Origin of the sequence: Oceanobacillus jordanicus (assembly GCF_022095695.1) — a bacterium.
Lineage (GTDB): Bacteria > Bacillota > Bacilli > Bacillales > Amphibacillaceae > Oceanobacillus_B > Oceanobacillus_B jordanicus.
Window position 1 is genome coordinate 57,321 of sequence record NZ_JAIFZM010000008.1, and the last position, 57,671, is coordinate 114,991.

Consider the following 57,671-nt stretch of genomic DNA (forward strand, 5'->3'; position numbering starts at 1 on the left):
TTTACTAATGCAAGGGATAGACAAAAAAAGCTTATCCCTGAAGAGTTTCCAGAGGGAGCGTTTGGATCTCCAATAAATGAATCCGAACCTGTTTCAGGTAAATCCACCCCATGGGAAGAAGGACAGTACAGGGAAAGTGCGTTTGTGTACCCAGATAAGTCAATGCATAAAGACGTGCCACGTCAAGCACCCACTTCCCATCCTACTCAAAAAAAGAAGTAGCAAAATTGCTACTTCTTTTTTTACACATTAAGAAAGTAAATGTCAACGTAGTTAAAATTTCGGATTCCCAACTATAAGAAAAACGTACATTCGCTGGAATACGAGCGAATGTATTTTTTTCTTATATGTTATTCCTCCGTCTTTTTCGGCTTCGCACCTTTTATCTTTTGAAGCACAAAATAAGCGCAACCAAAATTACAGTACTCGTAAAGATAGTCGTCAAGCGCACCAATTTTAGCGTCCAATGAGGCTTTGTGATTCTGATCGCTATAAAATCCTTTTAGCCGCAATTGATCATAGCCCCAATCACCGACAATGTAGTCATATTTCGAAAGGATATCAGAATGACGTTCATTTAGTGCTTTTTCATCAAAACCCTCTTTAACATTTTCAATCAACTCATACTGTTTCCCATTTATTTCAATCATCGCTTTCCCTCCACATATTGTAATAAGTTTATCACATTCACCCATATGGAAACCAGAAATAATTTCATGCATGAATTTCGTAGAGAATTGCAAACTAAAAGAGAAACAAAACTGAAAAGGAGCAATCACATGAAAATAAACCATTTTGTAATTGGCGCTCTCACTTTGTTTAGCCTAAGCGCATGTGGAAATAATGAAAACGCCATGGATGAACGCGATGATATTGTTGACGAGCTTGATCCTTCTGCTGAACAGCAATCAGCTGAAGATGAAGAACTAAATGACAGACTTGGCTACGTACATTATACAAAAGACCAGGTAAACAATGATGATGAAATGGAGCATGGCGTTTCCATCGATCGTACACAAGTCGCAAATGTTATTACGCGTATTGCCTTACGCGGTGAAGGTCTAGAGCAAGTTGCAACGCTTGTCACAGATGAAGAAGTACTCATTGCTTATGAAAAGTCTGATGACGTAGACGAGAAAGAAGCCGCAAATATTGCAAGAAAGACAGCACAATCCGTTATACCTCAATATTATGAAATATATGTCTCTGATAATGAAAGCTTAATCAACGACATACAAAGCTTGCATAATTCCAGCACCACTGACGGCAGTTATGAGAACACCATTGATCAGATTATAAAAGAGATGGAAAAATCACCACAGGGTAAAGAAGATAACCTAAAAGAAGAAATGAAAAATCAAGAATAAATGCAATATATGGAAGGGTCCTCTGTAAATGCCAAGAGGATCCTTTTGTTATATGAATAGAATTCCTCTTCCTAACTAAAAATAACTCTATTCTAAGTAAAAGGGTGAACAACATTGTACTATCGATACCTCTATACAGGTTTCCTTCTTATATTCCTTATATTGTTTACTGGCAGTACAGTTCATGCCGAAGCAGATAAAGATATATACAAAGAGCGGATGGCCTTATTTAAGAAAACCGAAGCACTCACACAAATACCATGGCACTTTTTTGCGGCAATGGATAATTTCGAACGCAACATTAAAAAAGAAGATGAAGGAAAAGTTATTTCAATTGAGGTACCAGCTGAATTATGGTACGGATTAGGAAACAGTTCTATGATTCAAGATGAAAACCTTATTACCTTCTTTAACGGTAAAGGTAAAGATGGGGACGGGGACAAACTCGCGGACCCTGACAACCCGGAAGATATTCTTCATACCATTGCTAACTACATGTTAGAATACGGTCAGACAGATGAGGATATTAAAATTGCGTTATGGAATTATTATAAACGTGATTTGTCAGTCCAGACGATAATGAACACAGCCAAGGTTTTTAAGACTTACCAAGAGATTAATCTAACAGATAGAGACTTCCCAGTATCTACTGATTACAATTACAGCTACCGTAGCACGTGGGGAGATAGGCGTGGATTTGGTGGGTTACGTATCCATGAAGGAACTGATATCTTTGCCGGGTATGGGACACCTGTCAAATCAACCACATATGGTGTTATTGAGCTGATGGGTTGGAACTTATACGGTGGGTGGCGTATAGGTATACGAGACATTTACAATATATACCATTATTATGGCCATATGAGTGGATATCAAGATGACATTCAAGTTGGACAAGTAGTAAAGCCTGGAGATGTGCTTGGTAGTGTTGGTTCTACAGGGTATGGGCCCCCAGGTACTTCTGGTAAGTTTCCTCCACATTTGCACTATGGCATGTATAAGGACAACGGATACAGTGAATGGTCTTTTGATCCCTATCCTTTTTTGAAGAAATGGGAAAGAATGGTTAAATAATACTGAAAAGAAGAAATGACGATAAGGCTATTAAAAAGAGAGCCATTTACATAAATGGCTCTCTTCGTTATTTATTTTGATTTTTTTACAGCATATGTGATACTTGCTGCCAATCCACCCCATATGACAATCATACCAAAGATCATAACAAAGATAGCACCTGCAGTCATATTATTTTGCCTCCTTAGCTTTAGCTTCCGCTTCAGCACGGTTATTGCCTTTCCACTTTGTAAGAGAAAGGATAATCCCTATTACTAACGCACCTGCTGCAACTGACCAGCCTGCATATATAATAAATGCATCAGTGTAATTCCCATAGTTTCCTGACTCTGTTTCAAATTGTTTAAGTAAGTTTTGTGTAAACAACTGATACATCTGATAACCTAAAACAATCGGTGTAATGACTGCAAGACAAATCGTCCACCAAGAGCCTAGTCGAATATCGGAAATTTCGTTAGCATGGTCTTTCAGTTCTTTAACCTGTCTTAAAATCCATGCAACGACTACTACTTCAACGAGACCAAGTAAAGCAACACCAAATTGGTTAATAAAATAATCTGCCGCATCTAGGAAGTTAAGTCCACCTTGAGTAGAGAATAAAATAGAAATTAAAGCTGCTAATCCTCCCCCAAATAACACTGCCTTCGCTCTGGAAATTTTGAATTTATCAACAAGACCCGCAACATAAGTTTCCGTTATGGACATTAAGGAAGTTAATCCAGCAAGTACGAGTGATGCAAAGAATAGAAACCCGAAAAGTCCGTTTAAACCAGGAAATTCATTTATAATTGCCGGGAATACAACGAATGCTAAACCTACGCCGCCAGCAACAACCTCATCCACACCTACTCCAGATTGAGCAGCCATAAATCCTAATACAGAGAAAACCCCAATCCCTGCTAGTAACTCAAAGCTTGAATTCCCGAAACCAACGATGAACGCATTATTCGTTAAATCGGATTTTTTCGGCAAATAACTTGAATACGTGATCATGATTGCAAACGCAATGGATAGACTGAAGAAAATCTGTCCGTATGCTGCAACCCAAACGTCGGGTGACAAAATCGTACTAAAATCTGGGGCAAAGAACGCCTGTAATCCATCAATGGCTCCAGGAAGGGTTACTGCACGGATAACAATAATAAGGAAAATAATGACCAATGCAGGAATAAAGATCCTGTTCGCAATTTCAATACCCTTCTTAACGCCTTTAAATAAGATTCCTAATACTAACACCCATACAATAACAAGTGGGATAAATACGCCTGGAACAATTCCGCCTATTTCACCAGGTGCAGCTAATTTTAAATAATCATTGAACAAAAAGCTTTCCGTATCTGATCCCCAATTCTGGTTAAAAGCAAACACAGAATACGACATAGCCCATGCCACAATGACAGCATAGTAGGTGGAAATAACAAATGCTACAAGTACTGCCCACCAACCGATGAATTCCGACTTTTTATTCATTCGCTTAAATGTTAACGGTGCTGAGCCACGATGCTTGTGACCCATTGTAAATTCCATAATCAAAATCGGTATTCCTGCTGTTAGTAGTGCAAATAAGTATGGGATAAAAAATGCCCCACCACCGTTTTCATAGGCAACAGTTGGAAAACGCCAGATGTTCCCAAGCCCGATAGCAGAACCGACAGCTGCTAGAATAAAGCCAGCCCGTGTCCCCCAGTTAGAACGTGATTCCATAATAAGACCTCCCCTTTTTTATTCCTTTCTTCGTAATTGTATGTCCTACATAAGAAAGGAATGTTTAAAATCTTTGTTTTTTTCTGATATTTATGTTTGTATTATAAAGGTACAAACTACCTATGTCAAAGGAATTTTTATCCTATTCCATTTTTATCCCTAAGAATGTTCCTATGTTCCCAAAAAATAAAAAATGAACGACCTTCCGATACATTCTAGAATCGAAAAGTCGTTCAGCTTCAATATATTATTAAGGAAACATTTTATAAAGAATTTCTTCGTTTTAGAAAACTGCTCGAATTCCCATTACTCTTTCTGAGTAGCTGTTTTGGATAGGAAACTCAAGAAGATACTAATTAAGATTATAATCAAGAGTGTGATCAACAGTGGAAGCCATACTTGATTCATTAACCCAATTAGTAAATATCCAATACTAGCAGCAACGGCTACAATGATAGCATATGGAAGCTGTGTTAGAACATGATCAATATGGTTGCTTCCCGCCCCTGTAGACGAAAGAATAGTTGTATCAGAAATTGGTGTACAATGGTCACCGAAGACTGAACCGGCAAGCACTGCTGCCAGAGATGGTAACAACATTGTTGTATCTGTTACTGCCGCTACCTCCGCTGCAATTGGTAGCATGATGCCAAATGTTCCCCATGAAGTCCCAGTTGCCAGTGCCATAAATCCGGAGATCAGGAAGAATAATAGCGGCAGCATCGACGAACTTATAGAAGCGTCATTTACTAATTGAGCCAAGTACTGACCTGTCTCCAACGTTCCAATTATGGAACCGATCATCCAAGCTAAAACAAGAATATAGATAGCAGGAAGCATGGTTTTCAAGCCTTCCACGATTACTTTAACTAAATTTTCTCTTGGTTTACTTTGCTGAAGATGGAACAAAAGAGCAGTAAGCACAGCAGCAACCCCACCAACAAATAACGATAAGTTAACATTAGTATTAGAGAAAATGGTTAAGATGGTCACATTAGAACCTGATGCAGCTGCCCCTGTAAAGATCATTGCTAAAACGGTTGCGAGAATTAATACAATGATAGGAACCAACAGATGATAAATTCTCCCGTTAGTATGTGCGGAAATTTTGTTTCCAAGATCGCCTGGTACGTTTTTCTGTTCAGGGTCAACTAACTCCCCTGTTTCCATTGCACGCTTTTCATGGGTACGCATTGGTCCAATATCCAGCTTGAAATATGCCACAATGAATACGAGCAATACAGCTCCCAAAGCGTATAGGTTTAATGGGATCATTTGTATAAAAGCCTCTAATGGACGAATATCGGTAATCTCATTTGCTGCTAACAATCCACCAATTATTCCAATTATATAAGCACCCCAGCTTGATATTGGGGAAATTACGGTAACCGGAGCTGAAGTAGAGTCAATTAGATATGCAAGCTTCGCCCTAGATACTTTATGTCGATCAGTTAATGGTCTTGCTATTTGTCCCACTGCAAGACTGTTAAAATAATCATCAATAAAAATAATCAATCCGAGTACACCTGTCATGGCTTGTGATCCAGTACGTGTTTTAATTCGATGGATCATCCATTGCCCAAATGCTCTACTGCCTCCCGATGCTTGCAGAAAAGCAGTCATAATACCAAGCAATAATAGGAAACCTAGTAATAGAAGATTCCCAGTATTTGGCGCCCCATCTGCAAAAAATATGTTGCTAAAACTTGTGCCAATCTCTTTTAAGGAATCGAGAATAGAAAAATGATGAATAAACAATGCCCCTACTATAATTCCTACTCCAAGTGATACATAAATATTTCGTGTTAGCAATACAAGAAGAAGCATAAGTATTGCCGGTATGAGTGAAAATATCGTCCCTTCCATGCTGTTACCTCCGTTATTTTTTTGGTCGGTAGTAAAGGGAAATGTATGAATACCGCGATTGTCAAGTTCTGCCACTGGAATTAATTACCAGTTTATAAAAAGGCACAAAAAAGCAATGACAGAAAATAACCTATCATTGCTTTACAACATACGTTATCCTCCATTTCGATCAATAGTGCTCCATGCACACCAATGCATGACAGTATATCCCCTTTTCAAAGATATACCAGCTATAAATAAGTTTGACCCTTATTATGCTTCGGCAAACAACCCTTTCACCAGCTTTCATCGTTGTCATTCTCCAGCTGATTACTAATATTGTCCGCTCCTCTACCTCACCGATCTGATAAGATTTACTTATTAAATTTTCCTTATCTAATATTACCAGTCTCTTAGTCGTTATTCAAGTCATTTCGTGGAATGGAAATATTTGGACCATCCCCACTACTATCCCCACCACCGCGATTATAAAACTCTGGCACATCTCCCATAATAACTTTTGAATCAACATAAACCTTTGTGCTAATTGTGGTCGTTTCAGTTGTGAATGGAACTACTATTTGTACATTAACAGAAACAGGGATATAAATTTCGATTAACGCACCATTTAGTCCAATTTCTCTTTCTTCATATTTAACGTCTGACTGAATGCTGCCGACAATTTCAAAGTGCACGGGGATTTTCGGACCAAGATTAGAGAGAATTGTACTACCTGTTGCCTGGCCAATTGGAATTTCCACCACCGTTGGGTCCTGATTCGCTAATTCTCCTGGTGTATCCCCATATTCAATTGGGTCAAGCTCAGGATCATTTATATCCAAGGTTTCTCCTTTATTCATTCCATAAAGAAAGTACTCCGCCTTATTCGTTGCAATGCGAAGTGCTCTGTTTACAGCGACAGAATTCCAACCTAAAAGAGATACGTTTCCGTTATTATCCATTCTTACATCCATGAGATCATCAAAACTAATATTTTCCGTTGATTTTACAGCCGCATTAATCGTTCTTGTTGCAAATTCTTCGGTTTTGACAACTGCAATATCCATCAACACTGGTGTGATTTTTTTATCAACAATTACAATGCTAAGTAAAACCATCAGGCCAAATAATACAATTGTAAAGAGAAAAACTGTTTTTGCTGGAGGTGTTGCTCTACTTGTACCATAGCGTTTTCTAAATTTCACGTAAAAAAACCCCCTTAACACAAACTTATGCTTGTATTAAAAGGGCTAGAATTAAATATTAATCTACCAATACATCTTTTACTGTAACGTTTACAGTACGTTCCAAATCAATTTCATATGGGCTAGCTGTCGGATTTCCGTTTTCTTCTAGAATTCGAACAACTGGACGATCACATAAATTAGTGTTTTGCCTTATCACAACACCAATACGGCCATCACTTAATTCGATTGTTAATCCATTTGGGTAGGCAACAACACTCCGCTTAAACGCTTCAATCATTTCTTTATCAAATAAATTTACTGCTCCAGCATAAAGAATTTCCAACCCTTCATGTGGCAGCATAGCTTCACGATATACTCGTGAGCTTGTTACCGCATCAAACACATCCGCTATTCCAATTACTTTTGCATAAGTATGGATTTCTTCCCCTTGTATGCCTCTCGGGTAACCAGATCCATCAAGTCTTTCATGATGCTGATATGCACAGTGGGAGATTACTGTTGGCATGTATTGGTGTTTACGAAGGTAATCAAAGCCCACTTGCGTATGCCCTTTAATAATTTCGAATTCTTCATCTGATAACTTATCAGGCTTTTGTAGTATTGCTGGGTCAATAAACATTTTTCCAATATCATGTAGCATGGCCCCTACGCCAATTTCTGTGAGTTGCTTAGTAGAATAGTTTAACTCAACGCCAATAGCAAGCGAATAAATCGTCACATTTAAAGAATGTTGAAACACATAGTTATCAGAAACAAAAATATCCGCCAACAGCGACAAGGATTTTTCATTTTGTTGTATGTTGCTTAAAATCTGTTCTACTACGTTCGTCAGTTCCTTTGACCTTCTATCCAGAATATAAGAGCGTTGCCCTAAACCAGCATTTTTTAGCTCGATAAACGTATCTTTAATCATATTGGTTGCTTCAAGACGTAGCTCATCAGGAATAGTCTGGTTAACTTCTATATCTGGCGTTGTGCCATCTTCAATGTATATGTATGTAATGCCATTGTTCAAAAGCCTTCGCAATAGCTTATCTGTCAAACGCATACCTTTTTTAATTAAAACCACGCCATTTTCATTGTAAATGGTTTGGGCAAGTATCGTCCCTGCATGTATTTTCTTTGTGCTGGCAATTCTCATATTTTTTCCTAACCCCTATCAACAAAGTAAATGACGAAAATGTAAGCTTTAACAAAATTCGGCCTTATTCGACATAAGTCCCACTAAAATAGTACCAAAAATAAGACTAAATTGCTATTAGTTTTGGAAAATTATGTTCATGTATCACCTTCGTTTTTATTAAACAAAAAATGCCTCCCTAAGAGGAAGACATTTTGTCAGGATATCTTCAATAAGGCATCTTTACCAATCATGCCTTCTTCCCAACCATAAGCTCTAGATGCATCGGTTATTTTTTCCAAAGGTGCATTTAATAAGTCGTCTATCGTACGAACACCTACTGCTCTTCCGGCGATCACATTGCGATCTTTTAACTTTTCATTTAATACGTCCACATCCAGCGCAGCACACATAATATAACCGACCTCATTGGATATCATCAGCAAGTTAGTTTTTGGAAGTTCAACACGTATTGCAGTAAAATGCATGCCTTCCACTTCCAGAGGATTGATTGTAATCATTTATGCAAAGCCTCCTTCATCTGGTCCTTACATTTGTATGCAAAACAAAGGGGCTTTGACACAATACTCACTCGCTGCCAGGGAGATCTTAATGCTCAAGAGCGATAAATCCCTTTTCTCAGCCGATGTCTTCTCATTCACAAGCGATCCTCTACCTCTCTCAGCTGATATCTCCTCGCTCATGAGCGATAAAACTTCATTCTCAGCCGATGTTCTCTCATTCACTGGCGATAACCTACCGCTCTCAGCCGATATGTTCTCGATCATGACCGATACTCTGCTACTCACACATTCCCCGCTCCCGGCAAATGTACTCTCGACATCAAGTAGAGAGTTTCCTCAACGTTTTAACTTTTCGAGAACTTCTCTTTTAATGTTGTGGCAAGGTGATCCCTTAGAAACTCGGGAAGAAAATAGTCCTTCACTTCAGATTTAGCTACTTCTGGCAGAAGACGACCAAATGTAAAAGTATCCGCAGTGGCTACCCTGTACGTGACATCTGATTTCAGCGCCTCTCCATCAGGAAGATTTACTTCCTTTACAAATTCCTCGCCATTATCATGAAATGCTGTCTGGACATGCAAACCAGCAAATACCATCCTGCCCAGTACTTCTCCTCGAAAGCCGAACCCTTTTAGCTTAAGTTCAGTAAAATCTTTTTTTAAGCATGCTCTAACTACTTCTGTTAATTCATTACCTGTCACCTCTACCACACAGGCATTAATGGGATGAGGACAGACTCGATGAATGTCACCGTAGCTAATATCCCCCGCAGGTAACTGATCTAGAAGTAGACCTGAATTTAGCATGGCAATATCTGCGCTTGTCCAATTTTTTATCGTTTCAGTTAATTCCTGCATAATCTTAGTATGTTTAAACCACTGCACATCAATAGACCTTTCCAAATGAACCACAGTTTCACCAAGAATGGAATCAGCCTTTTCTGTTAATAGCTGCAGTTTTTGTTCTGTTTGCAAGTCTTTAGGCTGGCGTGATATGTCTGTTGCATAGGCTTCTTTAGAGATTAATTTTCCATTGTCATGATCCCACGTTAAAATGACTTCCCCAATAAAACTGCAATGTTTTCCAGCAGCTGTAATGACGGCATTATTAATATGTTCCCCTGTTCTTAACAAATGGTGTGTATGGCCTCCAATAATTACATCAATATCTTCAAACCTACGGGCAATCTCTTGGTCCTCACTAAGCCCCAAATGGGATAACAAAATAATGATGTCTGTGGAATCTTTTAGCTCCTCAATACAAGCTTTAAGCATGTCAAAATGCGGAGATACATGCCAATCTAATAGTTCATAAAAGGCATTAAATGGAGCCGTTAGTCCAATAAATCCTGCCTTTATTCCGTTAACTGACTTGATTGTAGTAGTGGGCTTCAGCCACTTTGGCTCTTGTCCTTTGAGACTGTGTAAGTTAGCACAGACCACTTCAAATTCTGCTTCATCATAAAGATGAAATAAATCTTGATGGGACAAGGTAATCCCTTCGTTGTTTCCCATTGTCACGACGTCATAGCCGGCATCATTTAAAAGCTCAACATTTGCCTTGCCCATAAAAGCTTCGGAAATGGGATGCACGCGGTCCATATGGTCCCCAATATCTACTACCCAAGTCGAGTCGTTTTCCGTCGAACTGCTCGCTTTTGCTTCTTTTAGATAAGAAACCACTCGTGGCCATTGTTCAAAATTACTATGTAAATCATTTGTATAAAATAAATGAAGTTGTTCTTGCATTACTCATTCTCCTCACATAAGCCCTTGATAGATCATTCGGATACCAATTACAATCAGCACAATACGTAAAATCCCTTCCAGTACCTTCCCTGTTAGAAGCTGATTCACTTTTGCTCCGAGCTTGCCACCAATCCAGGCACCTGGTATAAACAAAAAGGCATATTCCCAGACGATATGGCCCAATGTAATATGGGATCCTGCCCCGATAATACTCACAAAGAAAATCATAAACATGGAAGTTGCAATTGCGATATGTGCTGGCATGCCGAATAGCAAAATCATTACAGGAACCATAATCGAGCCCCCACCTATCCCGAATAAACCGGATAAGGTACCAACTACTAGTGACACAAAAAAGGCAGTCCATATAGGGACATGATAGGTATAAACCTCTCCATTAAGTTCCATCCGTCGGCTCTGTTTACCTTGCAATGTCTTCGGCTGGCTCGGATCCCTTTTTAGGAGGAACAGCATAGAGACAACAATTATTAATAAACCAAAGTAAAGTAAAAAGTTGTCTGTTTCTATATACTGATTCAACCATGAACCAATCATACCTCCGGGAACACTTCCCACTAAAAATAATAGACCCGTCTTATAATCTACCCTTCCACTCTTTAAATAAGCAATTGTGGAAGATAATGCTGTAAAGACCATTGCAATTAAGGAAATACCCACAACTGACTGGGGGGTCACCCAGGAAAATGCCTCGGAAATCTGTGCTAAAAATAGGAGACTCGGTATTAGTACTACGCCTCCCCCTAATCCCATTAACGCACCGATAAAAGCTGTAATAATCCCAATTAAGATGCAAAGTAAAAATACCATTTATAATCACTACTATCTCTTATATTATCCTTTAATACTAGCACGAAAAGAAGGGTTTTCCCAATGAGGAAGCCTGTAAATAATCTTACTTAAATAGTGTACTGACAGTTTTAAACCGTTTAAACCAGTAGTTAAAATGTTATTGACTTTGTAACAAAATAGGAGTAATTTAAGCTTAATTTCATACACACCTTTTATCGATAATGATTTCACTTGAGTATTTACTGTTTTTCAGTTGCAATGCAAATGAGAAGCTTTACTTCCAACTGCAAATTCTTTCTTAGATATTTTTATTTCTTGAGAAGACGACAAATTAGAACAGAGTTTAACTGTTACATTTTCTCTATGAGTCTCGTTATTTAGCAATACGTATTGGAATGTTATTAAGTTTGGAGAAGGTAGGAGTTTAATGTGAGATTACGTATTAAATGTACACCCCCTCAACTTTTACTTATTGTATTTGTTATTTCCATAATTTTAGGTAGTATATTGCTTAAGTTACCATTTGCCACAGTAGGATCAATTAGCTGGATCAATGCATTTTTCACTTCTACTTCAGCTATGACTGTTACTGGCTTAGCTGTAGTAGATACGGGGCAATCGTTTACCTTGTTTGGCCAACTGATTATTTTAATTTTAATCCAACTCGGCGGTCTTGGAATCATGTCGTTTGCTGTGTTAATCGCTATGATTCTAGGAAAGAAAATAGGTATAAAGAAAAGGCTAGTGGTACAGCAATCACTCAACCAGAACTCATTTGGAGGAATCATCAGACTCATAAAGTATTTATTTATTTTTTCAATTACAATTGAATTAATGGGTGCTATATTATTATCTTTTACCTGGGTTCCAGACTTTGGCTTGTTAAAGGGAATTTATTACAGCTTATTTCATTCTATATCAGCTTTTAATAATGCAGGGTTTGCACTATGGCAGGATAGCCTGATGAACTATGTTGGAAATCCAATCATAAATATTGCCATAACCTCTTTATTTATTCTTGGTGGGATAGGCTTTACTGTCTTAGTCGATATTTGGAAAACGAAGCGTTTTAAAAAACTAGCCCTACATACAAAACTAATGATCGTTGGGACACTTCTTGTAAATGTAGCTGCCATGTTTATTGTATTTTTACTTGAGTATACAAACCCAGATACATTGGGTAGTCTCACAACTTTAAGTGATAAATTATGGGCATCTTACTTTCAAGGGGTCACACCACGTACTGCTGGCTTTAATTCATTAGATACTGCTAGCTTAAGAGAGCCAACGATATTCTTTATTATTCTTTTAATGTTTATTGGAGCTGGAAGTGCTTCCACAGCGGGGGGAATAAAACTAACTTCCTTTATTGTTATCTTATTTTCTGTTATCTCTTTTCTAAAAGGAAAAGAAGAGTTAGTGATTAGTAAAAGAGCTATTAAACAATCCATTATACTGCGTGCACTTGCGATTACCTTCTTGGGCATGTTGTTTTTGGTCGTAGGTGTCTTTATTTTATCTATAACAGAAAATAGTCCCTTTATAGCCATTTTATTCGAGGTGACTTCTGCATTTGGCACAGTTGGACTTTCCATGGGGTTGACTGGATCATTAACAATTCCAGGAAAAATTGTTATTATCCTTGTTATGTTCCTTGGAAAAATTGGCCCATTGACGTTAGCCTTTTCAATTGCGAAGCCAGCTAGAACGAAAATAAAGTACCCGGGTGAAGAGATTATTACAGGGTAAACCTTTATAGGCAGATATTAAAAAAACCCTGACGCTATAATTAAAGTGTACCCTTTGTAAAGGACATTTTAAAAAAGCCTAAGCTGCTTCTAAAAGATGATCTCTGTATTGAACAGGGGTCATCTTTTTTCGATTCCATTGATATCTATGGTGGTTATAGTAAGTTATGTATTGCTTGATTTCCTTTTGTACTTCCTCTAGTGTCAGAATTTAATAGAGGTTTCGTCTTTCAGGTGTCCAAAGAAAGATTCAATGGGGGCGTTATCCCAACAGTTGCCCCTTCGGGACATTGATTGCCTGATTCCAAGTTTTTTAACCATTTTCTGAAATTGAGGATGGGTATAGTGAACCCCTTGATCCGAATGGATGAGTGAATCTTTATGTTTTTTAAACCTTTTGTTTTTCTTTAGTTTTTTGATGGTATCTGTGGCCAATTCAATAGTAATTCTGTCAGACACATGGTAAGCAAGAGCTTCACCGCTGGAGCCATCCAATATCATAGATAAATAAGCTCTGGAACTTTTTCCATAGTTCAAATAGGTGATGTCTGTTAACAGTACTTTCCCGGGTTTACCCTGATTGAATTGGCGCTCCAGGAGGTTAGGGACTACTGAATGTTCCTGGGTGGCCTTCATAAGACGCCTATATGGATTCGCCCTCCGGAAGGGGCAAACGATGTTATACTTCTTCATAATTCTTCGAATTCTTTTCAAGTTAAAGACAATCTTAAATTGACCCGCCAAAGTCATTTTGATTTGACGCGCCCCTTTCTTGCGATTCTTATGACGGAATGCTTTCAAGATGATTTCTTTCAGTTCTTCATCCCTTGCTTCTCTTTGTTTTCTACGCTCTTGAGACTCGGGAGAGTAGTATTTATAATAGGCACTTCTGGAAACTCCAGCGACCCCACAAAGGTATCTCACCATTTTTTTGAGCTTATATTTCTCTATTACGGAACGAATGAGAATGAACTTTTGACTTGGGGAGAGGACTACTTCTTTAGCCCCCTTTCCGAGAAGCGAATCTTTTTTAGCAGTTCATTTTCCGCCTTAAGCAGGTTGATTTGAGCTTCTAGTCGAGCATTCTTATCCCCAAGGGATAACTCCCGTTCTCTAGGTCTCCCGGAACTGCCCTTCCTTGTGTCACTGAGCCCTAAAACTCCGTTCGTTTTATACGCGGCATTCCATCTCTTACTAGCAGCATGAATGCGTGTCATACCAATTATATTTGTATCAAATCCAGCCTCTTCAAAGATCTGTCTAGAGAATTTGCTTTTCTCCTTCTCAGCGATAAATAGGCGTTTAAATTCATCTGTGTAGGTAATTCCCTTAGCACTTACAGCTTTCACAAAAGGATTAATCGATAATTGTTTGATTTCTTTCTCTGTGAATGTTTTTTTAGTCATGATATTTTCCCCGATTTCTACTAGTTGTCTATTTGTTATTATACAAAAAAATACCCTATAGGTAGACTTTTTTTAAGTGTCTACTCTATAGGGTACATTTTAAATTAGCACCGGGGTTTTTTTAGAATTTCATCTTATTTCGAACCTATTCCAAATCTTTATGTTAATTGCTTTTTTAATAACAGTTTTCAAACGTAATTATACCTTTTCAATCTGTTGGGGGACAAGCACCCTTCGATTATAAAAGAAATGACAACTGAATTTTAAGTAAATGTGTCAATAAATGTTTTTGCTAGTTTTTAGTCACACGTTAGTCTCATAAATGTCACAGCATTAAACACTAAAAGCAACAGGATGAACTAATACTTCGTTAGCTTTTAGCTCAGTTAAATTAAAATTTGTTTTTGAAAATCCTCTTCGGGAGTTGTTATCATAGCTTGAATTTTTATTTAAATACCTCCTTCCTTTAAGAGAAAATTCATTCTGATCAAACTTTAAATTAAACCAAGACAAAGACCTGAAAAGTCAACTAGTTGAGCCTCAAGAATATTCGGTTTAATTTATCATTAAGTGTAAAAACAACAAAATTTATTACACGTTTGACACCGGCCCAGCATCTTCATTTTATATTTCATGAAACCGAGCCTATTTTTAGACGACTAAAGACCATCTAGAAATAAATATTAAATATATTTATTTCTAATGCTAGTGCAGAATGTGATAAATTATGTATTAGCATTATTTAAGGATATTAATATACTGTTCAATAAATAGTAAGTGCTTTAAACTAATGTGCAAATTCAAATAGAGGAAGCTGCCTGTTCATTTATACTTTTTGAACTAGTTAATTTTTGAAGATACTCAGATCTAAGACTATAAGAAGTAACTTTCTTCTTCCATTGCTTGACTACATCAACTTGGTCATCATAACAATAAACATATAAATTCATTTCTCTTTTTCTAATTTTTACATTAATGATAAATGGAATTACATTTGTCTCTGGATGCAGAAACAATTCTTCATTCCCAGGGAATATATGGTTACTCTTCAAAAAATGGGCTTCATTAAAATAGTCAGTAAACCTATTTTTTTCTTCTTCTTGTAAGTGTTTCCCGTTGATTGCTACTGTAATATCATTTGATTCAAGTTTTGGATGAAGCTCAAATTTACTTAATAACCATCCCACAAGTGCACTTGGAGGGCTCGTTAAAAGTTTTAAAATTATACCACCCACTATAACAAGAACAGTTGTCCATGTCATTTCTTATCAACTCCTTTAGAAAAACCAAATCTAATTTAAGATTTAAATATAGGTACAAGTTAACTTATAACCTATATCTCATATTATTCCGGGTGCAAGCCCGTTATTGAGCAACTCGTCATAAACATATTCAAAGAATACTAGACCTTTACTTAGTTCATTATCATTTGATACTACTTTAGCACTTCTTTATAGAAAAATTCATGCTAACAATACTCCGACTCATTTCTAAATTAATTTTAAGAAGTATAATTAAATACAAATATAGCCAATGCAATTAGGGATGCCAAAATAGTTACGACATAAATTAATGTAAGTCTTTTTACGTTCTTTTTCGATTTACTATCATAGTCGGAGTCACTTTTCCCAATTTGTAATATTGTTAAAACGAGACCTATTAGCGTAGTAATAACTACTAATGTTATAGCTAGTTTCAATAAAAACACCTCTTGACTTCTTATTAACTATCAACTCACATAATCCAGTATTTTGCCTACATTATCTAAAAAAACAAGGATAAAAGTAGACCCATCCATTTAACGAATAAAACAGCGCACCCATTTTTTAGTTTAGCTTCCCCTAGAGCGAAACACTATAATGTATGTAGAAAGCTTTCTCTGATCCTTGGTCATTAGATCCTTGAGTTAAATGGAAGAAAAGTTAAAAACCCTCCCCTCAGTCCACAAACGCAACTTATGTTAATATTTGATTGTTGATCTTCCAATTTACAGCATTTCTATAAAATTCACTTTTGACTTTCTGGATTTTATAAGCTTCCCTATTTGAATTCCCCTGTATATAATTTTACCGGATATTTTTTAAAATAGTCCATCCAAATTAGTAATAATTATCCCATCCAATTATTTAACATAAACATTAATCGGGGAATACTAGGCCCAATTTAATTACATAGTTTACTGGTTTAACATTTCCGTTTTGATTTTAATAAACTACGGATTTATTACCTCATTATGTTAACCTGTATTATTTAACTCATTCTTTACAAGTTTATCCATCCATCAAATATAAAAATAACAATTGGATGGACTTCAAAAGTCATCCTTAAAATTATTCTTATTAAGATTCCATTACTGCCTATCAAAACTTTGCAGTGCACGAACAAACCTACAAACGCCTTCTTTTATTGATTGTTTATCCCCTCTGCCATATGTAAATCTTACGAACCCCATCTTTGAACCCATTATATTTCCTGGAACGAATGCTACTCCATTTTTCATTGATTCCTCAAGTAATTTATACTCATCTATTTCTTGTTTAATCTTGCACCATAAATGAATGCCCCCTTGTGGGATGAAAAAATTCGTTTCATTTTTTGCTAAAATTTCTAGCGCTGATACCAACACATTTCTACGTTCTTTCAATTGTTTTCTTAAATCCAAAATATGTTGGTCAAACTGAGATGAACCTAGAAATTGACCCGCAATCCATTGAGGAAAGATACTATGTCCAAAGTCTACTTGTTGTTTTCCATCCGATAGACGTTCAATTACTTTATGTGGACCGATAACCCAACCAATACGCAACCCTGATGCGACAACTTTAGACAGCGAACTAATATACAGGACGTTCCCACTTTTATCCATAGATTTTAACGTCGGTCCGATTTCACCTTCGAATGAGGTTAAACTATAAGGGTCATCCTCTATTATAGGAAAACCATATTCTGATGATAATTCTAATATTCTCTTTCGACGTTCTAGAGACATTTTGGTTCCCGTAGGATTCTGAAAATCAGGATTCAAAAAGAGCATTCGAATCCGATGCTTTTTTTGTAGAGAAATAATATCCTCAGGATTTACACCATATTCATCAATGGGTAATAATAAAGTTCTAAGTCCAGCTGATTGAAAGACAGGTAAAGAGAACGAATAAGATGGATTTTCGATAGCTACTGTATCTCCGGGTTTTAATAAGCATTGAACAATAAGATGTATAGCTTGTTGCGCACCTGATGTTATTAGTATGGACTCTGGCCTGACGACCATTTTTTTATATGTTTCTACATGTTTACTAATTGTTTCTCGCAAACCCTCGTTGCCAAGTGGATGGTCGTACCCTAAATGTTCATGGAAAGGATTCTCCTTTAGTATAGAAGTCAATTGATCACTTGGAAGTAATTCTGGCGAAAGTTCCCCACTAGCTAAATTAATCATCTTATTTTTCTGAGTTTCATTACGAAGTTTCTGAACTAAGGGGAGATTTGGAAAGAAAGAACCATCTTCAACGTATCTCTCCCAGTTTGGAATTCGTTTGTGTGATAATCCCCATATATTCGTACTTATATAGGTTCCACTTCCTTTTTTCCTGACTACTAATCCGATAGATTGTAATTCGTCATAAGCAGTTACGATTGTACTTCGGTTGACATTTAATTTTTTGGACAACTTACGTTCAGGGGGCAAAGGATGGTCTGAAGGTAACTCCCCAGAAATAATCCCCTTCTCAATTTGTTCTGCAATTTGTTTATAAATAGGCTTCTTAATTGAACGATCGAGTGTAATCTCCATTAACTTTCATCCTTCATAAAATAATAATAAGCTACTACAGTCTTTTTAGTTTATTTCAGTTAGTTTAGCTTTTTTAAGAAAGAACTACAAGTGGTATAAGAGCCGGAAGAGCAATCTATAATGTGCCGGGAATAAATTTAATGTCCAACTAAATGCATTAACAGTAAAACTAAAAAGTATTGTGTTTATAATACCATATACAACTCTCCCACTTAAAATTGCTACAACTAGATTCAAGATTATTTTCTCTTTGTACAGTAATAGAAAATTTCTATTAATGATCATCCATATGCTATTAATTCAAACGTCATGGAAAAGACCGTTGAAAAAGTCAGTGGCATTTACCTATTAAAATAAACCCTATTAACGGTAATATTAGACCAGAGAATGCACCATAATGCCATCCGCAACATAATAAAAGTATTTGTATTGGCAATAATACCCATCCCGAATATGGGATGGGTATTATTTTTCACTGGCTGTGCAAAAAGCAACCCCTTTGCTATAAATAACTTCTCTGTATCTCACCAGCCTTTTGCTAGTAACTTGAATGCATAATCAAGTTAAGCGGATAGTCTATCTGGAAAAATAAAAATACATAGTAGTGCAGCATGAAAGTACATAATGCTCCAACGCAAAAGCTATTAATAAAATAGGCTTGCCAGCCACTAAACTTTCCTCTACTGTAATTGGTGCAAATCAGTTGAGGTTGATAAGGAATGCTGACAATGCCTGAAACCAATTCTATCAAATGTTTGCGAATTGATAAATCATTATTCAGGCTGGCAAGTTTGTGTGTTTTTTCATTACTATCTTATATACTTTACTTGCAAAATACAGAATGTTTTGATTTGTTCGTTTTCATGCACTTAACTACAATTAAAATGAAAATTCGGTACAAACTAGTATTAAAAAAACCACCACAACGATGGTTGTGGCGGGTTTATTTATATTAGCCGATTGAACCTTCCATCTCAAATTTGATTAGACGGTTCATTTCTACTGCGTATTCCATTGGTAGTTCTTTTGTAAATGGCTCGATGAAGCCCATAACAATCATCTCAGTAGCTTCTTCCTCGCTCAAGCCTCTGCTCATTAGATAGAACAGTTGCTCTTCGGAAACTTTAGAAACTTTCGCTTCATGCTCTAGTGAGATGTTATCATTATTAATTTCATTGTATGGAATTGTATCCGAAGTGGATTCGTTATCCATAATTAAGGTATCACACTCAATGTTGGAGCGCGCACCATCTGCCTTGCGTCCAAAATGTACAATACCGCGATAAGATACTTTCCCACCATGTTTGGAAATAGATTTCGATACAATCGATGATGACGTGTTTGGTGCCAGGTGATGCATTTTTGCACCAGCATCCTGGTGCTGGCCTTTACCAGCTATAGCGATGGACAACGTCATACCTCTTGCCCCTTCACCTGTTAAAAGAACTGCTGGGTATTTCATTGTCAGCTTAGAACCAATGTTTCCATCAATCCATTCCATTGTAGCATTCGCACCACAAGTAGCACGCTTCGTTACAAGGTTATAGACATTGTTTGCCCAGTTCTGAATCGTTGTATAACGGCAGTATCCATCTTTTTTGACGAAGATTTCAACTACTGCACTGTGCAAGGAGTTCGTTGTATAAACAGGCGCTGTACAACCTTCAACATAGTGCACAGAAGCCCCTTCGTCAACGATGATCAGCGTACGCTCAAATTGCCCCATATTCTCTGAATTAATTCGGAAATATGCTTGCAATGGAGTGCTTGTCTGTACACCTTTTGGTACATAAATGAAAGATCCTCCAGACCATACAGCCGAGTTCAATGCAGAGAATTTATTATCCGTGTACGGTATTACTTTTCCAAAGTACTCTTTAAAAAGATCTTCGTTTTCTTTAAGTGCTGTATCTGTATCTTTAAACACGATACCCATTTCTTCAAGATCTTCTTTAAGGCTGTGGTATACTACCTCTGATTCATACTGTGCAGAAACTCCTGCAAGGTACTTTTGTTCTGCTTCAGGAATACCTAATTTATCAAAAGTTTGCTTGATTTCTTCTGGTACCTCATCCCATGTTCTACCTTGTCTTTCTGAAGGCTTTACATAATACACAATTTCATCAAAGTTAAGTTCTGACAAATCTCCGCCCCACTGTGGCATTGGCATTTTGTAAAAATGCTCTAACGCTTTTAAGCGGTAGTCAAGCATCCACTGAGGCTCTTCTTTCATGTTGGAGATTTCTTCCACGATTTCACGGGTCAGTCCTTTTCCAGAACGGAAAACCGAAACGTCTTTGTCATGAAAGCCATATTTATACTCTTCCATTTCCGGCATTTCTTTAGCCATTTTATAACCTCCTATTAGATGTCTTTCCCATCAAAATTTTCTATTTTCACTCGTCATTTACACCTTTTTCCATTGCTTTCCATGGTAAAGTGGCACATTTAATTCTTGCTGGGAACTTTGCAACTCCCTGTAGTGCTTCCATGTCACCGAAATCTAAGTCTTCGGCATCCAAGTCTTCTCCAAGCATCATGTTGGAGAAAAGCTTGGAAAGCTTTAGTGCATCCGATATTTCTTTTCCCTTTATTGCTTGTGTCATCATGGAGGCAGAAGCCATACTGATAGAACAACCTTCCCCATCGAATTTGGCATCCTTTACAATACCATCTTCTACCTGCATCTGTAACTGAATACGATCACCACAGGTAGGGTTATTCATATCAACCGTTAGTACATCCCCTTCAATATTTCCTTTGTTACGAGGGTTTTTATAATGATCCATGATGACCTGTCTGTATAGTGTATCAAGGTTATTAGAAGACATCACCAAAATACTCCTTCGTTTTTAAAAGTCCATCGACCAAACGATCAACGTCCTCTTTTGTGTTGTATAAATAAAAGCTGGCTCTGGCGGTTGCCGTTACCTCAAGCCATCTCATTAATGGTTGCGCACAATGATGGCCAGCTCTTACAGCAATTCCTTCCGCATCAAGAACAGTCGCAGTGTCATGTGGATGTACATCATCCAAGTTGAAGGTAATTAATCCTGCTCGCTCTTCTGGACCGAATATTGTAATCCCATCCATCGTGCTAAGCTTCTCCATTGCATAACTCACTATACTTTGTTCATGTTCGGTAATATTGTCCATGCCAACTTCATTGAGAAAATCAATTGCTGCTCCAAGCCCGATTGCACCAGCAATAATCGGTGTACCACCTTCGAACTTCCAAGGGAGTTCCTTCCAAGTGGAGTCATAAAGGTTAACGAAGTCAATCATTTCTCCACCAAACTCAAATGGCTCCATGTTTTCTAGCAGGTTTTTTCTTCCGTATAATACACCGATACCAGTTGGAGCACACATCTTGTGGCCGGAAAAAGCATAGAAATCGCAGTTTAAGTCCTGTACGTCAATCTTCATATGTGGAGCACCTTGAGCGCCATCTACAACAATTATAGCATCATGCTTATGGGCAAGTTCCGCTATTTGCTTTATGGGATTAACGGTACCTAATACATTGGACACATGGCTAATTGCTACGATCTTGGTATTAGCCGTGATCGTGTTAGCTGCATCTTCCAAACTTATCGTCCCGTCCGACTGGAGTGGTATATATTTCAACGTTGCTCCAGTAGCTTTAGCTGCTTGCTGCCATGGAATAATATTACTATGATGCTCCATAGGGGTGATCACGATCTCATCACCCTCTGTTAAGTTTGCCCGTCCATAACTATATGCTACGATATTAATTGCAGTAGTCGTTCCACGTGTGAAAATGACCTGCTTCGTAGTTTCTGCGTTAATAAACTTACGTACTTTCTCTCTAGCGCCCTCGTACTTATCAGTAGCCCGTGTACCCAGTGTATGAACACCACGATGGACATTAGAATTATCTTGCCTATAATACGTATCTAATGCTTCTATCACACTTTTGGGTTTTTGAGAGGTTGCAGAAGAATCCAAGTAAACTAATGGGTGGCCATTCACTTCCTGATCTAAAATCGGGAATTCCTGCCTAATGGCATGTAGATCCATTAGTATACCTTCCTTTCAATAACCTCAGTCAATTGATTTTTAACGGATTCAATTGGCAACTGGTTTACAACAGGGGCTAAGAATCCATGAATAACAAGACGCTCTGCTTCAGCCTGGGTAATACCACGGCTCATAAGATAATACAATTGTAATGGATCAACACGACCAACAGATGCAGCATGACCTGCTGTTACATCATCTTCATCAATTAGCAATATTGGATTGGCATCTCCACGAGCTTTTTCACTTAACATTAAAACGCGAGACTCTTGCTCAGCATTCGATTTAGAAGCACCGTGTTCAATTTTTCCAATTCCGTTAAAGATGGAAGTAGCACTATCCTTCATAACACCATGCTGTAGGATATAGCCTTCTGAGTTTTTACCGAAATGCACAATCTTCGCTGTGAAATTCTGTGTTTGTTTTCCACGTCCAACAGAAACGGTTTTCGCATTGGATAGTGAATTATCTCCAACAAGGTGCGTGATGTTTTCAGACACTGTATTTCCTTCATTCATCTGGCCAAGGGCCCAATCAATCGTTGCGTCACGGTAAGCAACACCACGACGGTTGTTATATACAGTAGTGCCTGCTGCAAAGTTGTCTACTGCTCCAAAAGAGATCTTCGCATTATTTTGAGCAATAACCTCTGTTACAACATTTGCTAGTGTTTCTTCTGTTTCATTATAAGAAATGTAGTTTTCTACATAAGTAAGTGAACTGTTCTCATCGGCAACAACCAGCACATGATTAAACAATGCTGCTTCTGGATCCTCTTGCCAGAAGATAACTTGTAGTGGTACTTTAACTTCTACGTTTTTAGGAACATAAACGAAAATCCCACCATTCATTAATGCAGCATGTAGTGCTGTTAAACGATGCTCATCAACCGAAACAGCGTCCTTCATGTAATACCTTCTTACAAGATCTTCATGTTCTTGAAGAGCTGTAAAAATATCTGTAAAGATGACGCCCTGTTCCTTTAATTCTTCACTAAGTGTTGCATAAGCAACCGAGTGATTTCGCTGTATTAAAAGATTCTCCGGAATATTCTCTTCATCTAAGAAGCCTTCTAATGCTTCAGGCAATTCTTTTAATGATGCGATTTTTTCACCTTCTGCTAAGTGCTTGAAACGACTGAAATTCCATTTACCGATTTTTGTTTTATCAGGTTTTGGCAATTCAAGCGTCTCAATTTGCTCTAAAGCTTGAAGACGTAGAGAATTCATCCATACCGGTTCATTGTTATCATTGGAAAACTGATTAATATATTCTTTGTCATATGGCAGCTTTGTTTCAACAGACATAGTATCCCTCCTAACTATTACGCGTTTTGCCCAACTGTTTCGTCTTCGATACCAAGTTCTTCTTTAATCCACTCGTAACCTTCTGCTTCTAAGCGTTGCGCTAGTTCAGGTCCACCGGATTTAACAACACGGCCTTGCATCATAACGTGTACATGGTCTGGTGTAATGTAGTTCAACAAGCGTTGGTAATGCGTAATAATCAGGCAACCAAAGTTTTCATCACGAAGCTTGTTAATTCCTTTGGATACAATCTTAAGTGCATCAATATCTAGACCTGAGTCAATTTCATCCAAAATAGCAATCTCTGGTTTTAATAGCATTAATTGAAGGATTTCGTTACGCTTTTTCTCTCCACCTGAGAATCCTTCATTTAAATAACGCTGTGCCATGTTTTTATCGATTTCCAGATAATCAAGGGCACTATCCATTTCTTTAATAAATTTCATTAAAGAAACCTCGTCTCCTTCTTCACGACGTGCGTTCATAGAAGAGCGAAGGAAATCTGAAGTTGTTACACCACTAATTTCACTTGGGTACTGCATTGCAAGGAAAAGACCTGCACGTGCACGTTCATCAACTTCCATTTCTAATACATCTTCACCATCAAGCAAGATGCTTCCTTCTGTCACTTCATACTTAGGATGTCCCATAACAGCTGATGCCAATGTCGATTTACCTGTTCCATTTGGTCCCATCACTGCGTGGAATTCTCCACCTTTTATAGTAAGGTCAACACCCTTTAATATCTCTTTGCCTTCAATTGATACATGAAGATTCTTGATTTCTAACGTAGATCCAGCCATAACGATACCTCCAACTACTATTTTTTTCTTATTTTCAAACGGATTCAATATCCATTCTCAATTTATTCTCATTACAATCTTAAAGCATTTCAAATTTATTATCAACTTTTTTAGGCTATCCAGTTCATAACATTTCCCACTCATTTTAATACACAAAAATGGCTAATTGCAAGTATACTTGGAATAACGTCAAATCATTGGAGATTATGCATCCTCACAAAAATAGACCCTCATTTTCATGAGGGTCTAATCAAATTACATTTTATCCAAATTATTTATGAGCGCTTTACTTTTTTCATATTCCTTTTGACGGCTTTTCTCCACTTCTAGACGAGTTTCCAGTTTTCTCTCATACTCAGCGTAAGGCACTTTATGTGCTTGTTGCATGCCCTTTTCCATTTCTGGTGTATAGTTCATGCTTATTCCACTATTAATAGTGAACCATCCTTTCGTTTTGTGTACATGAATAAATGTATCACAATACGGTACCCTGAACAATTCAGTTATAAACCCCTTTTGAGCGTTTTACTTCTATATTTGTTCATTTGAGAAATTCTACAATGACCTTCCAAAAGTTCTTTTAGATAACTGCTGTTTTCACGCGCATCCTCAAGATTTGCAATTTTTTTATTCTTTTCCGCCAACTGGGACAACGGCACCTTCATATTCTTCCAATATAAAGTTCTGAATTTCTTCTGAATGAAGAACGTCTACAAGCTTGTTTAATGCTTCATCATCCTTGTCCTCTTCCCTTACCGCAATGACATTTACATAAGGAGATTCTTCACCTTCCACAAAAAGCGAATCTTCAATTGGATTTAGGCCCGCTTGAATAGCAAAGTTTGTGTTGATGACAACAAGTACATTTTCCTCAGAATTATAATATTCTGGAAGTAACTCTGCATTATAATCTGGTGAGAATTCAAGCTCCTTAGGATTCTCCACAATATCATCTACTGTTGCCGTTTCTTTGTCCACATTTTCATCAAGGGTAATTAATCCTTTTGCTTCAAACAAGGAAAGAATTCGTCCATGGTCAGGTACGGAATTACTCATTATAACTTCAGTGCCTTCCGGGATATCATCTACACTCGGAATATCTTTGGAATAAACACCAATTGGTTCGATATGAATACCACCAATTTCTGTTAATTCATATCCAGTATCAGCAATGGTTTGCTCAAGGTATGGAATATGTTGAAAGTAATTTGCATCAATTTCGCCATTTGCTAAATCATCGTTTGGAAGAACATAGTCCTCGTATGGTTCTACCTCTAATGTAATGCCTTCCTCTTCAAGTAGTGGCTTTGCTTCTTCCAAGATCTCAGCATGCGGAATACTAGAAGCACCTACCTTAATTGTATTGTTATCACCTTCTGATGAAGACTCATCCCCTCCGCCACAAGCGGCTAACGCAAGAACAGCCAATAATGATACTAGGATTAGAATTTTTTTCATTTTAGATAACTCCCTCTTCTTTTTTATCGTTTATCTAGTTTAGTTGCTATAATATCTCCAATAAATTGGAAGATAAATACAATGATCACAATGAGTACGGTACAAAGGAACACGATATCAAAGTCCCGGCGCATAAAGCCCGAATAGTATGCGTAGCTCCCCAAACCGCCAGCTCCAATTGCTCCAGCCATCGCTGTATAACCAATAAGCGCAATAGCTGTTACTGTAATACCGGATATTAATGCCGGCATTGATTCTGGAAGTAGCACTTTAAATATAATCGTTCTAGTTTTTGCCCCCATTGCCTTTGCTGCTTCCACGACGCCTCGATCCACTTCGCGGAGGGCGATTTCTACTAGTCTTCCATAAAATGGTGCAGATCCAATGATAAGTGCGGGTAATGCGGCCTCTGGACCACGTATTGTCCCAATTAGGAAATTAGTGAACGGGAATAACAAGAAAATTAAAATGATAAAAGGAATGGCACGAAAAACGTTCACCACTGCTGATACAACAAAATGGAAGCTTTTATTCTTCCAAATACCATCTTTAGAAGTCAGAAAGAGAAGTAAACCGAGTATAATTCCAAGTATGAACGTTCCTATTAAAGCAGTAATCGTCATATAGAAAGTTTCTTTTGTTGCTTCAATCAAATCTTCTATTTTAATGCTCTGGAATAAATCATTTAGCATCTTGAATCACCTCCATTTCCACAGAGGATTTTTCTTTAATAAATCGAACCGCTTCATCCAATTCATTCCCTGCAATTTGTACAATTAGGGTACCGTACGCACCTGCTTGTGTCTGGGTAATTTTACCTTGCAGAATATTGATCTCCACTTCATAATTCTTAGCAAGTTGGCTAATAAGCGCCTGATTGGTTGTTTCACCAATGAAATGAAGCCGGATAATTTCACCTTCTGTGTATACCTCTGTAAGGCCATGAATATTTTCATCTTCCTCACCGTTGCCCATTACCTGTTCCACAAACTTCTTGGTTACATGCTGACGAGGATGGAGAAAGACATCCATAACTTCGCCCTGTTCCACTACTTTTCCACTCTCCATGACGGCAACATGATTACATATTTTACGAATTACATGCATTTCATGGGTTATTAATATAATTGTTAAACCAAACTGCTTATTAATATCCACCAGTAGGTCCAAAATGGAGTTCGTTGTTTCCGGGTCTAGTGCAGATGTTGCCTCATCACATAGCAATACTTTGGGATTGTTGGCAAGAGCTCTCGCTATCCCAACACGTTGCTTCTGTCCACCACTTAATTGGGAAGGATATGCTTTCTCTTTCCCTGATAGCCCAACAAGATCGATGAGCTCTTGGACACGCTTTTGCTTGTCCATTTTTGCCACGCCAGCAATTTCCAATGGGAATGCAATGTTATCCTCGACTGTTCTTGACCAGAGCAGATTAAAATGCTGAAAAATCATGCCGATATCCTGTCTTGCGATTCTTAGTTGTCGCGCAGTCATGGCGGTAATATCTTCATTGTTAATCTTAATGCTACCGCCCGTGGGCTCTTCAAGTCTATTGAGCAAACGGACAAATGTACTTTTTCCAGCACCGCTGTAGCCAATCACACCAAATATATCGCCATCATTTATGTTTAAATCTAAATTTTCTACTGCAGTTACGCTGCTTTTGTTTGAAGTAAATACCTTACTCAAACCTTCAATTGATATCACGTTAATCCTCCTTAGTAAACCTCGGCAATAGTATGCCCAAATAGCACAAAAAGCGCCATTCTGAAAGAACAGAATGACGTAGTAAGTCGTCTTCACGTTCTCTCATCTGTCAAAGTTTTCACTTTGCAGGAATTGGCACCTTTCAACTATTAAAATAGTTGAAGGTTGCCGCGGTTTCACAGGGCCAGTCCCTCCACCGCTCAAGATAAGAGTCTATTTTTTTATCCACTTAAATTCGATAAGATTTATACTATCATGCTGCTTTTACTGTGTCAATAAATAATTTAAGATTAATTTTTTACAAAAAGTTCTGGTTTATACTCCATCAAATAGCCGTAAATGTTAGGAATGGATTGAAAGGCATAAACCTTCTCCTTTATCTGATTATCTTTCATAATGAAAAGACAAGGTACGCTTTCCACCTGATTCTCGATCATAAACTCTGGATAAAGGGATGCATTCATCTCATAGAAAATGGTTTCCTTGTGCACTTGCTCAATTTTTTCCAGCATGGTTCTTGCAAGTGCACAGGTACCACAAAAGGGAGTATAGATATAAAGCAAATAATCGCCATCATTTAGTTGTTTCTTTGTTATTTCTTGCAAAAAATCACCTAACCAATCTGCCTCATAATAAAAATAGAGGGTTAACCGCTATCCGTTTACTTACCAGCGCTGTTGCAAGCGCTTGTTCAGGTGTTGTCGCGACCTCCCGATATTCACTGCTGACATATATATGTTCTGCATGTGGGAGCTCTCTCGCCAACTGTTTACGTAACTTTATGCCTGAATAGTCTTCGTCCACTAAAATATACACGTCCTTATAGTCAAGCTCATAAGTCTCAAGTAATTCATCTAGACGTTCCACTCCAAGTGTTCCATTGGTACAAACAATTGTTACTTCATCTGTAATAACCTTTTTAACTTGTCGTTTATCTGTTAAACCCTCTACAATGATTATTTTCTCATTTTCATGTGACATGGTTACATAGCTCTCCTCGAAAATCAAGCAAAATGTTTTTTCTAATATTATTTCCTAATAAGAGTATATGAAGAAAAGAAGGCTAACTATACAACTTTTATAAAGATGCACGGTTAGCCTCCCTTTTTTATTCTTTATTCTTCATCGTTAAGCACTGCCTCATATGCCTCAGCGTTCAGAAGTTCATCTAATTGCGCTTGTTCAGATGGCTCTATTACTACCATCCAAGCTTTTTCATATGGGGATTCATTAACGAATTCAGGGCTGTCTTCTAAATCTGCATTCACTTCTACTACTTTACCACTAACTGGAGCATATAATTCAGAAACTGTTTTTACAGATTCTACACTACCGAATGGTTCATTAAGTTCCAATTCATCTCCAACTTCTGGAAGCTCAACAAATACGATATCTCCCAGTTCATCCTGAGCAAAATCAGTAATTCCAATACGTAGTTTGCCGTCTTCCTTTTTAACCCACTCATGCTCTTTAGAATATAATAAGTCCTTTGGTATGCTCATTGTCATCCCTCCATTATGTAATCAATCTAACTATAACCCAATTTGCCCGTATTTTTCTAGTCATAAATTTAGTCAGATTGCCAAGTCTCGTTATAAACTTCTTCCTTGAAACCGACTGTCACCTTTTGACCGTCTGTAGCAATCGGGCGTTTTATAAGCATCCCATCTGTTGCTAGAATAGCTGCCATTTCCTCGTCGGATGCATTCGCTATTTTCTCTTTAATATTTCCTTCTCGGTATTTTTTACCACTCGTATTAAAAAATTTCTTTGCTGGCAGTCCACTCTTCTTAATTAGTTCAAGAATTGTTTGCTCAGTCGGTGTATTTTCCACAATATGAACAGCATGGAAATCAACCTGATTTTCTTCCAACCACTTTTTGGCCTTCTTGCAAGTACCACAATTTGGGTACCAATAAAACGTAAGTGCCATTAACTTAACCACCCTACTCGTTATTTTGCTTCTATTATAGCAAATATGTAAGAGACATGACGAGTTGAATGGTAGTTATAAGCAAATGGCACATTAATCCATAAAAAGACGAGTCTCTTTAGAAGCAAAAAGCCAAATGATCATTCGAATATTTTCGTGAAAATTCGAATGCATTTGACTTTAAGCGCATTTATAATTAAACGATATACTTCTCTTCCTCAATTATTTGCTCTGCAATTTCTCTTTTCTTAGCTACAACGTTTGTTGGTGTGTGACGTGTAAGCTTTCTTAATGAAGAAAGCATCATTCTTAGCGTGTCTCCTTCTTCAACAGCGATTAATGTTTCTTTCGCGTCAGCTTCAATACGATTAAATGCCTCTTGAACATAAACCTGTGTATATTGCAATTTTAAATTATTATTTTCTAATCCAGTTTTATTTATCGCCTTTTCGGTTCTCAAGATGGCCGCTTCCATGTTGTATACTTCTGCTGTCATATCTGCAAGGTTAACGAGAATTTCTTGTTCCTTTTCAAGCTTTTTCATATATTTCTGTGCGGCAAGTCCTGCGCCAAGTAATACCATTTTTTTCGCATTTCTTAGTAAATATTTTTCTTGAGCTAATGTTTCATCGCCTACTTCTTCCGGCATCATCATCATGAGTTCTTCCTGAAGACTTTGTGCCTTTTGCAATAATGGTAGCTCACCTTTCATAGCTTTTTTCAATAATGTCCCTGGAACAAGAAGACGATTTATTTCATTTGTCCCTTCGAAAATTCTGTTTATTCGGGAATCGCGGTAGATACGTTCCACTTCATATTCCTGCATAAACCCATATCCGCCATGTAGTTGAACAGCTTCATCAGCAGTGAAATCTAATAATTCGGTACACATGTATTTATTCATGGAACATTCAATTTGGTATTCCGCAATAGCTCGCGCTACCTCCCTACCGTCTTTTAACTGTTCCTCGGTTAAGGAGCCCATTCGTTGTTCAAACAGTCCAACGGTACGATAAACTGCACTCTCATTGGCATAAATTTCAGCGGCCATTGTTCCAAGCTTTTCCTTTGTTAAAGAGAAACTTGATATCGGTGTCTCGAATTGCTTTCTCTGATTCGTATATTTAACAGCTAGCTCAAGCGCTCGTTTTGAGCCGCCGACCCCGCCTATAGCCAGCTTATACCTACCAACATTTAAAATATTGAATGCAATGACATGCCCTCGGCCCTTTTCACCAAGTAGGTTTTCTACTGGAACTTCAGCATCCTCCAGGACCAGTGTACGAGTAGAGGAACTTTTGATTCCCATCTTTTTCTCTTCTGGACCTGTAGAAACTCCTTGATACTCTCTTTCTACAATAAAAGCAGAAAAATGCTCGCCATCAATTTTTGCATATACAACAAACACGTCTGCAAAAGCAGAGTTCGTGATCCATTGTTTCTCACCATTCAGTATATAATGCGTACCTGCTTCGTTTAATTTTGCAGTAGTCTTGGCACCTAATGCATCAGATCCTGAACTTGGTTCTGTTAGGGCATATGCTGCTAGTAACTCGCCAGTAGCAAGTTTTGGAAGATACTTTTCTTTTTGTTCTTCATTTCCGAAGAAAACAATTGGCAATGAGCCAATTCCTACATGTGCACCGTGTGTAACAGAGAACCCGCCTGCTCTGGAAAATTTCTCTGTAATTAACGAAGAACTGATTTTATCAAGAGCAAGACCTCCATATGCTTCAGGTACATCGGCACCTAATAACCCAAGTTCTCCTGCTTTTTTTAAAAGTTCAACAGAGTATTCAAACTCGTGATTTTCCAAGTTTTCCACTTTAGGAAGTACTTCCCCTATTACAAAATCCTCGGTCGTCTTCGCTATCATTTTATGTTCATCAGTAAAATCTTCGGGAGTGATCACATCATCTGCTGTCAAATCTTCTACTAAAAATGCCCCACCTTTAAACAACTTAGCCTTTGTTTCACTCATCATCCATTTCCCCTTTATTATGATTTTCCGTTTCTAACCAGACTATATAAGTTCAAATACACCAGCTGCTCCCATTCCACCGCCAATACACATCGTGACAACGCCAAATTGGATTTGCTCACGTTTCATTTCGTGAATAAGACTTAAAGTAAGCTTTGTGCCCGTCATACCGAGCGGATGACCAAGCGCGATTGCCCCTCCATTTACATTCACCTTATTTACATCAAGATCTAGGGCGTGTATTACCCTAACTGCTTGTGCAGCAAAGGCTTCGTTTAATTCATATAAGCCAATATCTGAAAGCTCTAAACCTGCCTGTTTTACGGCCTTTGGTATCGCCTCAACTGGGCCTACCCCCATGATTTCTGGTTCCACTCCAGCGACTGCGAAAGAGCGAAACTTAACGAGTGGTGATAATCCTTCAGCTAGTGCCTTTTCCCTATCCATTAAAAGAACAGAAGCTGCGCCATCACTCATTTGTGAAGAATTTCCAGCCGTTACGGAACCCTTCATATGAAAGGCTGGACGAAGCTTTGCTAATATTTCTGTAGTTGTATCTGCTCTAACTCCTTCGTCCATTTCAAACTTAGTATGCTTTTCTTCTATTTTATTCTTTGTGTTCATCTGTCTCTTTGTTAATTCAACAGGCACGATTTCTTCAGCAAATTTTCCATTTTTAATTGCGTTTGCTGCCCGCTCATGACTTCTTACAGCGAATGCATCCTGTTCTTCACGCGAAATGTTGAATCGGTTTGCCACCTCTTCAGCTGTGTGACCCATCCCCATATAATAACCAGGAGCATGTTGCACCAATTTTGAATTGGGCTTAATCACGTGCCCACCCATTGGGATCAGACTCATTGACTCTGCGCCACCAGCGATAATGGTATCACTAGCACCAACCATAATACGTTCTGCTGCATACGCAATACTCTGTAGCCCTGATGAACAATACCGGTTCACCGTTATTCCCGGAACATCATGCTTTAGGCCTGCCAGGCCAGCAATATTACGTGCCATATTCATTCCTTGCTCTGCTTCTGGCATGGCGCAACCAATGATGACATCGTCAATCGTGCCATCATAGTTATCAGCCCTTCTTAATGTTTCCTTAATCGTTAAAGCGGCAAGATCATCTGGACGGCTTTCAGCTAGAGAACCTTTATGAGCTCTACCGACTGGTGTTCTTGCCCCTGCTACAATAACTGCTTCCTTCACAACTTTTCCCCCTCTGCATTTAATTGCGTAATGGTTTTCCTTTTACTAACATGTGTTGCATTCTTTGTTGGGTCAATGGCTCTCCAATTAAACTAAGAAACGCTTCTCTTTCCAAATCAAGCATCGCTTGTTCATTTATGAGTGTTCCTTCTTTCATACGCCCACCTGATAAAACGTATGCCAATTTCTCCGCTATCTTCACATCATGCTCTGAAGCATAGCCACTCCGGTTTAAGTTTTGAGCGCCCAATAGCATAGCTGCATAACCTGAATCTCCTACCACTGGGATTTGCTCAGGAAGTGGCGATTGGTACCCAGCTTTTGCTAGAGCAAGCACTTTCTCTTTAGCGTCATATAATAGATGGTCTGGGTTTGCACTAATCGAATCTGTGGCATTTAAAAATCCATTCTCTCTTGCTTCAGCAGCAGATTTAGAAACTGTAGCCGTTGCTACTTTTTCAAATACATCGTTAGCCACTTTGGTAAGATCAAACTGAATACCCTTTGGCAAATTACGTAATTGCTTTAAGTACAATTCTTTTGTTCCTCCACCACCAGGGATCAAACCGACGCCAAACTCTACTAATCCAATATATGTTTCAGGTGAAGCCTGTATGGCCGCTGCTGGTAATGATACTTCTGCCCCTCCACCAAGAACCATGTTAAACGGTGCTGCTACTACTGGTTTCGCAGCATATTTAATTCGCATTGCCATGTTTTGAAATTGCCGAACAACGATGTCCAACTCCATGAAGTTTTGGTCCTGTGCTTCCATTAGCATCATGGCGAGGTTTGCGCCAACACAAAAGTTCTTTCCTTGGTTCCCAATAACAAGGCCTTCGTAATTTTTTTCCGTCTCTTCAATTGCATAATTCATCATCTGGATAATATCAAGTCCGATGGAATTACCTTGCGAATGGAATTCTAGCCCTGCTACTCCATCCCCTAAATCTATAAAACTAGCACCTGCATTCTTTTTTATAACGCCATTACTTTCTTTTAGCCGTTTTAAATGAATTTCTTTTTTATTAAACTCCTGCTGGGTATATTCGCCCTTTTGATAGAAAAAGGAAGATCCTTTATCATGTTTATAAAAGGAAGAGACACCTCTCTCCAGCATGTTTTCTACCCACTCTGGTATGTCTTCCCCTTCTTCCTTCATTCTTGTGACAGAAGCTTCCACACCAATTGCATCCCATGTTTCAAATGGCCCTAATTCCCAACCAAATCCCCACTTCATTGCCTGGTCGATTGATAATACATCATCTGCTATCTCACCACAAAGTCTGGCGGAATATAAGAGAACGGGTTTGAGCATGGACCAAACAAGATCTCCAGCCCTATCTCCTCGCGCGTTTACAAGCGCTTTCAATTTTCTGCGTGTTCCTTTTTCCTGTTTTGCCATTTCCATAGCAGCAGATTTTAACTTTTTCCGTTCTTCATATTCCAATGTTTCGGTGTTTAGTTCATAGATCGCACTGCCATCTTTCCCTTTCTTTTTCAGGAAAAATCCTTGTCCTGATTTCGCCCCAAGCCAGCCCCTATTTAACATTTCTTTCATAAAGTCTGGAACTGTAAATACTTCTTTTTCTTCTCCATCTACTTGATCATAGACATTTTTGGCCACGTGGATAAATGTATCCAACCCAACAACATCTAGGGTACGAAACGTTGCGCTCTTTGGACGGCCAATTATCGGTCCTGTAACGGAATCGACTTCTCCAATGCTATAGCCACCCTCCAGCATTTTCCTTACTGTTATCAGTAAGCCATAGGTTCCGATTCTATTCGCGATAAAGTTTGGGGTGTCTTTTGCTTCTACGACCCCTTTACCTAAAACATCTTCACTAAACATTTTCATAAAGGCAACAACTTCTGGGTCCGTTTTTACTGTTGGAATAATTTCTAATAACTTTAAGTATCTAGGTGGGTTAAAAAAGTGGGTTCCGAGAAAATGCTTTTTAAAATCCTCTGAACAATCTTCGGCCATCTTTTCAACAGATATCCCCGAGGTGTTGGAGCTTACAATTGCACCCTGCTTACGAATCTCATCAATTCGGGAAAATACCTTTTTCTTAATAGGAAGGCTTTCCACCACAACCTCAACGATCCAGTCCACCTCTGCCAATTTGTTCATATCATCTTCCATGTTTCCAACTTCGATTAAGTCCAGGCTTTTTTTGGTAGTTAGTGCTGCAGGCTTCTGCTTTAGTAATGCCTTTTTGCTTTGCGCAGCAATTCTGTTCCGTACAACCTTATCTTCTAATGAAAGACCTTTAGCTAATTCCTCTTTCGTTAATTCCCTCGGCACGATATCAAGCATTATTGTGTGTATACCACAATTCGCCAAATGAGCAGCAATGCCAGATCCCATTACTCCAGAACCTAAAACAGCTGCACGCTTGATAGATTGTTTCATATTATCTCCCCCATTACCGACTTGAATGAATACTCATTCATTTTTTGAGTAAAAATAAAAGATAGCTCCCTATCCATCTATTCTTTACTATAAATGAAATTCTGATAATTCGCAAGAGAAAAAAGAATCCCTCGGATGTTTTTTTAATTCGTTTTTAGTTCCCTGGTTCTCTTTTTGAGAGAACCCAGGGCTTTGCAACAATTACTTTTTAAATACTCCTTTTAAAACAAATAGAACATTTGCCGGACGCTCTGCAAGTCTTCGCATATTGTATCCATACCAATCCTTTCCATATGGTACATATACTCGCATTTTATATCCTTCTTTAAGAAGTGCCTTTTGAAGATCCAACCGAATACCATAGAGCATTTGGAATTCAAATTGATCCCTAGCTATTCCCTGTTCCTTTTCCAATTCTTTTACATAGGCTATGATCGCTTCGTCATGTGTTGCCACTGCTGTATAATTCCCCAAAAGTATATTCTGTTTTATTATCCTTTTATATGTCTCATCAACGTCCTTCTTATTTGGGTACGCAACCTCAGGCGATTCCTTATAAGCACCTTTCACAAGACGAAGATATGGGTTATAAGGGCTTAATCGCTCAATGTCCTCTTCCACTCTGTAAAGATAGGCCTGAAGAACCGTCCCCAAATTTTCATATTTCTGTTTTAATTCCTTAAATATATTTAATGTTTTTTCACAGCGTTCAAAATCTTCCATATCGATTGTCACGGTGACATTATGTTTTTTTCCAGCTTCCAGGATGCGATGCATATTTTCCATGACCAACTCATGGGAAATATCAAGGCCCATAGAAGTAAGCTTTAAGGAGAGTTGTGAATCTAATTTTTGTTCGGCGATGACATTTATAGCATGGATGCATTCATCCGCAGATTCCCTTGCTTCCTGCTCATTATCGACAAATTCCCCCAAATGGTCCACCGTAACAACGTATCCGTTTTCATTTATTTCTTTAATTTTTTTTGCTGCACTATCAATATCTGTCCCTGCAACAAAACGAGCTGCACCAAAGCGTAACCCGTACTTTTTCGCTAATTTTGTTAGCGTTTTATTTTTTGATAAAAATAAAAAGAAGTTTCTCAAAAGCTGTTCCAAGCTAATTACCCCCAAATAAAAAATAATTTTCTCTTGTCAAGATTAAGACTATTTTATCACCTTTTATCATATTTCGTATATAGTTTGTTATGAATTCAAATATAGAAAGGACTGCTTCCTATTAAGAACCAGCCCTAAAAGGATTTAACCGACTTTAAGATAGTACCGCTTTGCACCTATTTTCCTATACTACAACACGGTAACCTTTTGCTTCTACTGCTTGTCGCAATTCAGACAACATGACTTCAGCTTCATCATATATTACATCTACGCTTCCTGTATTGATGTGTACTTCTACACCTGTTACGCCATTAAATGACTCTACTGTTTGTTTCATTTTTGTCTCACAATTTTCACATGTCATGCCTTGAACTTCTAGTGTCGCTTGCATGGTGATTCCTCCCTTTATTTAAAAGATATCTTTCTTTTGATGTATCCCACTTTTTCTTTTCTAAAACCTCCTCGCACAAAACGTAATCATTCTTATTTACATTTTGCCGCGGGTACGATAAGATAGTTTTAGTATAAATTTAATAGATGAACGAGCGAATTATATCTATAGCCCCATTGGCATGCCATCTGATCTTCGTGCAATACTAATGGGGATAGGTTCCGTGTGAAAAAGGAATCCGCTACAAACTAGAAAGAAGGAATAACATGGACAATTTCGTGGTCCGAATGCAAGATGTATCGTACGCATACGAACAAAAAGATGTACTGACAAATATCAATTTCTCTATTCCACAAGGCGCTTTTATGGGACTGATCGGTCCAAACGGTGGCGGGAAAACGACCCTTATAAAACTTCTGCTAGGTCTCATTAACCCTGATAAGGGGTCCATTGAATTATTGCAGCAGCCTAGAGATAAATTTAAGGATTGGAATAAAATTGGTTTTGTATCGCAAAAAGCCAATTCATTTAATAAAGGATTCCCAGCAACGGTGTATGAAGTAGTCTCAATGGGCTTGACAGCGAAGGTTGGTTATTTGAAGTTTTTTAACAAAACGCATAAGGAAAAAATCTTATCCACAATAGACCAGGTTGGCATGCTTGATTATGCCTACGAAAATATAGGAAACCTATCTGGAGGTCAGCAACAGCGCGTATTTATTGCAAGATCACTTGTAAACAATCCGGAGTTACTGATCCTTGATGAACCAACAGTGGGAGTGGATTATGAAAATGTACAACGCTTTTATGAAATGCTTCACCGTTTGAATACACAGTATGGCATTACGCTATTGCTGGTTACACATGACACAGGAACCATGACCGAGCATGCAACAGAAATTGCTTGTTTGAACACAACGCTCCATTTTCATGGAAAGCCGGAAGAATATAAATCATTAACAGATATAGATCTATCAAAGCTTTACGGGCATCCTGTAAATCTTGTAACACACGATCATTAATGGAGGAAAGAACATGCTAGCTGATTTTTTTGAATATGACTTTTTACGACATACTTTTTTAACTGGTTTATTGATTGGTATCATCGCACCACTGCTAGGCACCTTCATCGTGGTTAGAAGACTATCCCTTTTAGCGGATGCCCTCTCACATGTTACTTTAGCAGGAATAGCTTTTGGCCTCTTTTTGGACAAAAAGTTTGCTGTGGGAATTACACCACTCTATGGGGGGATGGCCTTTTCCGTACTAGGATCCATTTTTATCGAAAAGCTTCGAGGTGTTTATCACGCTTATCAGGAACTTGCCATTCCCATTATCTTATCAGGTGGGGTCGGACTAAGCCTGATTTTTATATCGCTGGCAGACGGTTTTAATACAGAACTATTTAATTATTTATTTGGATCGGTATCAGCCGTAAGTAAACAGGATTTCTTATCAATTGCTGGTATTGCTATCTTTATAGTGATTATCATTACGTTATTTTACAAGGAATTAGTGACATTATCCTTTGATGAAGAACATGCAAAAGTATCAGGTATACACGCAAAACGTATTCACTTACTGTTCATCGTACTTACCGCACTTGTCATCGCAGCATCCATTCGTATAGTAGGTGTTTTACTTGTATCTGCCTTGATGACACTTCCTGTGGCAGCAAGTATGCGGCTTGCCAGAGGTTTTAAACAAATGATGTTTCTATCTATTGTTTTTGGCGAATTAGCTGTTATTATAGGATTAATATCAGGTTATTATTTAAGTATTCCACCAGGCGGAACCATTGTCATGGTCTCCATTATCATTTTACTTCTATCCATCGCTCTAAAGCGAATAACATGGAAGCCTGGAAAAGTGAGGGAAGCCTAATGAGTATAGAAGAAGCAATTGAACTTTTAAAGCAACATGGATATAAAACGACTGGAAAACGTAAGGACATTTTGGCCTTTTTTTCAAGAGCGGATGGTTATCGTACAGCCAAAGAACTTATCCGGCATTTAGAGGAGAGTTATGACGGTATTAGCTTTGATACTGTGTACCGTAATCTGCATTTGTATAATGATGTAGGTATATTGGAAACTACCGAATTAAATGGTGAAAAACATTTTCGATTCAATTGTACAGATCACCACCATCATCATTTCATCTGTAAAGATTGTGGAAAAACGAAAGAAATTTCGGTTTGCCCGATGGACGCTGTGCAATCTGATTTGCATCAGTATGAGATTGAAGACCATAAATTCGAAATCTACGGACTATGTCCAGCTTGTAAATCAGCATGAGAATTAGAGATTGGAAAATTGCGTTTAGTGTAGGGTTAGGTGGGATGTTGGGGGCAGTAGGCCGTCATGTTATATCGATTGCTTTTCCTGCCGATTCAATCTTTCCTTTCGCTACACTAATTGCTAATTTAGTAGGATGCTTTCTGCTTAGTTTTCTTATGAATTTAAACATAATAAAAAAACGTTTATCTCCAGCCATTTTTACTGCGTTAACAGTAGGTCTGATCGGCGCGTTTACCACCTTTTCTACCTTAAGCCTAGAAACCATTTCGTTGTGGAGCGAGATCCCCATTCTTGCTGTTGGTTACGTGTTTATTAGTATAATAGCTGGATTAGCATGTTGCTTTCTTGGATTAAAGCTTGCATCTCGATTGGAGCGTTCTAGCATATGATCATTTCTGTAGCGATTGGGGGATTTTTTGGGAGTATCTTCCGTTTTTTAGTAGCTCTCCATGTAACAAAACGTCTTGTTGGGACATGGCTTGTTAACATTATAGGATCTGCTCTGCTTGCATACTTATTTTACCAGCATCTGCAGGAAAACATTTCAGACTTCGGATGGGCGTTTGCAGGCATAGGATTTTGCGGAGCGTTTACTACCTTTTCTACATTTGGGAATGAAACAATCCTGCTATTAATGGAACATAAATATAAGCAGGCGTTCCTATACATTAGTAGCTCGTTGCTTCTATCAATCGGCACTGCTACTACAATTCTCTATCTATTGAATACCTCTACATAATCCACACTGCGATTACATATTGCATCTAATTTCAAAGAGGATGGGACACAAGAAAATTAAACAAGAAAAAAACCGGATATTCAAACAGAATATTGTAGAAAAAGTTCGAATACATCCGGATAGACCCTATTTTTTCGATATGTGAATCACACTTTAGCGAAGGAAAAATGTGAAGACTCCAGTGGGAACAGCACGAGTCCGAAGACCCCGGAAGAAGCGTTCTTTGCTTCTGAGGAGGCTGAGGCCGTGCCCACGGAAAGCGCAATATTTTCCGGAGCGGTAAATAAGCAGTTTTTTCTTATTATTGTTAGCGTTTAAAAAAGGCTGGGACGTTATGTCCCAGCCCTTTTTTAATTTGCTGTAATTACGCAAACACTTCTTCAAGTACCTTTGATTCTTCATGATCGAGCATGTTCTTCTGAATAACCTTTTCAACTGGCTTATTCAATTCCTCAGTCAAAGCATTGGCAGGATCAGGCTCACCAATTACAAATAGTTTCTCCCATTCGTGTTCCTTCGCTCGTTTATCAAGTTTTGGTGCAATCTGCTTGTACCAACGGTGCTTATTAGCATTAAAACGAGATTGGAAACCGTCTTTTTGCATGGTTGATCCTTGACCTAAAGCAGGTCTAGGACCTTTCTTTTTTCGCCAATCATTTGTGTCTAAATCTAGTTCAAACGAATCCGTATCTTCAATTTCATTTAAATAAGCTTCAATTACTTTAATTTCATCCTGTTGAACAAGGATAATCCCTGATTTCGGATAGACGTCAGTTAATTTACGTAACTGGGTTAACTCTGGGGTCTCTTGCCAGAAAAATTCCGTGTTCATCCGCATTTGCACACGATCCGCAAACCAGACTTCTTCGTCAGCTGTAGCAATTATGAAGACGCTTCTTAAAAATTCCTGTTCATTTCCTTTAACAAACTTTTCTACTTTTTGTTTAACGAGTTGAAAGTTTTTAAGTTCTTCTTTATCGCCCGATTCCTCCAAGTATTGCTCAAAATTACGTAACCCGTTTTTGAGATGTATCTTCCATTCTCCCCCCTGTTGTTCAGGGTCAGATGGATCCGTATTTAAATACATCGTAAACACTTTATTGGGCCCTTCTCTTCTTATGTTCTCAAGCTTTTCAATTTCTTTATTAAAGTTCATATGATCGGCACTCCTTTACATAGTAGTTCTACTCTTAGTAGTATTTATCCTTAACTCTTCGTGAATAAACATCGTAAACCAAGTTAGGAAGCTAAAAGAAGTCATTTAAGTACAAATAAAAAGAAGACCTGTAAATCTATGCTCTAAGAATAATTTATTTTATCGGCTTTGGACAAGAAGACTCCATCCTCAAGCTTAGCTAGGGTGGAGATGAATTGTCTGGTTTTCCTGTATTAAACATAAAAAACGAACATTTGTGCGTGTTTTTCTGATATAATAGATGTACTATTCATATAAGAAAGTTGTGAAAAATATGTCTATTCACAAAGCCTATAAGTTCCGTATCTATCCAACTGCCTCACAAGAAGTCTTCATTGCGAAGACGATTGGTTGCTCCCGTTTTGTGTTCAATCATTTTCTGAATCAATGGAATGAAGCTTACACGAAGACGGGAAAAGGATTGACATACAAGGCTTGTTCCGCCCAGCTGACACAACTCAAAAAGCAACTGGTGTGGCTCAAAGAAGTGGATAGCATAGCCGTGCAGTCAGCACTTAAACACTTGGCTGATGCTTATAACCGCTTTTTTAAAAAACAAAATAAAGCGCCACGGTTTAAGTCAAAGAAAAACCCTGTTCAGTCTTATACAACGAAGTATACCAATCATAATATTGCGGTGGTGGGGAACAAACTAAAATTGCCAAAATTAGGTCTTGTCAGATTCGCCAAGAGCCGGGAAATTGAGGGACGTATCCTAAGCGCTACGATAAGACGCAATCCAAGCGGCAAATATTTTGTTTCGGTTTTAGCTGAAACAGAAGTAAAACCGTTAGCCAAAACAGGTTCTGCTGTTGGAATTGACGTCGGACTCAAAGATTTTGCCGTGCTTTCGGATGGAACAGTATATAAAAATCCGAAACATTTTCGTACATTAGAGTATCGATTGGCAAAAGAACAGCGTACTCTATCACGGCGAAAAGAGCTGGCGATAAAGCAAAAACGAGCCTTACAGGACGCCAAGAACTATCAAAAACAAAAACGAAAAGTGGCACGTCTCCATGAGCGTATCAGCAATGCACGGCAGGATTACCTGCATAGAATTTCTACTGTTATTGTCAAAAACCACGACATTATCGGGATCGAAGACTTGCAGGTGTCCAACATGCTGAAAAATCATAAATTGGCAAAAGCCATTAGCGAAGTGAGCTGGTCACAGTTTCGACAGTTGCTGGAATACAAAGCGGCTTGGTATGGGAAGCGCGTGATAACCGTTGCCAGAAATTTTCCGTCTAGTCAGCTTTGTTCCACACCAAATTGTGGCTATCAAAACAAAGCCGTTAAAAACCTCGGGTTGCGCCAATGGGTTTGTCCTCATTGCAACGCACGTCATGACCGGGATAAAAACGCAAGCTTAAACCTTAAAAATGAAGCGTTACGACTTCTAACTGCGGGGACGCAGGGATAGCCTAATAACATAACTTTCGGTTACGAAGGTGTTCTTAGGAATCCCCCACTTCAAACGTCCGTTAAGTGGGGGTCATTCAATGTGGCAAGCAGCCTATTGGTTCACGTCAAATTGAAGATCCGCTTCCTTAATTGCAGAACGAAGCTTTGTTACGTCCGATTCGCTTACCTGCTCCATCTCTCCATATCTTACCTTTTGATAAATCTCCAAATCAGCGTTAACATCTATCCTGTTAAACCATTCCTCAATTGTCTCGTACTTCCTTCTGCCTTTTTTATTTTTATGTGCTTTTCTCTCAAACTGGTAAACAAGCTTACGTATAGGGTGCTTTGGTTTATTAAGCCAGCGATTAAACCGTGAAGTTCTACCTGAATCCATGTCTGAATGACTGTCTAATGCACTATAGGAAACCGAACTGTCAGCTTCTTCTACGGAAAGCGGTTTTTTAAACCGTTTTCTCCAGAATAGAACGAGTAAAACAATCGCGAAGAGAACCAGCGTGATCACAGCAGCTATTGCGAGGTATGGTGTTATTTGCTCCACCAACGAATTATTTTCTATTTTATTCCAATACCCGTCGCCTGCTTCCGTTTGGTTCTCTTGATCAGGCCATCCACGTTCTGGCATTTCAATAAATTGTAACAAATTAGCAAACCAACTTAACGTCCCTCCTATAAGTGATATAACGCCATAAAATTGGTTCGTCATCATCCAACTGAATAAGTCGTACGTTAAATATATAAGCAAAGCACCAGCAATTAAGATACCAACAAAGGCAGGGATTAATTTCTTATCAACCTGTTTTCTTTCCGTTTTTGATAATGCTGCAAGATGACTCCATAAATACCCAATAACGTTAAGTAGTATAACAAGAAAAGGAAATAGCATCGCTCTAACATCAGGAACCAACATGCCAACCACTACCATTAATAATAGAGTTAACAGAATGTAACTACTTTCTCTACTAATAATGTCTTCCTTCCTTATATTGATGTAACGCCATACCAACAAACCGCTTAATACGATACTATATAACATTGGATAGTCTAACAGAAAAAACACACCAAATAATATAGGCGCCATTAAAACATAAACAATATAGTTGTTTGTGTAAATCGTGATAAGACTAAAAATAAAGCATGCCACTAAAATAACGACCAAATAACTCCAATACGGAACCCACATTAAACTGTGATGGAACCAGGGCATGAGAACCATAAAAATGATGAGCGCCTCACTTACGAAATGGTATGCATATCGGGTTGTTGCATGGCTATTTAGCATGTGACAGTACCTCCTGCCCAAGTGGTTTTACTACGGATGTACCATCTGAATAAGGAACATGGAAGATGCTAACATTCTTCTTTTTCCATTTATCCAAGAGGTGGAGGGAATCCTCTGTAAGTTCACCAATAATGATACATGTCTTATGATGTGTAAGTTGGTTTCCAATGTTGAAGAGCATCTTATCAAATGGGAAAACCAGTGATTGTTTATGGATTCTTGCCAACATCTCTAAGGTTGTACCATAATGTCTTTTCCCTTCTCCCTCAGGGATATGGAGAACTGGAATCTTCCCTGGTCTTCGAGCATTAATAAACAATTCAAAAGGAATATCCATTTCTGTTGCAACCTTAGATAAATATGCTGTATAGGAAAGCAATGCTTCCATGTGTTGATTCGTTTGCACCATATTTGATGTTTTAGATTTTCCTATGTTAACGAGAAACACAAAAGATCGATTAATTTCCCGCTCATATACATTGGTTTGAAGTTTTTGTGTTTTGACAGAAGCATTCCAATTGATCCGGTGAAATGGATCACTATAATGGTACTCTCTGGTTCCTAATGGACTTTGTATGTCTTCATACGGAGAAAAAGGGGATCTTCCCTTACCAGGCATCATCTGAAATACAGCTTCTACTCCCTTTACCTCAAGCAACCTTGGAAACACAACAAATTCTGTCCTGAAAAATGGCGTATATCTAATCATTGCCGATTCAAAATGAAATAGGTGCGGAAAATAGTACATGATATTATGCACCTTCGCAACACCTCGCTGTTTCGCAATGACCGGAATGGATATGTGTGTTTTTCTTTTACGTAAGATAGATAATGGGATTTTTAGTTTATGCCAGTACGTCTCCTCATCCTTTGCATGTTTATAAGCTTTTACAGCAGGCCCCATTTGCAACTGAAATTCTCCATTAATCATGGGAAATATAGAGCGATTTTCCATATTTAAATCTAAATTGGCGGTTTCATCAGGAAAAAGTTTTATCGTTCTCGATGGATTTTCTAACAATATATTTTTGCCAATTCCACTATCATACCATTTAAAAATTAGTAAGTAGGCAGTGACGGCACCTACACCCAGAAATGGGATGGTGGTATTAAACATCACGCCTATAACTGCCAACAGGATGATGGCTAAAAGAACATAATCATACCCAGCCTTCCCCTCTATTGCATGGTCTCTTTGCCATTTCATTCCACCATTGCTCCTTCTTCAACTGGTACAGCAGTAGCGTGAATAATCTCCTTAACAATGTCCTTTGCTGTTTTCTTTATAGAACCTTCCATGGAAAGAATGAGTCTGTGCTCAAACACATATGGAACTAGCGTTTTAATATCCTGTGGTGTTACATAATCTCTGTCCTTTATATATGCATAAGCCTGTCCTGCTCGCATTAAAGCCAGCATCCCACGTGGACTTATCCCTAGCTCTACATCAGAATGTTCCCTCGATGCATGAACAAGCTCAAGTAGATAATCTGCAACTACTTCTGATACGGTAATTAATTTAATCTCATCTTGTAATTTACGAATCGTGTCAATAGATAAAGAGGCCTCGACAGCATCATATGGATCCGTTCGTCGGTATGTATTTAAAATGCGTTTCTCTTCAGAAAGAGAGGGATAGCCTAGATCCAGTTTAAACAAGAAACGGTCTAACTGCGCCTCAGGCAACGGAAATGTACCATAATTGCTCTCTACAGGGTTCTGCGTCGCTATTACGATAAATGGTAAAGAAATTTTAATCGTTTCCCCGTCAACGGTAGATTGATATTCTTCCATAGCTTCAAGTAAGCTTGATTGTGTTTTCGGCGTTGCTCGGTTTATCTCATCTGCAAGTAACACATTGGTAGCAATTGGCCCAATTCTTAATTCAAATTCTTGTACTTTAGGATTAAAGAAACGAATACCGGTGATGTCACTTGGTAATACATCTGGTGTGAACTGGACACGACTAAATTTGCCGTTCATCACTTTAGCGAAACTTTTAGCAAGTTTGGTTTTACCAGTACCTGGAACACTCTCAAGTAAAACATGACCTTGAGCTAGTAGTGCAACAAATAATAAATCAACCACTTCTTCTTTTCCATAAATAACGTTATTGACGTCTTCTCTAGCCTTTAAAAGATTTCCCATTCTAAAAAGCCCCCCTAAAGAATTTTCTAATTTTTCCTACTATATAGTATAACGCATTTTAATAAGTAGAGGTTCCATATATCTGAAAATATTGTATTATCTCCTAATAGAAAGTAGAATCACCGAAATCTTCACATAGAAAAAAGCTGACGTTCATGCATCAACTTTTTTCTATCTTTCAACATATTTAGTACAATTAATTTTTATAAACTGGAGAAATTGTCGCAAGTTATTTATTAGTCGTTCTTTCTTTCTTCTTAATATCCGGTTCTTTTTTTATCATTTTTAAAAAAGATGCAACAATGATTAGTAATATTACGGTAAAAGGCAATGCAGAAATCAGTGAAGCAGTTTGTAATGCATCCAAACCTCCTGCTAGTAATAAAACAACGGCAATTGCAGTAATGAGTACTCCCCAAATGATTTTCACAACCAAAGCTGGATTAAGACTTCCTTTTGAAGTCATACTTCCAAGAATGTACGTCGCTGAATCAGCAGAAGTAACAAGGAAAGTAAAAATGAGGAATAATGCAAGCAGTGATACCACCGTTGTAAGAGGCAGCGTTCCAAATGTTTCAAACAAGGCAACTGCCATGTCTGCGTTAACCGCTTCCGCAATTTTTGTACCATTAAATAGATCACTGTGAATAGCTGTACCGCCTAGTGCTGCAATCCACAAACAAGCGATTACTGGGGGAACTACTAGCACACCAAAGACAAACTCTCTAATCGTTCTTCCTTTGGATACCCGAGCTATAAATGCACCTACAAATGGAGACCAAGCCGTCGCCCAAGCCCAATAAAACACGGTCCAGTCTCTTACCCATAAGTCACCAGTATATGGCGTGAGTCGCAAACTGTATTGAATAAAGCTGGATAGATAATCCCCAATTCCCAATACAAATGTATTTAAGATAAACACAGTAGGACCTGCCAGGAAAACAAAAACGAGCAGTAGAAGGCAGATAGCCAGATTGAGATTACTGAGCCACTTAATTCCTTTATTTAGACCTGTGCTAGAAGACAATAGATACGTGATCAGCATAATTCCGGCTATTGCTATTTGCACCCAAATGGAGTTTGGTATATTAAAAACAGATGTTAATCCTCCATTCATTTGCAATATGCCAAGTCCGAGTGATGTAGCTACACCCATAACGGTTGCAATGACAGCAAGAGAATCAATCGTTCCTCCAAGCGCTTTGTTTTTGCCGACAACTGGTTCGATTGCGATAGAAATAAGCCCTTTTTTCTCTTTTTTAAATTGTAAATACGCAATTATTAAGCCAACAACCGCAAATACAGACCATTGGCTTATCCCCCAATGGAAAAAAGCATAACCCATAGCAACTCTTGCAGACTCTTCATTTTGTGCTTGCAAATCAGGAAATGGTGTTTCAAAGAAATGACTCATCGGCTCAGCCACTCCCCAAAATACTAACCCTGCACCGAATCCAGCAGAGAATAACATTCCAATCCAAGTAAAGAATGGGTATTCCGGTCGAGAATTAGCTGGTCCTAAACGAACCTTCCCATACTTACTAACAGATAATCCTATTAAAAAAATCACAAAAATAAATACTGCCAATAAGTAAAACCAACCAAAATTGTTCGTGGTGAAATTAAATAGTAGTCCAGCAATGGAACCGAATTGGGTTGGCATTATAGCACCAATGATAACTAACAAGAAGATAACAATTGCAGAAATGTAAAATACAGGATTTTGGAATGCTTTTTTGTTTTTCATAAATTCGCCCTTTCCTAAATAGATTTTAAAATAATTATGTAAGCCATCAAATATCAACGAATATAATATACCCTCATCTCTTACTTTTAAAACTTTATAAGGAACCGCATTTACGAAGACAAAAAAAGAAGACTCTATAAAGAGTCTCCTTTCTTATTCTAATCGTTTTCTCGAAATACACCTTCTGAAACAAACGTTTCGACTTCATTTCTTGGTGAAGGTACCTCTCTTTTCTGATAGGCTTCTTCAAGACTGCTCTTCTCTCCTTGGTAGCCTAGAGCCACAATTGCATGCACTTGGTAACCATCTGGGATTGATAAAGCCTCTTTTGCCTTCTCTTTATTAAATCCGCCCATGGCATGTGTAATTAGACCTTTGCGAGCAGCTTCCAGGGAAAGAAAGCCCCATGCTGTTCCTGTATCAAAAGCATGAGCTGGGTTATTTCCTCCAAATCGTTCTTCTTCCATTTTTGAGATAACAGCAATTAGGACTGGCGCGTTTTTGCACCAAATTACATTGCCTTCATTAATAAAGGATAAAAATGTTTCCTTGTCTTGCTCAGAGGAAGCAAAGACAAATCTCCAAGGCTGAACATTCGCAGCGGAGGGAGCCCATCTTGCAGCTTCAAATACACTACTAAGCACTTCTTCTGAAACCTTCTGATTAGAGAAAGATCTAGGTGACCACCTTTTTATGTAAATAGGATCAATATCATATCTGGTTTTTCTAAATTGATTAACATCTGTCATAAGTAATTTTCCTCCATCTAGATAGTGTTTCTTTCATTATAACGTTATTTCTTCTAGGTGAAAAAGATATTTGCTTTTCTATCACCAATGAGGTTTACACAATACTAGATTGGGTAATTAATATACTAGATACTTATTTAGAAGAGATTCGTTTGTTGCCTTATATAGTGTGTAGAATACGAATTTCTCTCTATTAAAGATAGAAAACAAAAAACCCACCCCGTAGGATGGATTTTCATAAGTTATTTCACACGACGAACGTGACCAGTAAATGTGTCATTCCAATAACCACTTGTCATATTTGCAACAGCCAATCCTGTAGAACTTTGAGCTCCAATAAATTTGCCGTTTCCAAGGTAGATTCCAACATGACCATTTGTTTTATAAGTGTTAAAGAAAACCAAGTCTCCAGGTTTTGCATCACTATAAGAAACCTTTGTACCTATACCAGATAGACCTGCTGTGCTAGATGGAATAGAAATACCAGCTTGTGCAAAAGCCCATGATACAAATCCAGAGCAATCAAACCCAGGGTTCGGTGTTTTGCCGCCCCAAGTATATGGAACACCAAGATATTGATATCCTGCATTTATAGCTGTACTAAGATTACCATTTCCTTTTACAGCAACTGGTGTGGATTTCTTTTCACTACTTAAAGTTGATAGTTTTCCACCATCTGAATCACTAGACTCACTAGAGCTACTTGCATTACTTTCTGATGTTTGTGCTACTACTGGTGCAGTTGCATCCTCAATACTTTGCTTCACATTTTGTTCCAATGAAGCCAAATCACTATCTTTAACTTGTAAATCTTCCTTCATAGTAACAAGTTCTTTCTTTTTATCTTTTAAAGTTGCTTTCTTATCTTCGTTTGCACTCTTTTGTTCTTCGATAGTAGCTAACATACCTTCAAGTTCTACTTTCATTTCTTTCAACTCATCAAGTTTGGTAACGACTTCGTCTTTTTTATCTTCTACTGCTTTCTTGTCAGCTTCTTGTTTTTCCATCAATTTCGTATCAGAATCTGATATTTTGTTTACTGCTGATACACGATTAATGAAATCTCCAAAGCTTTTTGCCCCAAAAACAACTTCTAGGTAACTAATGTCTCCACCACTCTTTTGGTAGGATACAACACGCTCTTTTAAAATACTGTAGCGTTCCTCTATAGCATCTTCTAGTACAACAATTTCGTCTTCTAGTTCAGAAACTTTTTCTTTTGTTGCTTTTATGTCTTTTTCTGTTTCATTCATTTTTTCTTCATTCTTCGCCAAAGCTTCGTTAGTACGTTCAATTTCCTTATTTAATTCTTCTAAGTCTATTAAAACGTCTGCAATCTTGCTTTCTGCATCGGATAGATTTGCTTTAATTTCTTCTCTGTCATCTTGAATTTGTGACTGTTTCTGTTTCAAATCATTAACTGACTCTGCATGGGTATCTACACTGAAAAATGCACTACCTAGACCAACTACCACTACTGTGGTCAATGTGACAACTGACTTTTTCAACTTTCTTCCCCGCTTCCCTATCACATCTGCTTATCTAGTATTTATATGTATTAGCAGTTATGTGAAAAATATATTCGTATTCTATGTAATTTACTATCTTAGGTAATTCGTAGTATAACAGTTAAAAGTTTCATGCATGTTAGAGAAATATTACAATTATATTTCAAATGTGACACAATAGGACTATTTCCTAAATCATCGAATAGTAAAAACCTTTATAAATCAACAGTTTCCTACATTTCTTCTAGGTAATAATGCAAACTATCCCTTATGCGAATTTCTCATAACCTATTAAATTATACTAGAATTGTCCAGCTCATTTAGGCTCATTCTACTATATTGCTCTCATTACGTTCTGTATTTTTAGGTTATGTTAGAATAAATAATAGGTCATTAAGCTTTAAATGCGTTATTGGAGGAAGATAAAGTGAAAAAGTTACATTTTGTCGGCAGCCGTGTAGTGAAGACAGGTGTTGCTATTTTTGTTACAGCATTAATCTGCGAGTGGCTAGACTGGCCTGCGGTGTTTGCTGTGATTACAGCAATCGTTACCATTGAGCCCACAGTTTCCGATTCAATCAAAAAAGGGATCGTTCGTTTTCCTGCCTCTGCCATAGGTTCTGCTTATGCCGTGCTTTTCATATCAATATTTGGGAATTCACCCCTTACCTATACTCTTGCAGCTATGTTTACTATCATTACCTGCTTTCGTCTCAAACTACATGCCGGCTTACTGGTGGCAACCCTTACAGCTGTTGCAATGATTGAAGTTATTCACAGTAATTATCTCATTTCATTTCTCATACGACTTGGGACAACATCAATTGGTCTTGTCGTGTCTACTCTAGTGAACATGTTTATATTGCCACCACATTACACTAAAAATATATCGAGTAGTATCCAGCGGACGGCTATCCAAACTGGCAAAACCATTGAGAGAGTATTTCTTACAATACTAGAAGGAAAGCAAGAACAAGAATTACATAATAGAGAAATGGTAGAGCAATTAGATTGGGGAATTCACCAGACTGAAACGCTTGTAAGGTTCCAAAAAGAGGAAGCGAAATTTCATCCGCTCGTTGGAAAAGAAAAAAGCCATTTTCACCATATGCAAAAACAACTAGGGAGCCTCAGACTCATTCTGTATCATCTAGATAATTTAATTAGCAGTCAAATAAAGACGATAGCATGGTCTAATGACGAACGTGCCATTATTCTATATGCAATAAGGGAATTAGCTGAGGGACTAAAAGACCCATCCCATTATCAAACAGACAAGCATGCTCAGCATCTTAAACAGATTACGGAGATATTTTGGGAGGATAATGAAGAAATAACAAGGGGAGACAGAAGGCATCCTACAAGCTTTCCTCCTGAATTAATTATTTTATACGAGCTTGTATCCATCTACAACCAAGTCGATCGATACTATGGTAAATAATCAAGTTATTACTTTCCATACAATTAAGCGAACCGAGATTCTTCTCGCTTCGCTTTTTTATTTGGTCAACTCATGTTGGAAAGCATAGATTACTGCCTGTGTCCGATCTTGCACTTCTAATTTACCTAGAATATTGCTGACATGTACTTTAACCGTCTTTATTGCAATAATGAGTTCATCCGCTATTTCCTGATTCGTTTTTCCTTGGGCAATTAGTAGAAGGATTTCTTTTTCTCTTGCAGTTAGCTGGGTATGTAGCGGTTCCTCCTTTTTCGTACGCATTCGATTCATAATTTTCCCGGTCACTTCGGGTTCGAGAATAGATTGCCCCTCATAGGTGGAACGAATGGCTTTAGCAATCTCGCTCGCTTTAGAGGTTTTTAGCATATAGCTTGTTGCCCCTGCTTCTAAGGCTGGATAAACTTTTTCATCGTCAAGAAAGCTTGTTACAATAATAATTTTAGCTTCTGGCCATTGGGCAATTATCTGTCGTGTGGCTTCAATGCCATCCATTTCCTTCATAACCAAATCCATTAGAATGATATCGGGCCTTAGCTCAAGGGCTTGTGACACAGCGTCTCCCCCATCTGCTGCTTCCGCAATAACATCAATATCCGGCTGGGCGCTTAAATAAGCAGTCACACCTATTCTCACCATTTCGTGGTCATCTGCAAATAGTACACTAATCATCCTTTTCCCCGTCCTTCCTTAAATTAGGGACTTTAACTTCCGTTCTTGTACCTTCCCCAGGTACACTTACAATTTTAAACGTTCCTCCTACTTCTAATGCACGTTCCTGCATATTCTGCAGTCCATAGGAATTCGTTTTTCTTGTTTGCATATCAAAACCCACGCCATCGTCTACGACTCTTAGAATTACGGTTTGGTCACGCTCTACCAACATAACTTGAAGAGAATTTGCTTCTGCATGTCGCAGCGTGTTGGATACAGATTCCTGAAGAATTCGAAATAATTGATCCTCTACTCCTTTATCCACCACAAACGGTTCTACCTTCCAATCGATTTCCATCGGTACTTTCTGGATTAACTCGACCAGTAACTCCTCTACCCCTTCTTGCAATGACTTTCCTTTTAAGGCTACAGGTCGAAGGTGTAAGAGCAGGGCTCGCATTTCTAATTGTGACTGATGAATCATCTGTTCAACTAAAACGAGCTGCTTTTTTATTTCAGCTTCTGGATTTGTATCGTTAATTGCTGACATCATCATAGATGCCGCAAAGAGTTGTTGGCTTACTGAATCATGTAATTCTCTTGCAAGTCGATTTCTTTCTTGTACGACAATTTCTTGAAGACTTTGTTCTCTTTCATTAGCCCGCTCTGTTGCTAGCCTTTGGGCATGTTCTGCTTGACTATTAATTTTACTTTGTATCTGCTGCACGTATTGCTCAATTGTTTTTAGCTCTTTATAAGGCTCCACAGGTGTAGTGGTTTTCTGCCCCCGTGCTACTTCCATTAGTTGTTTTTCCACACGATTTAGCCTTTGTTTCCAATAGACGCCTGTTACAATCCCAATGACCAATGCCATGGTAACCATGATAATGAAGGCAGCTAGTAAAAATGATACGTCTCCAATTTTCTTTTCGAAAACAGAAAACCAATCCTCAACAAAAACCGTTAACGTTAAAGCAATCATACTCAGTGAAATAAGCAAACTGTACAGTACCGCTGTAAAAATATGGCGCGCAATTGTATTCATATCCGCACCACCTCGATATCTCCCGAGAATATGGAGGTTATAATTTTAACCCTTGGTAGTGATGAGTCATATAGAGCTGTTTGATAGATCAATGATTGGTTCATCAATTTCCAATCGGTCTCCCCAAATACATATGCCCTTCCAAAAACAGAACTATGATGAATGCTTACTTCTACCTCGTAAGGAACGAAGATTTGTATGTTTCCGATTACATGCCGAATTGAAATTACTGCTGTATCGTTTGGTAAAACGGTATTACTTAGATCAACCATGCGATCTCCAAACCCACCATGTATATTTATATCACGCCATTTATATGCCGTTTCACTTGTATTTTGATCTCCAAATAATCGATGAGTAAATAGTGGTTGGACAGTAGTCACAACGTCATTGCTTGTTGTTCTGTTCCCCATAATATCTGGTGTCAGAAGGGCAGGATCTTTCTTTGTTTTGTAGTAATTGATAATGAACAGAACAACCAGAGCCACGAGTAAAAATCTCACAGCCATTAGGTTCAATATCGAGAGAACAAGACTTACTACGCCGATCCAGAAAATAATTTTACCCCAAAGATGGTAGAACTTCCTCCAGCCAAAATAAACAACCAAGGCTGAAAAGAGCGCAGGGATGATCGTGCCACCAAAGAAAAAAGCGATCTCAAAGATAAGAAGGATTCCCCCGATGATTAATATCCAGTTAAATGTGTCTGTTGAAAATCTTTTTAACACGGGATCCCACCTCTCTCTGATGATTTTTTTCATTAAGTAAAGCAGACGCCTTGCCCTGCGCCTGCTATTATATCACTTTTTAATTCATTTCGGCAGTTTGCTCTTTCATCTCTTTTTCAAGCTTAGCTATTTTACTATCGAACGTACTGCGGTAATACGAGCTATTTACTTTATATTCCAGGTTTTCAATGTACTGCTCCATTTCAGCAAACTTGGAAAAGGGCTTCTCTGATGTCTCTTCCACCACTTTGTTCATTTGGTGATTAGCTCTCGCAATATTCTCTCGTCCCATTAATTCCATTCGTTTTAAATGCATGTCTTTTAATTTATGCTTCATCTCTTCATACTTTTGCTCTAAAGTTTCTAGTTGTTCAACGGCTTCCTCGCGAGAAGCTTTCATTCGATCTGCCCTTGCCTGGTATTCTTCATGTTCTTTTATGGCGAAAGCATGCATTTGTTCTTCCGCAGCTCTTTCAGCAATACCTGCTTGTTTTAAACGTTTGTCTGCCATGTCCTGTGCTTTATGGAACTCACGAGTAAATTCGTCTTTTAATTTGTATTGACGATCAACAAGTCTTCTTACCTTCTCTTTCTCCTGTTCACCTTGTCTCAAATACTGATTTAAGGCAGCTACCGGATTCTTTTGTTCTTTTTTATCCATCATAGTGTGAAGATCTGCTGATATAGAATCTTTCATTCGTGAAAATATACTTGACATGTAAAAAACACTCCTTTATTAATATTGGTTTATTTCTGCCCACTGACGTTCAAAATTTGTAAATGGATCATCATCATCCATTACATCTACGACTGGTTCATCCTTTTCCTTCTTCCAACTTCGATAAATGACATACAACACATATGCAGCTGCAAGCCCAATTACCGCAAATACATTTGAAAAGGTGACACTTAAGACTACGAGTCCTAGCACAACCCACCCGATTTTTCCAGCAGTTGAATCACTTTTTATAAACTGCTTAAAAATAACGTAAAGTAGCCAAACACTAACGCCCAGTATTATCATCGGCCCGATATTCGCTACTAATATCATGAGAGCGATAAGCCCGCCAATAAACAACATAAATTTTTTCATTCTTGTTGCCTCCTTTCTTTAACTTACTCTTAGCTTACTAGGGAAACGAATTTTCGGTAATGAGCCTCCGCCATATCTTTTGCTACGCCTAAAGGCTTAGATAGTCTAAGACAGATGTATGTTTTTTTGGTTTCCTAACGTGTTAGAAAAACTCACTTTCGTCCATCTTTTAGCGAATGCGCATGTTTTTCTTATACTTGGGAGTTCTAAATTTCAACGACGTTGCCATTGCTTCTTGCTAAAATTTAATGCTTTACTAACGTGCAAAAAGGGTTTCTTAATCCTTTGTCGAACCTAAAATAAAGTAAGGGGGGGAAAAGATGAACGTATTATTTGTTATTGATGTTCAGAACGGAATTGTAGAAGAAGGGGATTTCACCGAAGAACTAAATAAAATGGAAGAGATTATAGAAGGATTTAAGGATCGCAATGAACCTGTCATTTTCTTTCAACATTTAGATGAAGAAAAGGAGAGTCCTTTGTTTGAGAAGTCTCGTGGTGCTGAACTACATGACTCACTGCGGCATCATGCTGAATATATTGTAGAAAAGCGCACACCAAGTGGCTTTTTTGAGACAAATCTTGAGAAGATTTTAGAGGAAAATGATATTGAGCACGTCGTGATCACAGGATTTAACACTGAATTTTGTTGTATGTTTACAGCTATTGCTGCATTTGATCGAGGTTATGAAGTTACCTTTATAGAAGATGCCACAGGTACACTTAATAATGGAGATACGTATGAGATGAAGAATTTAGATATTCGTGACTTTATCGGCACCGTACTTCATTGGTCTGAAACAATTGAAGTCCTCGACTATGATGAATATCTCGACCTTTGAAAAAGATACGGTTATGGAATATTTCCTAACCGTATCTTTATGCTTTATTTCTATCTTTTTAGTGACGCTGCCTTTTCTTTCTAAAGTAAAGGTACAGGAGGATGGCGAATATGACTGCAAGAAAGAAATACACGATATCGGAGTATATATCCATAAAACTTGTTATATCGTGCCAGGATTCCCCAAGAATGACCCCAACAGTGATCAAAATACTGTTCCATATAAGTGTGCCTATTACAGTAAATAGCATAAACAGACCAAACCTCATATTGGACATTCCAGCAGGTATCGATATTAAACTACGTACTACAGGAACCATCCTCCCAATTAATACCGTCCAATAACCATATTTATCAAACCATGCATCTGCTTTATGTACATCCTTTACTTTTATCCGTGCAATCCTGCCCCATCGTTTGATAATCCGCTCCAACCTATCCACATCCAACAAGGTACCTATCCAATATAGAACAATGGCTCCTAGTAAGGATCCGATGGTTGCAGCTATAACCACACCCCAAACCGTAATGTTTGTATAGGTTGTTAAAAATCCACCAAAGGGAAGTACAATTTCAGAAGGTATTGGTGGAAATAAGTTTTCAAGTGCCATCATGAGAAGAATACCCAAGTAGCCAAATTGCTCCATAATGTTAGTTATCCAATTCTCCATAATATCCTCCAAAAATAGTTTACCAGGTTGTTAGAAGTAGTTAGCCTATATGTATTTAGTGGTCCTCGACTGATTATATTAAGAGAAATAGTGAAAAAGAATAGAAAATTTTCAATCCGCTTTCCTTAAAAAGTCTTTCCTTTTTTTATCACTCGATTTATTTCCTCTCAAATAGTTACGAATTTCATCTTTTGATAACCCTAGCCGCTTTGCTTCTTTTATAAGTAATACCCACTTTATCTCCAATTCTCGACTGTGCTTTTTGCCAGTTTCCACCCAACTCACCAGTCCCTCCATAGATTTATCTAACGATAGACCTGCATTCCAAATAAAAGTAACTCTACTACCTCTTCTGCTAACTCTTCAGGCTCTGCCAACCCGGTAAATAATCTTGAGATAGTTAGACGTTCCATGATTCCAACTATAATCTCTGAAACGACATGCATATTCAAATGTGGATGAAAATAACCATCTTTTTGTTCTTGCACTAGATTCATATAAATAGTCTCTGCCAGCAGACTTTTCAATGCTTCCGCTTCCTCTGATAAGAAAAAGCCAATTTGGGTTAAATCAGGGTTCTCTTTAAAAAACCGAAAAATTGTTCCGAGCTTTCCTTTTATCTCTATTTTTATCATTTCTTCTTTTAGTCCAGATTCAAGTAGGCTAGCCTCCGTTAGATTTAGGAGTCTTGTCTTAAAAATAGCAGCTAATTCCGTAAAGATCGCTTCTTTACTTTTAAAGTATAAATAGAATGTGGGCTGTGTCAAACCAGCTTCCTTTACAATTGAGCTGACTTTTGTTTCAAAAAAGCCGTTATTGGCAAATTGTCTTGCCGCAATGGTGAGTAACTGTTCTCTGCTACGTTCTCCATTCGAGCCTTTTTTTCTGCCTCTGTTGCTCATAGCTTACACTCCAAGTTTTACATGAAATTTTATATTACTAATGAGTATTATCTTATATCTTATAAATACCGTCAAGCAATTTTCGGAAATAAAAAAACTCCCTTTTGGGGGTAGCGTCAGGAAAATGCGGATTTACAACGCTAAGCCCATTTTCAAGACGATTCCCCCAGTTTTAACAACGTTAAGAAAGTTTCAATGGTCTTAAAGAATCTAACGAGACCATTTTCTCCGAATTAAAATGGTATTCTCCAAGTAAATTAATATGTTCGCAATCTAGAGGTGACATATGGTGCAATAGATATTTTGCATGTTGGGATATAGCCAACATTTCGGAAACTCTGTATACTAATTGAATTTTAACCTAAAAAAATCGAATTCCCGTACGATAAGGATTCGACTTTTCAGATTAGCTTATTATAATGATAGGTAAGCCTTTGAAGTTATCGCCGGCTTTTCCCCCA

At 38.0% G+C, this 57,671-nt stretch carries 57 protein-coding genes, 1 pseudogene and 2 riboswitches (1 of these 60 only partly in view); of the genes and pseudogenes, 12 read left to right on the forward strand and 46 right to left on the reverse strand.

Annotated elements, in window-relative coordinates; genetic code table 11:
• Positions 1-222, forward strand: partial view of a hypothetical protein gene (locus K3T81_RS10775; protein ID WP_106897247.1) — the 3' portion only. The gene continues 33 nt to the left of window position 1, outside the view; only the last 222 of its 255 coding nucleotides appear in the window; its start codon lies beyond the left edge, outside the window; its stop codon occupies positions 220-222.
• 128 nt (positions 223-350) lie between these two features.
• On the opposite strand, the gene K3T81_RS10780 is transcribed toward K3T81_RS10775, so the two are convergent.
• Positions 351-650 (reverse strand): YutD family protein, encoded by a 300-nt coding sequence (locus tag K3T81_RS10780; RefSeq protein ID WP_238020008.1) that lies wholly within the window; start codon positions 648-650, stop codon positions 351-353.
• Between the two features lie 129 nt (positions 651-779).
• On the opposite strand from K3T81_RS10780, the gene K3T81_RS10785 reads away from it, so the two are divergent.
• Positions 780-1,367: a YhcN/YlaJ family sporulation lipoprotein gene (locus K3T81_RS10785; protein WP_036574697.1), complete on the forward strand. Its 588-nt coding sequence runs from the start codon at positions 780-782 to the stop codon at positions 1,365-1,367.
• Between the two features lie 114 nt (positions 1,368-1,481).
• The gene (locus K3T81_RS10790; RefSeq protein WP_238020010.1) at positions 1,482-2,441 is read left to right on the forward strand and encodes a M23 family metallopeptidase; all 960 of its coding nucleotides are present in this window, start codon (positions 1,482-1,484) and stop codon (positions 2,439-2,441) included.
• 71 nt (positions 2,442-2,512) lie between these two features.
• Here the strand turns inward: K3T81_RS10790 and K3T81_RS10795 are convergent, their stop codons facing one another.
• The 8 genes from K3T81_RS10795 to K3T81_RS10830 all read right to left on the reverse strand — a co-directional run bounded on the left by K3T81_RS10795 (position 2,513) and on the right by K3T81_RS10830 (position 11,418).
• Positions 2,513-2,611, reverse strand: coding sequence for a MetS family NSS transporter small subunit (locus K3T81_RS10795; protein ID WP_106897249.1), 99 nt, complete (start codon positions 2,609-2,611; stop codon positions 2,513-2,515).
• A 1-nt stretch (position 2,612) separates the two neighbouring features.
• Positions 2,613-4,145, reverse strand: a complete 1,533-nt coding sequence (locus K3T81_RS10800; RefSeq protein WP_238020012.1) for a sodium-dependent transporter — start codon at positions 4,143-4,145, stop codon at positions 2,613-2,615.
• Between the two features lie 306 nt (positions 4,146-4,451).
• Complete coding sequence (locus tag K3T81_RS10805; protein ID WP_106897251.1) at positions 4,452-6,011, reverse strand: Na+/H+ antiporter NhaC family protein; 1,560 nt, start codon at positions 6,009-6,011, stop codon at positions 4,452-4,454.
• A gap of 165 nt (positions 6,012-6,176) precedes the next feature.
• A riboswitch (Lysine riboswitch) is annotated at positions 6,177-6,352 on the reverse strand.
• Positions 6,353-6,403: 51 nt separating this feature from the next.
• Positions 6,404-7,195, reverse strand: coding sequence for a sporulation protein YunB (gene yunB / locus K3T81_RS10810; RefSeq protein WP_238020020.1), 792 nt, complete (start codon positions 7,193-7,195; stop codon positions 6,404-6,406).
• Between the two features lie 58 nt (positions 7,196-7,253).
• On the reverse strand, positions 7,254-8,339 hold the full coding sequence (locus K3T81_RS10815) for an HD-GYP domain-containing protein (RefSeq protein WP_238020022.1): 1,086 nt from the start codon (positions 8,337-8,339) through the stop codon (positions 7,254-7,256).
• A gap of 197 nt (positions 8,340-8,536) precedes the next feature.
• Positions 8,537-8,839, reverse strand: coding sequence for a YunC family protein (locus K3T81_RS10820; RefSeq protein WP_106897253.1), 303 nt, complete (start codon positions 8,837-8,839; stop codon positions 8,537-8,539).
• 347 nt (positions 8,840-9,186) lie between these two features.
• Positions 9,187-10,590: a bifunctional metallophosphatase/5'-nucleotidase gene (locus K3T81_RS10825; RefSeq protein ID WP_238020024.1), complete on the reverse strand. Its 1,404-nt coding sequence runs from the start codon at positions 10,588-10,590 to the stop codon at positions 9,187-9,189.
• Between the two features lie 12 nt (positions 10,591-10,602).
• Positions 10,603-11,418: a sulfite exporter TauE/SafE family protein gene (locus K3T81_RS10830; RefSeq protein ID WP_238020026.1), complete on the reverse strand. Its 816-nt coding sequence runs from the start codon at positions 11,416-11,418 to the stop codon at positions 10,603-10,605.
• 411 nt (positions 11,419-11,829) lie between these two features.
• Here K3T81_RS10830 and K3T81_RS10835 point away from each other — a divergent pair, with 411 nt between their 5' ends.
• Positions 11,830-13,149 carry a TrkH family potassium uptake protein gene (locus K3T81_RS10835; RefSeq protein WP_238020028.1) on the forward strand — a complete coding sequence of 440 codons (1,320 nt, stop codon included), beginning with the start codon at positions 11,830-11,832 and terminating at the stop codon, positions 13,147-13,149.
• A gap of 78 nt (positions 13,150-13,227) precedes the next feature.
• Here the strand turns inward: K3T81_RS10835 and K3T81_RS10840 are convergent.
• From K3T81_RS10840 to K3T81_RS10945, 22 genes and pseudogenes are all read right to left on the reverse strand, one after another.
• Positions 13,228-14,554: pseudogene (locus tag K3T81_RS10840) on the reverse strand (IS3 family transposase).
• A gap of 800 nt (positions 14,555-15,354) precedes the next feature.
• Positions 15,355-15,816 carry a YfmQ family protein gene (locus tag K3T81_RS10845; RefSeq protein WP_238020030.1) on the reverse strand — a complete coding sequence of 154 codons (462 nt, stop codon included), beginning with the start codon at positions 15,814-15,816 and terminating at the stop codon, positions 15,355-15,357.
• 239 nt (positions 15,817-16,055) lie between these two features.
• Entirely contained in the window at positions 16,056-16,253 is a 198-nt protein-coding gene (locus tag K3T81_RS10850; RefSeq protein ID WP_238020032.1) for a hypothetical protein, read from the reverse strand.
• Positions 16,254-16,904: 651 nt separating this feature from the next.
• Complete coding sequence (pdxR, locus tag K3T81_RS10855; RefSeq protein ID WP_238020034.1) at positions 16,905-18,344, reverse strand: MocR-like pyridoxine biosynthesis transcription factor PdxR; 1,440 nt, start codon at positions 18,342-18,344, stop codon at positions 16,905-16,907.
• Positions 18,345-19,296: 952 nt separating this feature from the next.
• Positions 19,297-20,694, reverse strand: a complete 1,398-nt coding sequence (gene sufB, locus K3T81_RS10860) for a Fe-S cluster assembly protein SufB (protein WP_238020041.1) — start codon at positions 20,692-20,694, stop codon at positions 19,297-19,299.
• A 46-nt stretch (positions 20,695-20,740) separates the two neighbouring features.
• Entirely contained in the window at positions 20,741-21,175 is a 435-nt protein-coding gene (sufU, locus tag K3T81_RS10865; RefSeq protein ID WP_106897259.1) for a Fe-S cluster assembly sulfur transfer protein SufU, read from the reverse strand.
• A complete protein-coding gene (locus tag K3T81_RS10870; RefSeq protein ID WP_238020043.1) occupies positions 21,165-22,385 on the reverse strand; it encodes a cysteine desulfurase in 1,221 nt (406 codons plus the stop codon). The genes sufU and K3T81_RS10870 overlap by 11 nt, the downstream gene beginning before the upstream one ends.
• The gene (gene sufD, locus K3T81_RS10875; RefSeq protein ID WP_238020045.1) at positions 22,385-23,692 is read right to left on the reverse strand and encodes a Fe-S cluster assembly protein SufD; all 1,308 of its coding nucleotides are present in this window, start codon (positions 23,690-23,692) and stop codon (positions 22,385-22,387) included. The genes K3T81_RS10870 and sufD overlap by 1 nt, the downstream gene beginning before the upstream one ends.
• 17 nt (positions 23,693-23,709) lie before the next feature.
• Positions 23,710-24,495: a Fe-S cluster assembly ATPase SufC gene (sufC, locus tag K3T81_RS10880; protein ID WP_036574850.1), complete on the reverse strand. Its 786-nt coding sequence runs from the start codon at positions 24,493-24,495 to the stop codon at positions 23,710-23,712.
• Positions 24,496-24,750: 255 nt separating this feature from the next.
• Positions 24,751-24,912 (reverse strand): YuzK family famiily protein, encoded by a 162-nt coding sequence (locus tag K3T81_RS10885; RefSeq protein WP_182858757.1) that lies wholly within the window; start codon positions 24,910-24,912, stop codon positions 24,751-24,753.
• Between the two features lie 210 nt (positions 24,913-25,122).
• Complete coding sequence (locus tag K3T81_RS10890) at positions 25,123-25,953, reverse strand: MetQ/NlpA family ABC transporter substrate-binding protein (RefSeq protein WP_238020046.1); 831 nt, start codon at positions 25,951-25,953, stop codon at positions 25,123-25,125.
• Positions 25,954-25,976: 23 nt separating this feature from the next.
• Complete coding sequence (locus tag K3T81_RS10895) at positions 25,977-26,645, reverse strand: methionine ABC transporter permease (RefSeq protein ID WP_238020048.1); 669 nt, start codon at positions 26,643-26,645, stop codon at positions 25,977-25,979.
• Positions 26,635-27,660, reverse strand: a complete 1,026-nt coding sequence (locus K3T81_RS10900; RefSeq protein ID WP_238020050.1) for a methionine ABC transporter ATP-binding protein — start codon at positions 27,658-27,660, stop codon at positions 26,635-26,637. The genes K3T81_RS10895 and K3T81_RS10900 overlap by 11 nt, the downstream gene beginning before the upstream one ends.
• 99 nt (positions 27,661-27,759) lie before the next feature.
• Positions 27,760-27,872: riboswitch (SAM riboswitch) on the reverse strand.
• 78 nt (positions 27,873-27,950) lie between these two features.
• Entirely contained in the window at positions 27,951-28,265 is a 315-nt protein-coding gene (locus tag K3T81_RS10905) for a thioredoxin family protein (RefSeq protein ID WP_106897266.1), read from the reverse strand.
• Positions 28,266-28,287: 22 nt separating this feature from the next.
• The gene (locus K3T81_RS10910) at positions 28,288-28,641 is read right to left on the reverse strand and encodes a toprim domain-containing protein (RefSeq protein WP_036574866.1); all 354 of its coding nucleotides are present in this window, start codon (positions 28,639-28,641) and stop codon (positions 28,288-28,290) included.
• 134 nt (positions 28,642-28,775) lie between these two features.
• Complete coding sequence (gene gcvH / locus K3T81_RS10915; protein WP_106897267.1) at positions 28,776-29,162, reverse strand: glycine cleavage system protein GcvH; 387 nt, start codon at positions 29,160-29,162, stop codon at positions 28,776-28,778.
• A 68-nt stretch (positions 29,163-29,230) separates the two neighbouring features.
• Positions 29,231-29,593, reverse strand: coding sequence for an arsenate reductase family protein (locus tag K3T81_RS10920; protein WP_106897268.1), 363 nt, complete (start codon positions 29,591-29,593; stop codon positions 29,231-29,233).
• 196 nt (positions 29,594-29,789) lie between these two features.
• The gene (locus tag K3T81_RS10925) at positions 29,790-31,574 is read right to left on the reverse strand and encodes an acyl-CoA dehydrogenase family protein (RefSeq protein WP_238020058.1); all 1,785 of its coding nucleotides are present in this window, start codon (positions 31,572-31,574) and stop codon (positions 29,790-29,792) included.
• A 42-nt stretch (positions 31,575-31,616) separates the two neighbouring features.
• Positions 31,617-32,792: an acetyl-CoA C-acetyltransferase gene (locus tag K3T81_RS10930; RefSeq protein WP_238020060.1), complete on the reverse strand. Its 1,176-nt coding sequence runs from the start codon at positions 32,790-32,792 to the stop codon at positions 31,617-31,619.
• A 19-nt stretch (positions 32,793-32,811) separates the two neighbouring features.
• Entirely contained in the window at positions 32,812-35,211 is a 2,400-nt protein-coding gene (locus K3T81_RS10935) for a 3-hydroxyacyl-CoA dehydrogenase/enoyl-CoA hydratase family protein (protein WP_238020062.1), read from the reverse strand.
• Positions 35,212-35,412: 201 nt separating this feature from the next.
• Positions 35,413-36,330 (reverse strand): proline dehydrogenase family protein, encoded by a 918-nt coding sequence (locus tag K3T81_RS10940; protein ID WP_238020070.1) that lies wholly within the window; start codon positions 36,328-36,330, stop codon positions 35,413-35,415.
• A gap of 184 nt (positions 36,331-36,514) precedes the next feature.
• Positions 36,515-36,721 (reverse strand): cation transporter, encoded by a 207-nt coding sequence (locus K3T81_RS10945; RefSeq protein WP_238020079.1) that lies wholly within the window; start codon positions 36,719-36,721, stop codon positions 36,515-36,517.
• 266 nt (positions 36,722-36,987) lie between these two features.
• Here K3T81_RS10945 and K3T81_RS10950 point away from each other — a divergent pair, with 266 nt between their 5' ends.
• Genes K3T81_RS10950 through K3T81_RS10970 form a run of 5 tightly spaced genes read left to right on the forward strand, consistent with a single transcriptional unit; the run spans position 36,988 to position 39,760 of the window.
• On the forward strand, positions 36,988-37,743 hold the full coding sequence (locus K3T81_RS10950; RefSeq protein WP_238020081.1) for a metal ABC transporter ATP-binding protein: 756 nt from the start codon (positions 36,988-36,990) through the stop codon (positions 37,741-37,743).
• 13 nt (positions 37,744-37,756) lie between these two features.
• Positions 37,757-38,605, forward strand: a complete 849-nt coding sequence (locus tag K3T81_RS10955) for a metal ABC transporter permease (protein WP_106897273.1) — start codon at positions 37,757-37,759, stop codon at positions 38,603-38,605.
• Positions 38,605-39,018, forward strand: coding sequence for a Fur family transcriptional regulator (locus K3T81_RS10960; protein WP_106897274.1), 414 nt, complete (start codon positions 38,605-38,607; stop codon positions 39,016-39,018). The genes K3T81_RS10955 and K3T81_RS10960 overlap by 1 nt, the downstream gene beginning before the upstream one ends.
• Positions 39,015-39,410: a fluoride efflux transporter FluC gene (locus K3T81_RS10965; RefSeq protein ID WP_238020083.1), complete on the forward strand. Its 396-nt coding sequence runs from the start codon at positions 39,015-39,017 to the stop codon at positions 39,408-39,410. The genes K3T81_RS10960 and K3T81_RS10965 overlap by 4 nt, the downstream gene beginning before the upstream one ends.
• A complete protein-coding gene (locus K3T81_RS10970) occupies positions 39,407-39,760 on the forward strand; it encodes a fluoride efflux transporter FluC (protein ID WP_238020084.1) in 354 nt (117 codons plus the stop codon). Before K3T81_RS10965 ends, K3T81_RS10970 begins: the two co-directional genes overlap by 4 nt.
• A 364-nt stretch (positions 39,761-40,124) precedes the next feature.
• On the opposite strand, the gene K3T81_RS10975 is transcribed toward K3T81_RS10970, so the two are convergent.
• Positions 40,125-40,916 carry a VLRF1 family aeRF1-type release factor gene (locus K3T81_RS10975; protein WP_238020090.1) on the reverse strand — a complete coding sequence of 264 codons (792 nt, stop codon included), beginning with the start codon at positions 40,914-40,916 and terminating at the stop codon, positions 40,125-40,127.
• A gap of 313 nt (positions 40,917-41,229) precedes the next feature.
• Between K3T81_RS10975 and tnpB the strand changes: the two genes are divergently transcribed.
• On the forward strand, positions 41,230-42,381 hold the full coding sequence (gene tnpB, locus K3T81_RS10980) for an IS200/IS605 family element RNA-guided endonuclease TnpB (RefSeq protein ID WP_238020094.1): 1,152 nt from the start codon (positions 41,230-41,232) through the stop codon (positions 42,379-42,381).
• A 93-nt stretch (positions 42,382-42,474) separates the two neighbouring features.
• Here the strand turns inward: tnpB and K3T81_RS10985 are convergent, their stop codons facing one another.
• The 6 genes from K3T81_RS10985 to K3T81_RS11010 form a co-directional block, all read right to left on the reverse strand.
• Complete coding sequence (locus K3T81_RS10985; protein ID WP_238020095.1) at positions 42,475-43,665, reverse strand: hypothetical protein; 1,191 nt, start codon at positions 43,663-43,665, stop codon at positions 42,475-42,477.
• Positions 43,655-44,872: a DUF58 domain-containing protein gene (locus K3T81_RS10990; protein WP_238020097.1), complete on the reverse strand. Its 1,218-nt coding sequence runs from the start codon at positions 44,870-44,872 to the stop codon at positions 43,655-43,657. Before K3T81_RS10990 ends, K3T81_RS10985 begins: the two co-directional genes overlap by 11 nt.
• A complete protein-coding gene (locus tag K3T81_RS10995; RefSeq protein ID WP_238020098.1) occupies positions 44,869-45,813 on the reverse strand; it encodes an AAA family ATPase in 945 nt (314 codons plus the stop codon). Before K3T81_RS10995 ends, K3T81_RS10990 begins: the two co-directional genes overlap by 4 nt.
• A gap of 229 nt (positions 45,814-46,042) precedes the next feature.
• Positions 46,043-47,560: a BCCT family transporter gene (locus K3T81_RS11000; RefSeq protein WP_238020100.1), complete on the reverse strand. Its 1,518-nt coding sequence runs from the start codon at positions 47,558-47,560 to the stop codon at positions 46,043-46,045.
• A 158-nt stretch (positions 47,561-47,718) separates the two neighbouring features.
• The gene (locus K3T81_RS11005) at positions 47,719-48,309 is read right to left on the reverse strand and encodes a nitroreductase family protein (protein WP_238020102.1); all 591 of its coding nucleotides are present in this window, start codon (positions 48,307-48,309) and stop codon (positions 47,719-47,721) included.
• 242 nt (positions 48,310-48,551) lie between these two features.
• Positions 48,552-49,817, reverse strand: a complete 1,266-nt coding sequence (locus K3T81_RS11010; protein ID WP_106897281.1) for a C40 family peptidase — start codon at positions 49,815-49,817, stop codon at positions 48,552-48,554.
• A gap of 427 nt (positions 49,818-50,244) precedes the next feature.
• On the opposite strand from K3T81_RS11010, the gene K3T81_RS11015 reads away from it, so the two are divergent.
• The gene (locus K3T81_RS11015) at positions 50,245-51,258 is read left to right on the forward strand and encodes an aromatic acid exporter family protein (RefSeq protein ID WP_238020104.1); all 1,014 of its coding nucleotides are present in this window, start codon (positions 50,245-50,247) and stop codon (positions 51,256-51,258) included.
• A gap of 57 nt (positions 51,259-51,315) precedes the next feature.
• Here the strand turns inward: K3T81_RS11015 and K3T81_RS11020 are convergent, their stop codons facing one another.
• The 5 genes from K3T81_RS11020 to K3T81_RS11040 form a co-directional block, all read right to left on the reverse strand.
• Positions 51,316-51,948: a response regulator gene (locus tag K3T81_RS11020; protein ID WP_106897283.1), complete on the reverse strand. Its 633-nt coding sequence runs from the start codon at positions 51,946-51,948 to the stop codon at positions 51,316-51,318.
• The gene (locus tag K3T81_RS11025; RefSeq protein ID WP_238020106.1) at positions 51,941-52,975 is read right to left on the reverse strand and encodes a sensor histidine kinase; all 1,035 of its coding nucleotides are present in this window, start codon (positions 52,973-52,975) and stop codon (positions 51,941-51,943) included. Before K3T81_RS11025 ends, K3T81_RS11020 begins: the two co-directional genes overlap by 8 nt.
• Positions 52,972-53,703, reverse strand: a complete 732-nt coding sequence (gene liaF, locus K3T81_RS11030; protein WP_106897285.1) for a cell wall-active antibiotics response protein LiaF — start codon at positions 53,701-53,703, stop codon at positions 52,972-52,974. The genes K3T81_RS11025 and liaF overlap by 4 nt, the downstream gene beginning before the upstream one ends.
• Before the next feature lie 79 nt (positions 53,704-53,782).
• Entirely contained in the window at positions 53,783-54,421 is a 639-nt protein-coding gene (locus K3T81_RS11035) for a PspA/IM30 family protein (protein WP_036574927.1), read from the reverse strand.
• 18 nt (positions 54,422-54,439) lie between these two features.
• Positions 54,440-54,796: a lmo0954 family membrane protein gene (locus K3T81_RS11040; protein WP_058950534.1), complete on the reverse strand. Its 357-nt coding sequence runs from the start codon at positions 54,794-54,796 to the stop codon at positions 54,440-54,442.
• Positions 54,797-55,116: 320 nt separating this feature from the next.
• Here K3T81_RS11040 and K3T81_RS11045 point away from each other — a divergent pair, with 320 nt between their 5' ends.
• Entirely contained in the window at positions 55,117-55,638 is a 522-nt protein-coding gene (locus tag K3T81_RS11045) for a cysteine hydrolase family protein (RefSeq protein WP_238020108.1), read from the forward strand.
• 58 nt (positions 55,639-55,696) lie between these two features.
• On the opposite strand, the gene K3T81_RS11050 is transcribed toward K3T81_RS11045, so the two are convergent.
• The 3 genes from K3T81_RS11050 to K3T81_RS11060 all read right to left on the reverse strand — a co-directional run bounded on the left by K3T81_RS11050 (position 55,697) and on the right by K3T81_RS11060 (position 57,210).
• The gene (locus K3T81_RS11050) at positions 55,697-56,308 is read right to left on the reverse strand and encodes a DedA family protein (protein WP_238020109.1); all 612 of its coding nucleotides are present in this window, start codon (positions 56,306-56,308) and stop codon (positions 55,697-55,699) included.
• Between the two features lie 111 nt (positions 56,309-56,419).
• Entirely contained in the window at positions 56,420-56,593 is a 174-nt protein-coding gene (locus tag K3T81_RS11055) for an anti-repressor SinI family protein (RefSeq protein WP_238020111.1), read from the reverse strand.
• A gap of 20 nt (positions 56,594-56,613) precedes the next feature.
• Positions 56,614-57,210: a TetR/AcrR family transcriptional regulator gene (locus K3T81_RS11060; RefSeq protein WP_238020119.1), complete on the reverse strand. Its 597-nt coding sequence runs from the start codon at positions 57,208-57,210 to the stop codon at positions 56,614-56,616.
• Positions 57,211-57,671: the final 461 nt, after the last annotated feature.

Coding starts and splice junctions, on each gene's coding strand:
- pdxR (WP_238020034.1), bottom strand. CDS start 18,344: ATGGAGATTACACTCGATCGTTCAATTAAGAAGCCTATTTATAAACAA.
- K3T81_RS11025 (WP_238020106.1), bottom strand. CDS start 52,975: ATGAATACAATTGCGCGCCATATTTTTACAGCGGTACTGTACAGTTTG.
- sufB (WP_238020041.1), bottom strand. CDS start 20,694: ATGGCTAAAGAAATGCCGGAAATGGAAGAGTATAAATATGGCTTTCAT.
- K3T81_RS11020 (WP_106897283.1), bottom strand. CDS start 51,948: ATGATTAGTGTACTATTTGCAGATGACCACGAAATGGTGAGAATAGGT.
- K3T81_RS10825 (WP_238020024.1), bottom strand. CDS start 10,590: ATGCAAGAACAACTTCATTTATTTTATACAAATGATTTACATAGTAAT.
- K3T81_RS10890 (WP_238020046.1), bottom strand. CDS start 25,953: ATGAAAAAAATTCTAATCCTAGTATCATTATTGGCTGTTCTTGCGTTA.
- K3T81_RS10800 (WP_238020012.1), bottom strand. CDS start 4,145: ATGGAATCACGTTCTAACTGGGGGACACGGGCTGGCTTTATTCTAGCA.
- K3T81_RS10885 (WP_182858757.1), bottom strand. CDS start 24,912: ATGAACTATACACCAGAAATGGAAAAGGGCATGCAACAAGCACATAAA.
- K3T81_RS10785 (WP_036574697.1), top strand. CDS start 780: ATGAAAATAAACCATTTTGTAATTGGCGCTCTCACTTTGTTTAGCCTA.
- K3T81_RS10805 (WP_106897251.1), bottom strand. CDS start 6,011: ATGGAAGGGACGATATTTTCACTCATACCGGCAATACTTATGCTTCTT.
- K3T81_RS10965 (WP_238020083.1), top strand. CDS start 39,015: ATGAGAATTAGAGATTGGAAAATTGCGTTTAGTGTAGGGTTAGGTGGG.
- K3T81_RS10830 (WP_238020026.1), bottom strand. CDS start 11,418: ATGGTATTTTTACTTTGCATCTTAATTGGGATTATTACAGCTTTTATC.
- K3T81_RS10845 (WP_238020030.1), bottom strand. CDS start 15,816: ATGACATGGACAACTGTTCTTGTTATAGTGGGTGGTATAATTTTAAAA.
- K3T81_RS10950 (WP_238020081.1), top strand. CDS start 36,988: ATGGACAATTTCGTGGTCCGAATGCAAGATGTATCGTACGCATACGAA.
- K3T81_RS10990 (WP_238020097.1), bottom strand. CDS start 44,872: ATGAAATGGCAAAGAGACCATGCAATAGAGGGGAAGGCTGGGTATGAT.
- K3T81_RS11000 (WP_238020100.1), bottom strand. CDS start 47,560: ATGAAAAACAAAAAAGCATTCCAAAATCCTGTATTTTACATTTCTGCA.
- K3T81_RS11005 (WP_238020102.1), bottom strand. CDS start 48,309: ATGACAGATGTTAATCAATTTAGAAAAACCAGATATGATATTGATCCT.
- sufC (WP_036574850.1), bottom strand. CDS start 24,495: ATGGCTGGATCTACGTTAGAAATCAAGAATCTTCATGTATCAATTGAA.
- tnpB (WP_238020094.1), top strand. CDS start 41,230: ATGTCTATTCACAAAGCCTATAAGTTCCGTATCTATCCAACTGCCTCA.
- K3T81_RS10960 (WP_106897274.1), top strand. CDS start 38,605: ATGAGTATAGAAGAAGCAATTGAACTTTTAAAGCAACATGGATATAAA.
- sufD (WP_238020045.1), bottom strand. CDS start 23,692: ATGTCTGTTGAAACAAAGCTGCCATATGACAAAGAATATATTAATCAG.
- K3T81_RS10925 (WP_238020058.1), bottom strand. CDS start 31,574: ATGAGTGAAACAAAGGCTAAGTTGTTTAAAGGTGGGGCATTTTTAGTA.
- sufU (WP_106897259.1), bottom strand. CDS start 21,175: ATGTCTTCTAATAACCTTGATACACTATACAGACAGGTCATCATGGAT.
- K3T81_RS10955 (WP_106897273.1), top strand. CDS start 37,757: ATGCTAGCTGATTTTTTTGAATATGACTTTTTACGACATACTTTTTTA.
- K3T81_RS10780 (WP_238020008.1), bottom strand. CDS start 650: ATGATTGAAATAAATGGGAAACAGTATGAGTTGATTGAAAATGTTAAA.
- K3T81_RS10995 (WP_238020098.1), bottom strand. CDS start 45,813: ATGGGAAATCTTTTAAAGGCTAGAGAAGACGTCAATAACGTTATTTAT.
- K3T81_RS10985 (WP_238020095.1), bottom strand. CDS start 43,665: ATGCTAAATAGCCATGCAACAACCCGATATGCATACCATTTCGTAAGT.
- K3T81_RS10870 (WP_238020043.1), bottom strand. CDS start 22,385: ATGGATCTACATGCCATTAGGCAGGAATTCCCGATTTTAGATCAGGAA.
- K3T81_RS10935 (WP_238020062.1), bottom strand. CDS start 35,211: ATGAAACAATCTATCAAGCGTGCAGCTGTTTTAGGTTCTGGAGTAATG.
- K3T81_RS11045 (WP_238020108.1), top strand. CDS start 55,117: ATGAACGTATTATTTGTTATTGATGTTCAGAACGGAATTGTAGAAGAA.
- K3T81_RS10920 (WP_106897268.1), bottom strand. CDS start 29,593: ATGGCACTTACGTTTTATTGGTACCCAAATTGTGGTACTTGCAAGAAG.
- K3T81_RS11040 (WP_058950534.1), bottom strand. CDS start 54,796: ATGAAAAAATTTATGTTGTTTATTGGCGGGCTTATCGCTCTCATGATA.
- K3T81_RS11060 (WP_238020119.1), bottom strand. CDS start 57,210: ATGAGCAACAGAGGCAGAAAAAAAGGCTCGAATGGAGAACGTAGCAGA.
- K3T81_RS11050 (WP_238020109.1), bottom strand. CDS start 56,308: ATGGAGAATTGGATAACTAACATTATGGAGCAATTTGGCTACTTGGGT.
- gcvH (WP_106897267.1), bottom strand. CDS start 29,162: ATGAGCATACCAAAGGACTTATTATATTCTAAAGAGCATGAGTGGGTT.
- K3T81_RS10895 (WP_238020048.1), bottom strand. CDS start 26,645: ATGCTAAATGATTTATTCCAGAGCATTAAAATAGAAGATTTGATTGAA.
- K3T81_RS10795 (WP_106897249.1), bottom strand. CDS start 2,611: ATGACTGCAGGTGCTATCTTTGTTATGATCTTTGGTATGATTGTCATA.
- K3T81_RS10945 (WP_238020079.1), bottom strand. CDS start 36,721: ATGCAAGCGACACTAGAAGTTCAAGGCATGACATGTGAAAATTGTGAG.
- K3T81_RS10910 (WP_036574866.1), bottom strand. CDS start 28,641: ATGTCACATGAAAATGAGAAAATAATCATTGTAGAGGGTTTAACAGAT.
- K3T81_RS10975 (WP_238020090.1), bottom strand. CDS start 40,916: ATGAACTTTAATAAAGAAATTGAAAAGCTTGAGAACATAAGAAGAGAA.
- K3T81_RS10970 (WP_238020084.1), top strand. CDS start 39,407: ATGATCATTTCTGTAGCGATTGGGGGATTTTTTGGGAGTATCTTCCGT.
- K3T81_RS11035 (WP_036574927.1), bottom strand. CDS start 54,421: ATGTCAAGTATATTTTCACGAATGAAAGATTCTATATCAGCAGATCTT.
- K3T81_RS10815 (WP_238020022.1), bottom strand. CDS start 8,339: ATGAGAATTGCCAGCACAAAGAAAATACATGCAGGGACGATACTTGCC.
- K3T81_RS10820 (WP_106897253.1), bottom strand. CDS start 8,839: ATGATTACAATCAATCCTCTGGAAGTGGAAGGCATGCATTTTACTGCA.